The sequence below is a fragment of the Nocardia sp. NPDC006630 genome (genome assembly GCF_040611495.1).
Classification (GTDB): domain Bacteria; phylum Actinomycetota; class Actinomycetes; order Mycobacteriales; family Mycobacteriaceae; genus Nocardia.
The window spans coordinates 400,512-458,182 of sequence record NZ_JBEXOK010000003.1 but is presented as its reverse complement, the minus strand read 5'-3'; the positions used below and the strand labels follow the sequence as shown (position 1 = coordinate 458,182).

The 57,671-nt window shown below is 67.3% G+C and carries 49 protein-coding genes (2 of these 49 cut by a window edge); 20 read left to right on the top strand and 29 right to left on the bottom strand.

Features of this window, described 5'->3' with window-relative positions; all coding sequences use genetic code 11:
• Both ABZX86_RS10205 and ABZX86_RS10200 read right to left on the bottom strand, forming a co-directional pair.
• Positions 1–364: the 5' portion of a hypothetical protein gene (locus tag ABZX86_RS10205; protein ID WP_355122027.1), read on the bottom strand. The gene continues 98 nt to the left of window position 1, outside the view; the window shows 364 of its 462 coding nt (coding positions 1–364); the start codon lies at positions 362–364; its stop codon lies off the left edge, out of view.
• Between the two features lie 110 nt (positions 365–474).
• Positions 475–1,173 (bottom strand): TetR/AcrR family transcriptional regulator, encoded by a 699-nt coding sequence (locus ABZX86_RS10200; protein ID WP_355122025.1) that lies wholly within the window; start codon positions 1,171–1,173, stop codon positions 475–477.
• A 130-nt stretch (positions 1,174–1,303) separates the two neighbouring features.
• On the opposite strand from ABZX86_RS10200, the gene ABZX86_RS10195 reads away from it, so the two are divergent.
• The 6 genes from ABZX86_RS10195 (at position 1,304) to ABZX86_RS10170 (ending at position 7,317) form a co-directional block, all read left to right on the top strand.
• Positions 1,304–2,875 (top strand): succinic semialdehyde dehydrogenase, encoded by a 1,572-nt coding sequence (locus ABZX86_RS10195; protein WP_355122023.1) that lies wholly within the window; start codon positions 1,304–1,306, stop codon positions 2,873–2,875.
• 34 nt (positions 2,876–2,909) lie between these two features.
• Positions 2,910–3,734, top strand: coding sequence for an SDR family NAD(P)-dependent oxidoreductase (locus ABZX86_RS10190; RefSeq protein ID WP_355122021.1), 825 nt, complete (start codon positions 2,910–2,912; stop codon positions 3,732–3,734).
• Positions 3,735–3,955: 221 nt separating this feature from the next.
• Entirely contained in the window at positions 3,956–5,122 is a 1,167-nt protein-coding gene (locus ABZX86_RS10185; protein WP_355122019.1) for an SPFH domain-containing protein, read from the top strand.
• Positions 5,123–5,281: 159 nt separating this feature from the next.
• Entirely contained in the window at positions 5,282–5,926 is a 645-nt protein-coding gene (locus tag ABZX86_RS10180; protein WP_355122017.1) for a hypothetical protein, read from the top strand.
• 24 nt (positions 5,927–5,950) lie between these two features.
• Positions 5,951–6,799: a hypothetical protein gene (locus tag ABZX86_RS10175; RefSeq protein WP_355122015.1), complete on the top strand. Its 849-nt coding sequence runs from the start codon at positions 5,951–5,953 to the stop codon at positions 6,797–6,799.
• Positions 6,800–6,816: 17 nt separating this feature from the next.
• Positions 6,817–7,317: a hypothetical protein gene (locus ABZX86_RS10170; RefSeq protein WP_355122014.1), complete on the top strand. Its 501-nt coding sequence runs from the start codon at positions 6,817–6,819 to the stop codon at positions 7,315–7,317.
• A gap of 162 nt (positions 7,318–7,479) precedes the next feature.
• Here the strand turns inward: ABZX86_RS10170 and ABZX86_RS10165 are convergent, their stop codons facing one another.
• The 4 genes from ABZX86_RS10165 to ABZX86_RS10150 form a co-directional block, all read right to left on the bottom strand.
• On the bottom strand, positions 7,480–8,382 hold the full coding sequence (locus ABZX86_RS10165) for an aminoglycoside phosphotransferase family protein (RefSeq protein ID WP_355122012.1): 903 nt from the start codon (positions 8,380–8,382) through the stop codon (positions 7,480–7,482).
• A gap of 43 nt (positions 8,383–8,425) precedes the next feature.
• Entirely contained in the window at positions 8,426–9,142 is a 717-nt protein-coding gene (locus ABZX86_RS10160) for an HAD family hydrolase (protein WP_355122010.1), read from the bottom strand.
• Entirely contained in the window at positions 9,139–9,969 is an 831-nt protein-coding gene (locus ABZX86_RS10155) for a putative protein N(5)-glutamine methyltransferase (protein WP_355122009.1), read from the bottom strand. Before ABZX86_RS10155 ends, ABZX86_RS10160 begins: the two co-directional genes overlap by 4 nt.
• 76 nt (positions 9,970–10,045) lie before the next feature.
• On the bottom strand, positions 10,046–10,906 hold the full coding sequence (locus tag ABZX86_RS10150; RefSeq protein WP_355122007.1) for a YdcF family protein: 861 nt from the start codon (positions 10,904–10,906) through the stop codon (positions 10,046–10,048).
• A 232-nt stretch (positions 10,907–11,138) separates the two neighbouring features.
• On the opposite strand from ABZX86_RS10150, the gene ABZX86_RS10145 reads away from it, so the two are divergent.
• Complete coding sequence (locus ABZX86_RS10145; RefSeq protein WP_355122005.1) at positions 11,139–11,987, top strand: bifunctional 5,10-methylenetetrahydrofolate dehydrogenase/5,10-methenyltetrahydrofolate cyclohydrolase; 849 nt, start codon at positions 11,139–11,141, stop codon at positions 11,985–11,987.
• Positions 11,988–12,083: 96 nt separating this feature from the next.
• Here ABZX86_RS10145 and ABZX86_RS10140 read toward each other — a convergent pair whose 3' ends face one another.
• Together ABZX86_RS10140 and ABZX86_RS10135 are read right to left on the bottom strand one after the other, a co-directional pair.
• Positions 12,084–12,833: a L,D-transpeptidase gene (locus ABZX86_RS10140; RefSeq protein WP_355122003.1), complete on the bottom strand. Its 750-nt coding sequence runs from the start codon at positions 12,831–12,833 to the stop codon at positions 12,084–12,086.
• 242 nt (positions 12,834–13,075) lie between these two features.
• Positions 13,076–13,726: a cyclodeaminase/cyclohydrolase family protein gene (locus ABZX86_RS10135; RefSeq protein ID WP_355122001.1), complete on the bottom strand. Its 651-nt coding sequence runs from the start codon at positions 13,724–13,726 to the stop codon at positions 13,076–13,078.
• Positions 13,727–13,836: 110 nt separating this feature from the next.
• On the opposite strand from ABZX86_RS10135, the gene ABZX86_RS10130 reads away from it, so the two are divergent.
• Complete coding sequence (locus tag ABZX86_RS10130; RefSeq protein ID WP_355122000.1) at positions 13,837–14,877, top strand: LLM class F420-dependent oxidoreductase; 1,041 nt, start codon at positions 13,837–13,839, stop codon at positions 14,875–14,877.
• 79 nt (positions 14,878–14,956) lie between these two features.
• Here ABZX86_RS10130 and ABZX86_RS10125 read toward each other — a convergent pair whose 3' ends face one another.
• The 7 genes from ABZX86_RS10125 to ABZX86_RS10095 form a co-directional block, all read right to left on the bottom strand.
• The gene (locus ABZX86_RS10125) at positions 14,957–15,292 is read right to left on the bottom strand and encodes an STAS domain-containing protein (RefSeq protein WP_355122602.1); all 336 of its coding nucleotides are present in this window, start codon (positions 15,290–15,292) and stop codon (positions 14,957–14,959) included.
• 191 nt (positions 15,293–15,483) lie between these two features.
• Positions 15,484–17,769, bottom strand: coding sequence for a SpoIIE family protein phosphatase (locus tag ABZX86_RS10120; protein ID WP_355121998.1), 2,286 nt, complete (start codon positions 17,767–17,769; stop codon positions 15,484–15,486).
• Positions 17,766–18,488, bottom strand: a complete 723-nt coding sequence (locus ABZX86_RS10115) for a SpoIIE family protein phosphatase (protein ID WP_355121996.1) — start codon at positions 18,486–18,488, stop codon at positions 17,766–17,768. Before ABZX86_RS10115 ends, ABZX86_RS10120 begins: the two co-directional genes overlap by 4 nt.
• Complete coding sequence (locus ABZX86_RS10110; protein WP_355121994.1) at positions 18,481–18,894, bottom strand: ATP-binding protein; 414 nt, start codon at positions 18,892–18,894, stop codon at positions 18,481–18,483. The genes ABZX86_RS10115 and ABZX86_RS10110 overlap by 8 nt, the downstream gene beginning before the upstream one ends.
• Entirely contained in the window at positions 18,884–19,273 is a 390-nt protein-coding gene (locus ABZX86_RS10105; RefSeq protein WP_297615682.1) for an STAS domain-containing protein, read from the bottom strand. The genes ABZX86_RS10110 and ABZX86_RS10105 overlap by 11 nt, the downstream gene beginning before the upstream one ends.
• A 14-nt stretch (positions 19,274–19,287) precedes the next feature.
• The gene (locus ABZX86_RS10100; protein ID WP_327139916.1) at positions 19,288–20,184 is read right to left on the bottom strand and encodes an STAS domain-containing protein; all 897 of its coding nucleotides are present in this window, start codon (positions 20,182–20,184) and stop codon (positions 19,288–19,290) included.
• A 197-nt stretch (positions 20,185–20,381) separates the two neighbouring features.
• A complete protein-coding gene (locus ABZX86_RS10095; RefSeq protein WP_355121992.1) occupies positions 20,382–20,885 on the bottom strand; it encodes a MarR family transcriptional regulator in 504 nt (167 codons plus the stop codon).
• Positions 20,886–21,137: 252 nt separating this feature from the next.
• Here ABZX86_RS10095 and ABZX86_RS10090 point away from each other — a divergent pair, with 252 nt between their 5' ends.
• The 4 genes from ABZX86_RS10090 (at position 21,138) to ABZX86_RS10075 (ending at position 25,368) form a co-directional block, all read left to right on the top strand.
• Positions 21,138–22,814, top strand: a complete 1,677-nt coding sequence (locus tag ABZX86_RS10090; RefSeq protein WP_355121990.1) for a fumarate hydratase — start codon at positions 21,138–21,140, stop codon at positions 22,812–22,814.
• A 188-nt stretch (positions 22,815–23,002) separates the two neighbouring features.
• Complete coding sequence (locus ABZX86_RS10085) at positions 23,003–23,431, top strand: M15 family metallopeptidase (RefSeq protein ID WP_355122601.1); 429 nt, start codon at positions 23,003–23,005, stop codon at positions 23,429–23,431.
• Positions 23,432–23,532: 101 nt separating this feature from the next.
• Positions 23,533–23,805: a hypothetical protein gene (locus tag ABZX86_RS10080; protein ID WP_355121989.1), complete on the top strand. Its 273-nt coding sequence runs from the start codon at positions 23,533–23,535 to the stop codon at positions 23,803–23,805.
• A 132-nt stretch (positions 23,806–23,937) separates the two neighbouring features.
• Entirely contained in the window at positions 23,938–25,368 is a 1,431-nt protein-coding gene (locus ABZX86_RS10075) for a metallophosphoesterase (RefSeq protein ID WP_355121987.1), read from the top strand.
• Between the two features lie 190 nt (positions 25,369–25,558).
• Here ABZX86_RS10075 and ABZX86_RS10070 read toward each other — a convergent pair whose 3' ends face one another.
• The 7 genes from ABZX86_RS10070 to ABZX86_RS10040 form a co-directional block, all read right to left on the bottom strand.
• Positions 25,559–26,749: a hypothetical protein gene (locus tag ABZX86_RS10070; protein ID WP_327139911.1), complete on the bottom strand. Its 1,191-nt coding sequence runs from the start codon at positions 26,747–26,749 to the stop codon at positions 25,559–25,561.
• Positions 26,750–27,162: 413 nt separating this feature from the next.
• The gene (locus tag ABZX86_RS10065) at positions 27,163–31,881 is read right to left on the bottom strand and encodes an SbcC/MukB-like Walker B domain-containing protein (RefSeq protein ID WP_355121985.1); all 4,719 of its coding nucleotides are present in this window, start codon (positions 31,879–31,881) and stop codon (positions 27,163–27,165) included.
• Complete coding sequence (locus ABZX86_RS10060) at positions 31,881–33,317, bottom strand: TIGR02678 family protein (protein WP_355121983.1); 1,437 nt, start codon at positions 33,315–33,317, stop codon at positions 31,881–31,883. Before ABZX86_RS10060 ends, ABZX86_RS10065 begins: the two co-directional genes overlap by 1 nt.
• Positions 33,317–35,116, bottom strand: a complete 1,800-nt coding sequence (locus ABZX86_RS10055) for a TIGR02677 family protein (RefSeq protein ID WP_355122599.1) — start codon at positions 35,114–35,116, stop codon at positions 33,317–33,319. The genes ABZX86_RS10060 and ABZX86_RS10055 overlap by 1 nt, the downstream gene beginning before the upstream one ends.
• A gap of 94 nt (positions 35,117–35,210) precedes the next feature.
• Complete coding sequence (locus ABZX86_RS10050) at positions 35,211–35,759, bottom strand: hypothetical protein (protein ID WP_355121981.1); 549 nt, start codon at positions 35,757–35,759, stop codon at positions 35,211–35,213.
• A gap of 116 nt (positions 35,760–35,875) precedes the next feature.
• On the bottom strand, positions 35,876–36,655 hold the full coding sequence (locus ABZX86_RS10045; RefSeq protein ID WP_355121979.1) for a DUF2127 domain-containing protein: 780 nt from the start codon (positions 36,653–36,655) through the stop codon (positions 35,876–35,878).
• Positions 36,656–36,712: 57 nt separating this feature from the next.
• Positions 36,713–37,945, bottom strand: a complete 1,233-nt coding sequence (locus tag ABZX86_RS10040; RefSeq protein ID WP_355121978.1) for an XRE family transcriptional regulator — start codon at positions 37,943–37,945, stop codon at positions 36,713–36,715.
• Between the two features lie 151 nt (positions 37,946–38,096).
• Between ABZX86_RS10040 and ABZX86_RS10035 the strand changes: the two genes are divergently transcribed.
• Positions 38,097–38,402, top strand: coding sequence for a hypothetical protein (locus ABZX86_RS10035; RefSeq protein WP_327139905.1), 306 nt, complete (start codon positions 38,097–38,099; stop codon positions 38,400–38,402).
• A 157-nt stretch (positions 38,403–38,559) separates the two neighbouring features.
• Here the strand turns inward: ABZX86_RS10035 and ABZX86_RS10030 are convergent, their stop codons facing one another.
• Positions 38,560–39,453, bottom strand: coding sequence for a PAC2 family protein (locus ABZX86_RS10030; protein WP_297615655.1), 894 nt, complete (start codon positions 39,451–39,453; stop codon positions 38,560–38,562).
• Positions 39,454–39,595: 142 nt separating this feature from the next.
• On the opposite strand from ABZX86_RS10030, the gene metH reads away from it, so the two are divergent.
• The 3 genes from metH (at position 39,596) to ABZX86_RS10015 (ending at position 45,752) form a co-directional block, all read left to right on the top strand.
• Positions 39,596–43,174 (top strand): methionine synthase, encoded by a 3,579-nt coding sequence (gene metH / locus ABZX86_RS10025; protein ID WP_355121975.1) that lies wholly within the window; start codon positions 39,596–39,598, stop codon positions 43,172–43,174.
• 79 nt (positions 43,175–43,253) lie between these two features.
• Complete coding sequence (locus tag ABZX86_RS10020) at positions 43,254–44,996, top strand: serine/threonine-protein kinase (RefSeq protein ID WP_355121973.1); 1,743 nt, start codon at positions 43,254–43,256, stop codon at positions 44,994–44,996.
• A 78-nt stretch (positions 44,997–45,074) separates the two neighbouring features.
• Entirely contained in the window at positions 45,075–45,752 is a 678-nt protein-coding gene (locus tag ABZX86_RS10015; protein WP_355121971.1) for an HAD family phosphatase, read from the top strand.
• Between the two features lie 155 nt (positions 45,753–45,907).
• Here the strand turns inward: ABZX86_RS10015 and asnB are convergent, their stop codons facing one another.
• Positions 45,908–47,737 carry an asparagine synthase (glutamine-hydrolyzing) gene (gene asnB / locus ABZX86_RS10010; RefSeq protein WP_355121969.1) on the bottom strand — a complete coding sequence of 610 codons (1,830 nt, stop codon included), beginning with the start codon at positions 47,735–47,737 and terminating at the stop codon, positions 45,908–45,910.
• A 154-nt stretch (positions 47,738–47,891) separates the two neighbouring features.
• Here asnB and ABZX86_RS10005 point away from each other — a divergent pair, with 154 nt between their 5' ends.
• Positions 47,892–49,106, top strand: a complete 1,215-nt coding sequence (locus ABZX86_RS10005; protein WP_355121967.1) for a polyketide synthase — start codon at positions 47,892–47,894, stop codon at positions 49,104–49,106.
• 9 nt (positions 49,107–49,115) lie between these two features.
• Here ABZX86_RS10005 and ABZX86_RS10000 read toward each other — a convergent pair whose 3' ends face one another.
• The 4 genes from ABZX86_RS10000 to ABZX86_RS09985 form a co-directional block, all read right to left on the bottom strand.
• Positions 49,116–50,807 (bottom strand): protein kinase, encoded by a 1,692-nt coding sequence (locus ABZX86_RS10000; protein WP_355121965.1) that lies wholly within the window; start codon positions 50,805–50,807, stop codon positions 49,116–49,118.
• Between the two features lie 82 nt (positions 50,808–50,889).
• Positions 50,890–52,512, bottom strand: a complete 1,623-nt coding sequence (locus ABZX86_RS09995) for an MAC/perforin domain-containing protein (RefSeq protein ID WP_355121963.1) — start codon at positions 52,510–52,512, stop codon at positions 50,890–50,892.
• A 157-nt stretch (positions 52,513–52,669) separates the two neighbouring features.
• Positions 52,670–53,464: an acyl-ACP thioesterase domain-containing protein gene (locus tag ABZX86_RS09990; protein WP_355121961.1), complete on the bottom strand. Its 795-nt coding sequence runs from the start codon at positions 53,462–53,464 to the stop codon at positions 52,670–52,672.
• A gap of 146 nt (positions 53,465–53,610) precedes the next feature.
• Positions 53,611–54,735, bottom strand: a complete 1,125-nt coding sequence (locus ABZX86_RS09985) for an epoxide hydrolase (RefSeq protein ID WP_355121959.1) — start codon at positions 54,733–54,735, stop codon at positions 53,611–53,613.
• A gap of 105 nt (positions 54,736–54,840) precedes the next feature.
• On the opposite strand from ABZX86_RS09985, the gene ABZX86_RS09980 reads away from it, so the two are divergent.
• Both ABZX86_RS09980 and ABZX86_RS09975 read left to right on the top strand, forming a co-directional pair.
• Entirely contained in the window at positions 54,841–55,848 is a 1,008-nt protein-coding gene (locus ABZX86_RS09980; protein WP_355121957.1) for a YafY family protein, read from the top strand.
• A gap of 9 nt (positions 55,849–55,857) precedes the next feature.
• Positions 55,858–56,223 (top strand): MmcQ/YjbR family DNA-binding protein, encoded by a 366-nt coding sequence (locus ABZX86_RS09975; RefSeq protein ID WP_355121955.1) that lies wholly within the window; start codon positions 55,858–55,860, stop codon positions 56,221–56,223.
• On the opposite strand, the gene ABZX86_RS09970 is transcribed toward ABZX86_RS09975, so the two are convergent.
• Positions 56,220–57,137, bottom strand: a complete 918-nt coding sequence (locus ABZX86_RS09970; RefSeq protein ID WP_355121953.1) for a toprim domain-containing protein — start codon at positions 57,135–57,137, stop codon at positions 56,220–56,222. The genes ABZX86_RS09975 and ABZX86_RS09970 overlap by 4 nt on opposite strands.
• A gap of 362 nt (positions 57,138–57,499) precedes the next feature.
• Between ABZX86_RS09970 and ABZX86_RS09965 the strand changes: the two genes are divergently transcribed.
• Positions 57,500–57,671, top strand: the 5' portion of a protein-coding gene (locus ABZX86_RS09965) for an arpA protein (RefSeq protein WP_355121951.1). Its footprint extends 647 nt past the window's final position; 172 of the gene's 819 nt are visible here — the first part of the coding sequence; the start codon lies at positions 57,500–57,502; its stop codon lies beyond the right edge, outside the window.

Sequence of the window (57,671 nt, the reverse complement as noted above, 5' to 3'; positions counted from 1 at the left end):
TGCCACTCAGCAGCGTGCGGTAGTCCGCGCGCAGCTCCTGATCGAACTGCTCGTCGAGCCGCCAGGTGAGCACGCCCAGGCTCGCCAGCCCGGCCAGTACGCCGAGCCAGCCCAGCACCCGGGAACCGAAGAGCGCGGCCAGCAGCACGACGAGCGCGACACCGAGCAGCACGATGGCCAGGGACACCACCAGCGAGACGGATTGATTGCCGGCCTGATCGATGGTCTGCCCGGAACCGAAGCCATTGCGCAGATCCGACAGCCGGACATGCCGGGCCTCGACCGTGCCGAGCAGCGGACCGAAGGTGCCGACGGCGATGGCGATGGCACAGGCGAAAAGCAGCAGGTGAACGAAAGTTCGCATAAACCACGGTAGGTGCAATCCGGGCACGGCGCCGGGAACCTGGCCGGTCCGGCAGGCGAATGCCGCGATTTGCTCCGCGCGCGAAAGTAGCTGGTGAGCGGGCTGCGCTCTCAATCAGCGGCGAAGAGCCCGGGGATCGTCAGGGCGTATTCGACGTCTTCGCGGCGTCCGAGGGTGACCAGAACACTGCGAATCATGGTGAGCCGGGCCGCCGCGATGGTTTCGGGACCGGGTTCGCCGCCCGCGGAAATCCGGTAGACCACGAATTCGCAGGTTTGCAGGGCGGTATCCAGATCCAAGGGAGCCGGTACCGGGCGGCCCAGTTCGACGAACTTGGTGCGAACGAGTTCGCGAATATCGTCCAGGGCCCGCTCCCGATAGGAGGAGACGGGTGAGCCGGGGTCGTGCAGTTCCGCGAAGAGCGGGGAGAGCATCGGGCCGTGGCCGCTCGCCCAGTAGAGATAGGCCTCGATCATATTGATGCCCAGCTGAACCGGCTCTTCGGTGCGTTCGAGCGCGGCGCGAATGCCGCCGACCAGATCGTCGTTCGAGAGGGTCAGGACCGCGTGCAGGGGTTCGACGGCATTGGCGAAATAGCGATAGAAGGTCGGCCGGGCCAGTCCGGCCGCATCGATGATGCGGGCGACGCTCAGCCCGCGTGAACCGTGTTCGGCGAAGACATCGGCGGTGGCCAGGACGATGCGCGCACGCACCTGATCGGCCTGCTGCGCCGTCTGCGGCGGGCGGCCGCGCCGGGCCGCGGTGGAGGCCGTTGCGGTGGAGGCCGCTGCCGTGGAGGCCGCCGTCATAGGTGGCCACCGCGCGTACGGCTTGACATGAGGTGCGTCACGCCCATTAATCTAACACTAGTGTTCACCTAACATCGGTGTTCAGTAAATAGCGGGCCCGCCCGCGTCCGACTCCTCGAGAGGGCGACCAATGTCGACTGCCCCGCAGCTCGCCGCCGCCGATGCACTGCCGTTCGATCTGGTACAGCGACTGCTCGGCCATGCGGTCGCGGGCAGCGCGCCGTCGGTCGAGATCTTCGCGCCGGCCACCGGCCGCAAGATCGTCGATCTGCCGCAGTCCTCCGTCGCCGATGTGGAGACCGCCTTCACCACCGCGCGCAGCGCCCAGGAGAAGTGGGCGAAGGTGCCGGTCGGGGAGCGAGCCGCGCTGCTGCGCCGCATTCACGATCTGGTGCTCGCCGAGCAGGACACCATTCTCGATATCGTGCAGATCGAGACCGGCAAGTCGCGTGTGCACGCCTTCGACGAGGTCTCCGATGTCGCGGTGAACACCCGCTTCTATGCCGCCGAGGGCAAACGCATTCTCGCGCACCGCAAGCCGCGCGGCGTCATGCCGCTGCTGACCCAGGTCGAGGTCCGCAACCGGCCCAAGGGTGTGGTGGCCGTGATCTCGCCGTGGAACTATCCGCTCGCGCTGGGCGCCTCGGACGCGCTGCCCGCGCTGCTCGCGGGCAATGCCGTCATCGGCCGCCCGGACAATCAGACCGCGCTGACGCTGCTGTGGGCCATCGATATCGCCGAGCGCGCGGGACTGCCGAAGGGCCTGTGGCAGGCCGTACTCGGCCGCGGCGCCAAGCTCGGGCCCGAGGTCATCGCCCGCGCCGATTACGTCGACTACACCGGTTCCAGCGCCACCGGCCGCACCATCGCGCAGCAGGCGGGCGAGCGGCTCATCGGCTACTCCCTCGAACTGGGTGGTAAGAATCCGCTGCTCGTGCTGGAGGACGCCGACGTCTCCGCCGCCGCCAAGATCGCGGTGCGCGCCTGCTTCGCCTCGGCCGGGCAGCTGTGCGAATCGATCGAGCGAATCTATGTGCACGACAAGGTGTATGACCAGTTCGTCACTGAATTCGTGGCCAATACCAAGAAGCTCACGCTCGGCAAGACCCTCGACTTCGATTACGAGATCGGCTCGCTCACCTTCCCGCGCCAGATCGACACCGTCAGTAAGCATGTCGACGATGCCGTCGCCAAGGGCGCGACCGTGCTCGCGGGCGGCAAGGCGCGTCCCGAACTCGGTCCGTACTTCTACGAGCCGACGATTCTCGCGGAGGTGCGCGAGGGGATGACGGTCTTCCGCGAGGAAACCTTCGGCCCGGTCGTCTCGGTGTACCGCGTCGCCAGCGATGACGAGGCCGTGACCCAGGCCAATGACACCGCCTACGGCCTCAATGCCAGTGTGTGGAGCCGGAATACGGACCGCGGTCGCGAGATCGCCGCTCGCGTCAATGCCGGTTCGGTGAACGTCAATGAGGGCTTCATCGCCGCCTGGGGTTCGGTGGCCGCACCGTCCGGCGGGCTCGGCATCTCCGGCACCGGTCGCCGGCACGGTCCGGAGGGCCTGCTCAAGTACGTCGACACCCAGACCATCGCGGTGCAGCGCATGCTGCCCATCGCCCCGCTGCCCGGCATGTCGGAGCAGCTGTGGGCCAAGACCATGACGGTCTACCTGGGCGTCATGAAGTCGTTGCGGCAGAAGTGATTCGCGGACAATCGATACAGGGGAGCAGCACGAAATGAAGAACGTAGCGGGCAAGAAGGTCCTCGTCACGGGCGCCGCTATGGGCCTGGGCAAATCGTTCGCGGAGCGGGCGGTGCGCGAACAGGCCGCCCACGTGGTGCTCTGGGATATCAATGAGCAGGCACTGAAGGAGACGGCGGCCGAGCTTGCTGCCCTGGGCGGCAGCAGCATTCACCACTATGTGGTCGACGTCTCCGATCGTGATGCCATCGCCGAGCACGGTGCGGCGGTGCGCGAGCAGGTCGGCGATATCGATGTGCTGATCAACAATGCGGGCATCGTGCGCGGCAACGGCTACTTCTGGGAGACCGAGAACCGGGCCGATATCGATAAGACCATGGCCATCAATTCCCTTGCGCCCATGTACATCACGCTGGAGTTCCTGCCGGCGATGGTGAAGAACAGCGGCGAGGCGCGGGTGCTGAACATCGCCTCGTCGGCGGCGCTGGTCGCGAATCCGCGCATGAGCGTGTACGCGGCCTCGAAGTGGGCGGCGCTGGGCTGGTCGGATTCGGTGCGGCTGGAGCTGGAGCAGTCCGGCAATGAGCACGTCAAGTTCACCACGGTCTGCCCGACCTACATCAATACCGGAATGTTCGACGGCGCCAAGGGCTTCCTGTTCACCCCCATCCTCGAGCAGGAGGAGGTCGTGAACACCTCCTGGGAGGAGATGAAGAAGGGTGCGGCGCTGGTGGTGCTGCCCTGGACCTCGCGGCTCAACCGCGCCATCTCCGGATTGCTGCCGCTGAAGGTGCGCGACTTCTACCTCAACAGCGTCGGCGTCTATCACTCCATGGACGAGTTCACCGGCCGCAAGTAGCTTTTCGAGCGATGGCCCGCGTGGGGAGATGCTCCCACGCGGGCCTTTTCATGTCCTGGGCAGGTCGTCATTTCCGGGCTGAACCTGCTGGTCAGCGGAACGCGATAACACCGGGGGTGCCTGCGTGCGATAGCAGTTCGCGTGGGACACGAGCGTTTACACGCCTGTGCGATACTCGCGCAGGGCGGGCGCTGTGCCCGAAGGGAGGAACAGGAGACTTCATGGGCCTGATGGACATGATCCGGGGCGAATTCGTCGACATCATCGAGTGGCTCGACGACACCCGCACCACCTTGGCGTGGCGATTCCCGCGCTACGACAACGAGATCAAGAACGGTGCGGAACTCATCGTCCGGGAGGGCCAGCGCGCGGTCTTCGTCTACCGGGGGCAGCTGGCCGACCAGTACGGTCCCGGGCACTACCAGCTCACCACCGAGAATATGCCGATCATGTCCACCCTGCAGGGGTGGCGGCACGGCTTCAATTCGCCGTTCCGGTCCGAGGTGTACTTCATCAATACCCGGCCGGTCACCGATATGCGCTGGGGGACACCGCAACCGGTCACCGTGCGCGATCCCGACTTCCGCATGGTGCAGATCCGCGCCAACGGCACCGCCATGGTCAAGGTCACCGATGTCGAGGTGTTCCTGCGGCAGATGATCGGCACCAATGCCGAGGTCGACGCCGATGTGCTGAGCGAGACGCTGCGCAACAATATGGCGCTGGCCTTCTCCGATATGGTCCTGGCCAGCGGGCTCGGGGCCATCGATCTGCAGGGCCGTCAGGTCGAATTGTCCGGCAAGCTGGGCGAATTCGTGGCACAGCGGCTGTCCGGATTCGGTATCGGCGTCGACCAGGTCACGCTGTCGATCTCGCTGCCCGAAGAGATCCAGCAGGCCATGACCCGCGGCGTCGCCCGCGGTGTCGAGGCCGGCGGGTTCATGAACAATGTCGACCTCAATCGGTATCAGCAGATGCAGGCCGCCGACGCCATGCTCGCGGCCGCCCAGAACCCCGGTGGGGGAATGGGAGCCGCCATGCAGGCCGGAATGGGCATGGTGCTGGGCGGGCAGATGGCCGGGCAGATGCAGGGCGGGTTCGCCCAGCCCGCGCCGCAGCAGGCGCCGGCCGCGCCGCAGCAGGCCGCCCCGCCGCCGCTGCCGGGTCAGCAGGTCTTCCACTTCGACAATGGCGGGCAGGCGGCCGGGCCGTTCCCGATCGAGCAACTGCGCCAGTATGTTTCGGCCGGACAGCTCACCCGCGACACCAATGTGTGGGCGGAGGGCATGGCGGGCTGGGTTGCCGCCTCCACCGTCCCGGCGCTGCAGCCGCTCTTCGCCGCACCGCCGCCGCTGCCGGGCACCCCGCCGCCGCTACCGCCGCGGTAAGCGCTGCCCGCCCGCACAATCCACGAGACCGGCGGGTGCGCCGGCAATGTATGTCACGTGCGCGGCACCCACGTCGCGACGTCGGTATCGTCGGCGCACCCGAAAGTCTCTCCGCAGCAACGGTGTAACCGTCGCTTCCGTCACCGCGAGTGAGCTTCAGTGAACGACAACCAGCCGCCGTACCCGGCCGCACCCCCGCCACTTCCCCCTCGGGGATCGGCGCCCCCACCACCGCTACCGACCTCCGAGCCGCGTCCGTGGACCCCGCCGCTGCCCGCCGGTCCGCCGCCGCTGCCTGCGGCCGGTGCGCCGTCTTCAGGACCGCCGCCACTGCCGACCGGTCAGCCTCAGGTTGCTCCCGGCGCTGAGCCGCCGCCGCTTCCGCAGGCGGGATACGTGCCGCAGGTCGGGTATGCACCGCAGCCAGGATTTGCGGCCCCGGTTCCTGCGCCTCCGGAGGCTGCTCCGGCAACGCCGGTGCCGCAGCCGGTTCCGGATCGCGCCATGCTGCACACCACCGAGCAGACCCGCACCTATCCGTGTTCGTCGTGCGGTGGGCAGCTGGGGTTCGATCCGGTGGGACAGGATCTGCTGTGCCCCAACTGCGGTAATCGCTCGGCCATCACCGTGCCGAACACTCCGGTGCAGGCGCGTGAGCTCGGGCCCGCCATTGCGGAGTTGCGGCAGATCCAGGCCGGTCAGGCCGGGCCGCAGGTCACGGGGGAGTGGGAGGTGAAGTGTCAGAACTGCGGTGGGACAACCGGATTCAACGGTACGCTCACCGCCACCCGGTGCCCCTACTGAGCGACGCCGATCCAGCGCGACGATGTGCACAATGCGCCCGCACGGCTCCCGGTGGACGGGCTGCTGCCCTTCCACGTCGGAGAGAAGCAGGCCCGGGATCTGGTCGAGAAGTGGGTCTCCGGACGGTGGTTCGCACCGTCCAAATTCCGCAAGTACCGGCAGATCGGCGCATTCTCGAGCCTCTACACCGCGTACTTCACCTACGACGCCGATACCGACACCTGGTATCAGGGTGAGCGCGGTGAGGACTATCAGGTGCGGACCGGCACCGATGAAGACGGCGATCCGATCTACGAGACGCGTACCCGCTGGTTTCCGGCGTCCGGTGAGGTGAGCAATCAGTTCGCGGATCTCCCGGTGCTCGCCAACGAGAACCTGAACCGCTCGCGCATTCGCGCGCTGGAGCCCTGGCCGGTCGAGGAAGCGCGTTCGTATTCACCGGAATTCGTCGCGGGTCACCTGTGCCGCACCTACGACAATGACGCGGAACAGTCGCTGCCCGAGGCGCAGCAGCGCATGGAGCAGGCGATCGAAAGCACGGTGCACGCCGCGATCGGTGGCGACCGCCAGATCGTGCACGAGTCCAACACCTCGTGGAACTGGCTGGCGTACAAGCATCTGCTGCTGCCGATCTGGCTGCTGACCGTCGTCTATATGGACAAGCCGTACCAGGTGTACATCAACGGTCTCACCGGTGAGGTTTCCGGTGACCGCCCCTGGAGCAAGATCAAGATCATTGCCCTGATCGTGGCGGTGCTCGTCGCCATCGTGGCGATCATCCTGGTGTACAACGGACTGCACGGCCATCACTCGGCCACCAGCCGGACCACGGTGCCCCGGCCGCCGAATACGGCGCCCGGACACCACAATTAGCGGATGAGGGTGTAGCGATGGTGTGGGTGCTCGTACTTCTGATAGTGCTCGCCGTAGCGATCGGCGGCGGCACAGCGCTGCTCTCGAAACGCCAGAAACAGGCGGTCGGCGCCGCGAATCAGGTGGTGCCCGGCACCCCCACCAAGGCCCCCGCCTCCTGGGCGGGTTCCCACGACCCGGCCCCCCGCCTGCACCGCCGCCTGCGCGATACCATGACCGCCCTGCGCACCGCCGATGCTCTCGACGACGGCACCACCCTCGTCCTGCGCGCCGAACTCGAACAGGCCGCCCTGTCCTGGGACGACCGCCTGGTGGCCATGGCCGCCCTCCCACCCGCAGCCGCTGCCGACCAACTGAAACTGGCCACCGAGGCCGTCGCGTCCATCGAATCCGGCGTAGCCCAATACATCTCGGCTGCCACCCAGCGGACCGCCGCCGATACCACCGCCGCCCTGACGGCCGCCCGAGCTCAACTCGACCTCGCCGCCGAGATCCGAAAGTCGCTGGAGACCAGCTGATCTGACAGAGCGGACGCCGACGAGCACACCTCCCATCAGCCGCAATCGTTGCTGCTGGGGACGTTCGAAGGTCCCCGGTCAACTGTCCCTCAGCCGGCTTTCGAAGCTGCCTGGACGGGATGCACCCATCCGCTTTGCTGATGTTCCTGAAGTTCTCGGGTCCTAGGTGAGGGCGTCGGCCAGCTGATCTGTGGCGTGGATCAGCCAGGTGGGATCGCCTTGCTTGCGTCCCAGAAGCGCTTCTCGGACTGTCCTGGCCTGGGTCCAGCGGCGGGTGCGAACACGGTCGAGTTGGGCTGCGTCGCAATAGATATCGAGCAGGCGCAGGACTTCGGGCTTCAAGTTCGGGCTGCCGAGCAGGGCGGCGAAGCGCGGGCTGCGGAGGACATTGAGGGCATTGTGGGCCGGATCGCCGACGTGCCCCTTGGGATCGATCGCCAGCCAGGGTTCGCGCTCGGAGGCCAGGATATTGGCGTCGTGCAGATCGCCGTGGATCAGGATGTTCGGTTGCTCCGGTCCCAGTTCGCGCAAGGTGGCGAGCGCGGCGTCCAGCACCCTGTTCGGCAGGGGGTGGTCGAAAGCTGCTGAGGCGGCCAGCATTTCGTCCTCCCACGCGCCCAATTGATCGGACAGCTTCGGAAGTCCCGGCGGTGCTTCGATGCTCAGCCGGTGCGACAGCCGGCCCGCTATGCCGATGGCCTCCTCGTGGTCGGTGACCGAGGCGAGGGTGCGGTAGTGCGCCCGCTCCAGCAGCATGGCGAAGCGGTCGTCACAGCGCTCGAAAAGACGCGCCGCGCCGTGGCCGTTCCAGGCCGCGAAAGCATCCGGCTCATGCGCATTGCCCGGGTGCGGGAACGAGACCTTGATGACCGCGGGCGGCAGGTCGCGATGCCGCACGGGTACCACGATCCCGACCTGACCGTGCATGACCGGACCATCGGGCCTGCAGGACCAGCGCTGCAGCAGTTCGTCGACCAATCCCGGCAGCGCCGCGATCCAGGCCCGCCCGCGTTCCCCTTCGCCGAATTCTTTGGTGAACGCGAAGGACTCCGGAATGTCGATCATCAGACGACTCTAGGCACGCACCGGCAGGCGCGTGCGGCAGTTGTCAGAGGGAGTCAAGGCCGGAGGCGAACGTCGTAGCGCTCAACTCCACCAGGGACGGGATGATCGTGACGCCTTCCCGGTGGGCCACGCCCCGGGCGGTGCGGTCGAGCCAGTAGGCGCGCAGACCGGCATTGCGGGCGCCCAGGCCGTCGGTGTCGAAGCGGTCGCCGACATAGGCGACCTCGTCCGGGGGAAGCTCCAGCATTTTGCAGCCCGCGAGGAAGATGGCCGGATCCGGTTTGGCCGTGCCGAATTCGGCCGAGCACAGGACCGCGTCACCGAAATGCTCGAGCAGGCCCACCGAGCGGAGTTTGTCCTGCTGGTGTGCCAGTGAGGAATTGGAGACGATGCCGAGGGCCACCTGACCCGCCAGGGCGCGCAGTGTCGGCGGGACATCGGGGAAGGTGATCCAGGCGACGTCGCGGCGGGCGGCGTAGTCGGCGAACCAGGCGGACGGATCGGCGACCCTGATGCCGATATGCGCCAGGAACAATTCGGTGCGCACCAGCTGCTGGCCCTTGAAGGTGAGCTCGCCGGCCAGGAAGCGCGGGTAGTGCTCCTCCTCCAGGCTGCGCCAGAGCGCTACCGCCTCGTCCGGTGATTCGAACAGCCACAACTGGTCCTCGGCGCGCAGATGACCGAGCAGGCCGATGCGCGCGGTGGCCGCGTAGTCGATGAGGGTGTCGTCGACGTCGAAGAGAATGCCGCGAATGCTCATCCGTGCACGCCCGCTGCCAGGGGACGGGTGCCGACGACCACCGTCGCGCCGATGTCCTCGTCCTCGGCAATGCGTGCGGTCAGCCCGTGCTCGCGCATGACGGCCACGGCGCGCGGCGCCTGCGATTCGCTCTCCTCGACCAGCAGATGTCCGCCCGGTGCGAGCCAGTGGGTGGCCACGGCGGCGATCCGGCGCAGCACGTCGAGTCCGTCCGGGCCACCGTCCAGCGTCACCCGCGGTTCGTGGTCACGCGCCTCCGGCGGCATATGGGCAATCTCCGCGGACGGGACGTACGGGGTATTGGCGAGCAGAATCCGCACGCGCCCAGCCAATTCGGGGGGCACCGGATCGAAGAGATCGCCCTCGAGCACCCGTGCGTCCAGCGCAGCGAGATTGCGGCGGGCGCAGGCGACGGCGGGCGGTTCGATATCACAGGCAGTGAGTTCCACTCGAATACCTTCCGCCGCAAGCTCGGTCGCGAATGCCATCCCGAGTGCACCGCTGCCGCAGCACATATCGATCGCGACAATCGACGACTCGGACGCTGCGCCGCCGTCGCGCGCGAGCGAGACGGCCTGCTCGACCAGGAAGCCGGTACGCTGCCGGGGAACGAACACCTCGGGCGTCACCGCGACCCGGATTCCGCGAAATTCCGCCCACCCCAGCAGATGCTCCAGCGGTACGCCGGCAATGCGCTGCACCACAAGAGATTCCAGCTGCGCGGCAGCGGTGGCAGCGGCAACCAGCAGCTCGGCTTCCTCCTCCGCGAAGACACAACCGGCCGTCCGGAGTCGCACGACCAGGGTATCGGTATCGGGAGAACTCACTGCGCCATTGTGCCCGCCCCGACCTGCGCACATGCCATGCGGGTCGGAACGGGCGGTAGGAAGCGGCGCGGACCTGCTAACGCGAGGTGGGCAGCAGCAGGGTGCGCGTGGCGTCGAGATAGATGCCGCGCTGACTGGCGCGAGCCGGCGGCGCCAGCGAGGAAACCAGCTGCTCGAGCGAGGTGGTGGCACCGACAACCGGGATGCCCGCCACAATGAAATCCGCGACCGCACGGCGAATGTGATTGGGCGAGGTGACCACGATCGCGCTGGTCGCGCCCGCCTTGCGCAGCATATCGGTACCGAAGAGCGCATTCTGCACGGTGGATCCGGCACGATGGTCGGCCACGATCCGATTGGCCGGAATTCCATGGCCGATCAGCCAGCCCTGCATGGCCGCCGCCTCGGTGATCCCGTTCTGCGGATTGCCGCCGGTCACCAGAATCGGGGACATCGGCGAGGCGATCGCCTGCAACCAGGCCGCCTGCAAGCGGTTCACCAGTTCGGGCCGCATACTGCCGTCGGGCAGCAGACCGTAGCCCAGCACCGCGATACCGGTGGCCGGTCCGGCAATGGCCGGAATCGGATTGGGCAGGGTACCGACCGCGGACCCGATGGCCCGGAACACATTCCGGGTGCCGTCGGCCAGCTGCGGATTCAGGCCGTTGAGCCGGTTGAGCGCCACTTCCCGGGTAACCAGGTCACCGGTGTAGTCCGACCAGATGGCCTGCAGGGCCAGCGCCTGCGCGTCATCGGGGGATTCGGCGAGCAGATTCCGCAGATCCGCGAGTCCACCGCCCTCGTTGCCATCGGTGAAATTGTCCTGCGCCGAGTTGTAGAGCGCTCCGGCGTCGGCCTGTGCGACGGCCGGTCCATAGAGGGTCAGGGCGGCCGCGGCCGCCACGAGGAGTGTGGGTAAACGCCTGGCGATCTGCACTGCTGTCGACCTTTCGGGGAGGGTCACACATGCTTGCTGGATATCTATGCCTGTTGCTGGCTAATGGCTCGGTACCGAATGCTGACACGATACGGCTGACCAGAGCTTTCTTCGGGTATTTGCCGATGCGATTTATAAGGTTTGGACACCGGTGTGAGCGGGAACACACGCGCGCGAGTCCGGCCTGCGGTGCGCGCAGTGCGGCACCGCCGGCGGGATAAGGTGTGAATCCGTGGATACGACTTCGCTTATCGGCAAGGAACTCGCCGCCGCCATCAATGCCGACACCAAGGCACGGGCTGCCGCGCTCGCGGAGCAGGGCACCGCGCCGCGCCTGGCGCTGGTGATCGCCAATGACGATCCGGCCAGCATCTGGTACGTGAAGTCGCTCAATCGCGCTGCCGAGCGCAATGGAATCACTTGCGAGAACGTCGATCTCGGCATCGATGCTACCGCCGAGCAGATTCGCGTCAAGCTTGCCGAACTGTCGGCCGACCCGGCGGTGGACGCGATCATGCTGCAGACCCCGCTGCCCAAGGGTGTCGGCCTCGACGATGTGAGCCTGTCGATCGCCGCGGCCAAGGATGTCGACGGCGTCAGCCCGCTGTCACTGGGCCTGCTGGCCTCCGGCCTTCCGGGCTTCCCGCCCGCCACCTCCGAGGCCGTGGTCGAGCTGGCCAAGTTCCACGCGATTCCGCTCGCCGGTCGTCTGGTCGCGGTCGTGGGCCGCTCCAATGTGGTCGGCAAGCCATTGGCTCAGCTGCTGCTGGCCGAGAATGCCACCGTGACGGTCGCGCACTCGCGCACCACCGATCTGCCGTCGGTGACCTCGGCCGCCGATGTGGTGGTCGCCGCGGTGGGCCGGGCCGGGCTGATCACCGGCGAGCACGTGCGCGAAGGCGCGGTTGTGTTCGATGTGGGCACCAATGAGGACGAGAACGGCAATATCACCGGCGATGTGAATGCCGAATCCGTGACCGGTAAGGCCTCGGCGCTGAGCCCCGTGCCCGGCGGCATCGGCCCGGTGACCACCGCACTGCTCATGCGTCATGTGGTGCAGGCGGCCGAATCGGCGCGCTGAGTTTCCGGGAAACTCACTGAGTCACACAGAAATCGGGGGCCTGCGAGGGCCCCCGATTTTCGTCCTACCAGTGCTCACCTGTGCTTTTGCAGGTGCTCACCAGTGCGTCGTCACCGGATCACCGATCGCGACATTGTCGTAGTACCACTCCGCGTCCGCCGGAGCGAGGTTGATACAGCCGTGGCTGACATTCGAATTGCCTTGGGAGTCAACCGACCACGGCGCCGAGTGCACGTACACGCCACCCGAGGTGAGACGTTCGGCGAATTCGCCGGTCATCAGATAGCCCTCCGGATCGCTCAGCGGAATGCCGATGGTCCGCGAATCGAAGGTCACCGTGCGTTCGCGGGACATGACCGGGAACGTGCCGACCGGAGTCTCCCGGCCGGGTTTGCCCATGGACGCGGGCATTGTTCGCACCACCACGCCGCCGATGGAGACCGTGAAGGTGTGCGCCGACATATCCGCATCGGCCGACGTGCCGCCGTTCGTATCGAACTGGGTGTGCAGGCGGCCCACCGACACCGTGATAGGCGCTGAGGTGGGCAGGTAAGCGGCCGGAGTCCAGGTCAACTGACGGTCGTCTACCCAGGAGAAGTGCCCGGCCAAACTGGTTTCGGCGCGTACGCCCACCGCCTGTTCGGCGCGAGCGCGATCGGCAACCGGTGCGGCGAACTGCACCCTGACCGGTGCGGCTATGCCCACCACTTCACCGGGCCCCGGCGAAATCGCCTGCACCGCCGGGATATCGGGTGCTGTCAGCACCGCCCCTGCGGCTCCGGAGCCGAACACGGCTGCTGCCGCGAGTGTTGTTGCGGCAAACAGAAAACGAAACGCGTTCCGCATCGTTCCATCCCTTCGCGAGGGTGTGGTTCTGGGAGCTCAGACTATGACCTGATTATCCCTTTCTTCTGGAAATGTTCTCGCTTCGTGACATTGCACACGGCGTGGACACTTGGGGATAACGGGGCGGCCAGGTATTAGCCAGGCCGCTGGGAGCACGGAAATCGGGCATCGTGCCACGGCAAAAAAACGTGCCCTGCTCCGAGACGGAGCAGGGCACGTTTTCGGAAGAGTGTTCGAACGCCTCAGCCGGTGATGGCCGCGATCACATCGTTGTGCAGTGCGTCCGCGCGGGCGATGACCTCGTCGATCTGGGTGAGCACCGGCGCGAACTCCGCACCCGCGCCGACGCCCAGCGAGGCCACATTGATGGCGATATTGAGCTGCGAGCTGGCGGCGGCGGACCGCGCGGCATCGGCGGCGGCGCCGACATCGGTGACCACATTGGGGTTGCCGATGGGCAGCAATTCCGTTGCGAGGGAGACGACTTCGTCGGCCGCGGCGACCACGGCGGCGGGCACCCGGGCCGCGCCGAGCAGGGCGGCGGTAATGGCCTCGGTGCGCGCGGCCTGCTGCGCCTCGGTCTCCTTGGCCATCTTGTAGGCGAAACCGACCGCGGTGAAGGCGGCGGCATCGGCATCGGCCAGGGCGAGCGCGCGGTCGCGGGCGATATCGGCGGCCAGAATGATGCGGTCGATGACCGGCCGGTTCTCGGCATCCTTGGCGCGGGTGGTGTAGCGCGCGACCATGGCGACCAGCGCGGCGCCCTGCGCGGCGTGCAGTGCGGCGACCGCGCCGCCACCCGGCGCGGGCACCTTGGCGGCCAGCTCATCCAGGTAGCCCTGCAGTGTCGAGTCACCGAAGGTGGTGATGGCCTGCGCGGCGTCCTGAGTCATGAGAAAGGGCCTCCTCGAGAGTGCGTGGAACGGTGCGAGATTCGCCGCCTACCGTACCCGGCTCGGTGCCGCTGGGAGATGGCTGGGATGGTGTCGGTAAGGTCCAAATCATGCGTATCGGATTGTCGATCAATTACACCGACGGCTTCAAAGAGGTAGCCGCCGAGGTCGCCGACCTCGAACGGGCCGGCCTCGATATCGTGTTCGTGCCCGAGGCGTATTCGTTCGACGCGGTGAGCGGGCTGGGCTATCTGGCCGCGAAGACCGAACGGGTGCAGCTGGCTTCGGGCATCATGCAGCTCTACACCCGCACGCCCACCCTGACGGCCATGACGGCCGCCGGTCTGGACTACGTGTCGGACGGCCGCTTCATTCTGGGCCTGGGCGCCTCGGGCCCGCAGGTCATCGAGGGTTTCCACGGTGTGCCCTATGACGCGCCCATCGGCCGCACCCGCGAGGTCCTGGAGATCTGCCGCAAGGTGTGGCGGCGGGAGCGCCTGGAGTACAACGGCAAGTACTACACGATTCCGCTGCCCGCGGAAAAGGGCACCGGTCTGGGCAAGCCGCTCAAGCTCATCAATCACCCTGTGCGCGAGAACATTCCGGTGCTGCTGGCGGCGCTCGGGCCCAAGAACGTCGAGCTGGCGGCGGAAATGGCCGAGGGCTGGCAGCCCATCTTCTTCCTCCCGGAGAAGGCCGACGACATCTGGGGTCAGTCGCTCAAAACCGGTCTGGCCAAGCGTGATCCGGCGCTGGGCAAGCTGGAGATCTTCGCCGGTCCGCCGCTGGCCATCGGCGACAATGTGGAGCCGCTGCGCGAATTCGTGAAGCCGCATCTGGCGCTGTACATCGGCGGTATGGGCGCCAAGGGCAAGAATTTCTATCACACCCTCGCGACCAAGTACGGCTACGGCGCCGAGGCGGACCGCATCCAGGAGCTGTACCTGGCGGGCAAAAAAGATGAGGCCGCCAAGGTTGTTCCCGACGAGCTGGTGCGCGATGTCAGCCTGATCGGTTCGGCGTCCTTCGTGAAGGAGCGCGTCGCCGCGTTCCGCGAGGCCGGCGTGACCGCCCTCAATGTGGTGCCCCTGGCCGCCACCAAGGACGAGCGTGTCAAGCTGGTCGAGCAGCTGCGCACCATCTGCGACTGAGGTACTGCGCCCGGGCATGAAAGAGCCCGCGATATCCGCTGTGTGCGGTGGATATCGCGGGCTTTGTTGTTGCGGGAGGTCAGTTCATGGTGAGCGCGGACAGCGCCTCGTCGAGTGTCGGATGCATCGAGAAGACCTGGTCCAGATTGGTCATTCGCAGCTGCCGACTGGTGGCGGGCCCGTCGGCGACCACGGCGATGCGGGTCGCGCCGGCCCGCTGGTGTGCGGCAACCAGCGCCGCCATGCCCGCGGAGGCCAGGAAGCTCACCTCGGACAGATCGATGACAAGTGCGCCCGGTTTCCCGGCCAGGGTCGATTCGATCGCATTCTCGAGCGCGGGGGCCGTCGCGAGATCGACCTCACCGATCACGGCAAGCACCGTCGCGCCGTCGTGCACGGTGACCGTCGTAGTCATCGTCTCGCCGAGGGGATACGCGTCTCCGGATGTATTGGTCACGTTGGAACAATCTGCCATGATCCGTCCGTTCGTGCTGCATCGTCTGCCACATCGGTATCGGTTCGGTAGCCGGAGTTGTGCGAAAGACCCAGTTACCGCGCCGTTTCTGCGGAATTGCGAAGGCTGTGGCGCATATGTGCCTTCTATGTTTACACGCGACTCGCGGCAGAAAAAGACACTGCGGGCAATCGTGTGGTCATTGCTACCCGAGTGCCGGGGCCGGTGAGGTCGATATCGAGTTGGTCGGTGAGCGCGCGCATCATGGTGATACCGCGGCCGCGATGGCCGGGATCGGAAGGTTGCGGGCGCCACGTCCCGGTATCGGTGACCACGAGAGTGACTGTGTCGACTCCGGTTTCGGCGGTGAGCAGGACCCGGCCCGCCGCGCCCTCCAGGTAGGCGTGTTCGATGCTGTTGCTGCACGCCTCATTGGCGGCGGCGATCAGATCGGTGGCGGCGTCGTGCGGTACGGCCGCCGTGGTCAGCCAGGATTTCAATTTTCGCCGCATACCGGACAATTCGCCCGCAGTGGACGGCACATCCACATGCAGTGGTGCCGGCGGCTGGCGGTAGACCACCAGCGCCACATCATCGTCGTAGCCGCCCGCGGGGCGCAGCCGCGACAGCACCGAATCGGCCACCTCGCGCGGCAATTGTCCAGCCGCGCCGGTCAACTCGTCGCCCAGTTCCACGAACCGATCGTCGATATCGACGCCGCGCTCTTCGACGAGGCCGTCGGTGAAGAGCACCAGGGTGGAGCCGGGGGCCATGGCGGTGGTGGCCTCGGGGCGGCGCGGCGGATCGAAGGTTGCCAGCGGAACCGCCCGGCCGCCCTCCAGAAGTCGGCCGCGCGTACCGGGTTCGGCCAGTACCAGCGGCATATGCCCGGCGCTGGAATAGCGCACCAGCCCGCGCTCCGGGTCCAGGATGGCGGCGCACACGGTGGTGCACATGGCGCCCGGAATGCGGGCGGCCACCGTATCCAGCTCCGCGAGCAGCTGGGCGGGGCCCGCGCCACGTAGCAGCAAAGCTCTTGCCGCAGTGCGTAATTGGCCCATGACCACGGCGGCTGCGAGGCCACGGCCCACACAGTCGCCCACCACGACGCCCAGGGTGCCGTCCTCCAGGCGCACCACGTCGTACCAGTCGCCGCCGATCTCCAGCGGCGGCAGGGCGGGTTCGTAGTGCACCGAGAAACGCGGCGGCAGTTCGATCGGGCCCAGCATGGCCCGCTGCAGCGTGAGTGAGGTGGAGCGAGCCTGATCGAAGTTCCGGGCGCGCTGTACCGCCAGGCTCAAATGCCCGACCAGCAGCGAGAACAGCGCCCAGTCATCGGGGGTGATGACCCGCGGCGCGGCGAAGCGCAACCACAGGGCCGAATCTCCGGCCTCGCCGAGCGGCGCGACAATTCCCTCCGAACTGTCGGTGCCCTCGGGGATGGCGAACATGGTTCTCCCGGGCCGCAATCGCGCTCGATCCAGCAGCGCGCGGGCTCGCGCATCGAGCACCTGCCGAGATTCCCTGCCGTCCGGTGGCTCACCCGCACGCAACGGCTTGGCGCGGGCGGGCACCGATTCCAGCTGCGGACTGTCATCGGAGACATAGAGATCCGGTCCGGTCTGGCTGTGCGGCCAGACCGAGACGACCGCCGATTCCGCGCCGATGGTGCGGCGCAATTCCTCGAGACCGACACCGAGCACCTCGACCACGCTGGTGGCGGTGCCGACCACGGTGGCCAGCCGCGATACCGCCTGATCACGTGCCTGCGCATCGTGTTCGGCGGTGACGTCGCGAATGGTGCCGACGAAGATGCGTTCGCCGTTCTCGGGTTTCACCAGTGAGCTGGTGGACACGGCCAGCCAGACGCGGCGGCCGTCGCGGTGCCGGATGGGGGTCACAAAGCGGGCGGCATCATTGCCCAGATCGGGATAGCGCGGCGTCTCGGCGGTGGTCCAGGGATGGGGGAGCGGGTAGGGGGCGCCGTCGGGGCCGTAACCGGTGAGCGCGCCGAATGACGAATTGACCTCCACCAGAGTGCCTTCGGCGTCGACGACGAAGAAGCCGTCCTGCAGCGATTCCACCAGCGCCGTGCGGAAGGCGTCGCGGCCCGCGAGATCGTCTGCGCGCGAACGCTGTTGCTCGTAGCGGCGATTGCCGTCGAGGAAACCGCGGGTGGCCACGTCCAGGGCGGCCATGGTCTGCAGCAGGAATTCGAGGGCGGCCTCGGAGCGGACGTCATCGTTGACCGGGAGCAGGCCCTCCTGCTCGAGAATCCGGAAGTGGTGTTCGGTGAGGTCGAGAATGCTCACGCCCTCGACCAGTGCCCGCCGCCCCAGCTCATAGCCCTCGGCCAGGGTGTTCTGGGTGGGTGCGCGCAGATGCAGGCGCAGCGCGCCGGTATACGCGTCACGAAACGCCGCCAGCACCGAGCTCATGCCGGTGGCCCCGGAGGGGTGGAGCTCGGGCGTATCGGGCTGGAATGGTGTGTGACCGAATGACTTTGGCTGGCCTGGCTCAGAATGGAGCGGCCCGGGCTGAGGTGACCGCGATGCCGGGCCGCCAGCACCAGGGCGTCATCGGTGTCCTTGGCATGCCGGGCGAGAATCTCGGCGGTGATCTCGGAGGTCGGCTTGGCCAGATCGATGCGGTCGGAGTAATCGCTGGTAATGCCGTCGGTGGACATGAGCAGCAGATCGCCGGGCCGCACCGCCACGGTTTGCGATTGCAGATTCGGCGGCAGCAGATATCCGACGATGCCGGCCGACAGCAGCGCCGCCGCGCGAATGGCCGGTTTACCGGGAGCCGCTGCCACGATACGGGTTTCGACATTGCCCACGCCGAGCCAGTGCAGCCGATCGGCGGTATCGAACAGGGCCAGCGAGACCGCGGCGCCCCGGGTATCGGCCATGGCGCGGTGGCAGAGCAGGATCAGCACGTCCAGCGGTTCGGCGCGATTCTCGGCGAGTACCTGTGCCGCGCGATCGGAGGCGTCGGCGGCCGCGGCGCCGTGGCCCAGCCCGTCCAGGACCGCGAAAAGCACTGAGCCACCGCCCGCGTCGAGCACGACCGACCGGTCTCCGGAGACGCGCTGCCCAGGTAGTGCGCGTCCGGCGACGGCCCATTCGACCGCGCCGATGAAGCCGTCCTCACGCACCGTGGGGCACCCACTTCCACATTTCGACGAGCGTGCCCTGGCCCGGTTCGGAGGTGATCGCGAGTCCGTCCATCAGACGGCGTGCGCCCGGAAGGCCGAGTCCGAGACCACGTCCGGTGGAGTAGCCGTCTTCGAGGGCGCGGGGAATGTCGACAATGCCGGGGCCTTGATCCTGCGCCTGCACCACCATGGAGCGGCGTCCCTCGCGATCGCCGACCAGCAGCCGAATCTCGCCTGTCCCTGCATAACTCGTGATATTGCGTGCGACTTCCGAGATTGCGGTCGCAATCATGGTGCGATCAGAGAGCGAGAAGCCCAGAGTGCTTGCCATCTCGAGCCCCGCCTGCCGAGCGGTCACAATGTCGTTGGACACCTTCACCGCGATCACCACGACTTCAGCGGCCACGATCACGACCGTCTCGTTGGCCGCGATTATTGATCTTGTGGTTGAGCCAGGCCAGCCCTTCTTCGAGATCGAGGGCGGTGTGCATGCCCTCGAAGGTGAGACCGAGCTGAACCATGGCGAAGGCAACCTCGGGTTGCAGGCCGACAATGACCGTTTCCGCGCCTCTCAGCTTGGTCATGTGGGCGATGGTACGCAGCGATCTCGCAGCGAAGGAGTCCATTACGTCGATTGCAGTGACATCGACAATGATTCCCTGGGCCCGATACTTGCTGACGTACTTCATCAAGTCGTCCTGCAAGCGTTCGGTATCGGCGTCGGTGAGTGCGGACTGCACCGACGCGATGAGATAGGTGCCCTGCTTCAGAATGGGTACCGGCATCTGGCTGGCCCGGTTTACCGTCCGTCGCGATCGGCGGGAACTCGCGACACCTCGTAACCGAGCAGTCGCTCCGCCTCTTCGATACCGCCCTGAAGGTCACCGACGGCATTCATCTTCGACAGGTCCAGCCCGATGGTGACCAGCGTGAGCGCGATCTCCGACGACAGGCCGGTGATGATCACGTTCGCGCCCATCAGGCCCGAGGCGTCGACGGTTTGCACCAGGTGGTTCGCGACCGTCGAGTCGATCGCCGGCACACCGGTGATATCGATGACGACGACCTTGGCGCGATTGGCCCTGATGGCGCGTAGCAGCTGTTCGGTGAGCTGCCTCGCACGTTGCGAATCCAGCACACCGATGATGGGCAGGATGAGCAGCTGCTCGCGCACCTGCAGCACCGGGGTGGACAGCTCGCGAATCGCCTCTTGCTGCTGGCGGATGACACGCTCGCGTTCCTGCACGAAGGACACGGCCACGGTATTGGCGATGCGGTTGGCGGCCGGTTCGTACGCGTCGAGCACCAGCTTCAGCAGTTCGAAGTCGGTCTGATACTTCTCGAAGAGGCTGCGGGCGAGCACATCTCGCAGCAGGAGCACGATGCCGACGACCTCGTCGGTCTCGACGCCCCGGGGGATGATGCGTTCGGACAGATCGCGTGCGTAGGCCTGCAGCGCTTCGACGCTACCGGTCTCGAGCACCTCGACGTAATTGTCGTAGACGGAGGTGGCTTCGGAGAAGATCTCCTCCGGGGTCATGGCGGTCAGGAGCTGGGCATCGGTGATACGACGGGCCCACTCCTCGCGCAATTCGGTGCGGTTCTGCCGCAAGTGTTCGACGAGCTGCGGGAGCAGATTGTCGACAGAACTCGCGGGCAGTGAATCCGCCGAGAGGCTCATGGACACGTCGGACATGGAAACTCCTGCCCCTTTCGCTAAGGCCAGGTCGGGTGCACGCTCACTCCAACTAGCACGGCGCGGCCGGTTTGCCGACCGTGCGCTCGGTGCCGACCGCCGTCGGAAGCCGGTGCCGAGCCTAGTCTTACCCAGTACCCCCCGTGTGCCAAACCAAACGCCGGTCGAGAGGTATTTCGCCGGGCCGGGTGTGATCTTCACCGGGGGTTTCGCGTGTCTGGTCTTCTGTGGTGTGCGAGCAGGGTGTCGTAGATATCGGCGAGGGCGGTCAGCTGACCGCTGTCGAGAACGTCGATCATGTGCCGCCGCACGCTCTCCACGTGTGCGGGGGCAGCACCCGCGAGCACCAGCTTGCCCTTGGCGGTGAGGACTGCGGCGGTGCGGCGGGCGTCATCGGGAATGGACTCGCGAGCAACCAGTCCGCGCTTCTCCATCCGGGTGATCTGATGGGAGAGCCGACTCTGCGACCACTCCAGGACGGCGGCCAGTTCGGCGAAGCTGCGGCGGTGATCGGTGGCCTCGGCCAGGCGGGCCAGCACGGTGTATTCGACATAGGTGAGGTTGGATTCGCGCAGGGAGTCGCGTCCGACCGCGGCGGCGATGAGGTCGCGGGTGAACACGAATCCGAGCCACGCGCGCGTCTCGACATCGTCGAGCCAACGGGTTTCGATCACGGTTCCACTCCCGGGTTCTGCTGCCATGCTAATTCCTCCCCGACGCGAACAAGCGCATCCTCACAGGTAACACCGCCCGACTTGAAGGTGCAACCTGTGCCGATTCACACAAAGTCACGCTCGATTCACACAAATCCGCACTTGGGCACCCATTCCGGGTGACCTACGGGCGTGGTTAAGGCTTGCCTGCGCGAAGGGGTTCCGGGCGTGCTGGATAGAGTCTCTCTGCTTGAACCGTCGGCTGGGCTTCGGCTCGGCCCTGCTCGAGGAGTGCGACCAGTGACCGCGCCTGACTTCCTGTACTCGGATCTGCTGCCGATCGGTGCCGATGACACGCCCTATCGATTGCTGACCACCGAGGGGGTCAGTACTTTCGAGGCGGGTGGGCGGACCTTTCTGCAGGTGGAGCCCGAGGCGCTGCGGTTGCTCACCGCGGAGGCGATGCATGACATCAGCCATTACCTGCGGCCCGCGCATCTGCGGCAGCTGCGCAAGATCATCGATGATCCCGAGGCCAGTGGTAACGACCGGTTCGTGGCGCTGGATCTGCTGAAGAACGTCAATATCTCCGCGGGCGGCATCCTGCCCATGTGTCAGGACACCGGCACTGCCATCGTCATGGGCAAGAAGTCCGAGGGTGTGCTCACCGGAGCCGATGACGCCGAGTGGATTTCGCGCGGTGTGTTCGACGCCTACACGAAGTTGAACCTGCGGTACTCGCAGCTCGCGCCCATCACCATGTGGGATGAGAAGAACACCGGGCAGAACCTGCCCGCCCAGGTCGAGTTGTACTCGGACGCGGGCGATCCCGCGCACCCCGCCTACAAGTTCCTGTTCATGGCCAAGGGCGGCGGGTCGGCCAACAAGTCGTTCCTGTTCCAGGAGACCAAGGCGATCCTGAACCCCGATCGCATGCTGGAATTCCTGGACGAGAAGATCCGCTCGCTCGGCACCGCGGCCTGCCCGCCCTACCACCTGGCGGTCGTCATCGGCGGCACCAGCGCCGAATTCGCTTTGAAGACAGCGAAATACGCCTCCGCGCACTACCTGGACAATATGCCGACCGAGGGCTCCATGTCCGCGCACGGCTTCCGGGACCTGGAGCTCGAGGAGCAGGTCTTCAAGCTCACCCAGTCCTTCGGCATCGGTGCGCAGTTCGGCGGCAAGTACTTCTGCCATGATGTGCGCGTCATCCGCCTGCCGCGCCACGGCGCCTCGCTGCCGGTCGCCATCGCCGTCTCCTGCTCGGCCGATCGCCAGGCGCGCGCCAAGATCACCGCCGAGGGCGTATTCCTGGAGCAGCTGGAACGTGAACCGGCGCAGTACCTTCCGGAGCAGACCGATTCCATCCTCGGCGGCGATGTGGTCAAGATCGACCTCAACCGGCCGATGTCGGAGATTCGCGACGAGCTGTCGAAATACCCGGTGAAGACCCGGCTTTCGCTGACCGGCCCGCTGGTGGTGGCGCGCGATATCGCGCATGCCAAGATCAAGGAGCGCCTCGACGCGGGCGAGCCCATGCCGGAGTACCTGCGCGAGATGGCCGTCTACTACGCCGGTCCCGCCAAGACGCCCGAGGGGTACGCCTCCGGTTCCTTCGGTCCGACCACCGCCGGGCGCATGGACTCCTATGTCGATCAGTTCCAGGCCGCCGGCGGCTCGCACGTCATGCTGGCCAAGGGCAATCGTTCGGCGCAGGTCACCCGGGCCTGCAAGCAGCACGGCGGCTTCTATCTCGGCTCGATCGGCGGACCCGCCGCGCGACTCGCCCTCGACTGCATCAAATCCGTCGAAGTTCTCGAATACCCTGAACTCGGCATGGAAGCAGTCTGGAAGATCGAGGTCGAGGACTTCCCGGCCTTCATCGTCGTAGACGACAAGGGCAATGACTTCTTCGCCGAAACCCAGAAGCCGATCGCACTGCGGGTGCGAGAGCGGTCCAAGGAGCGAATCTGAGCGAGGGAGACGACTGCATGCGGGTTGACGGCCGTGACGAAATGCCGAGGGCGCAGGCCGAAATGCCTGCGCATCGGGCAGATTCGGCCCCCGGCCGGGCGGCGCTGCTGACCGCGACCCTCGCGCTGTGCGCGGGCGCCGGTCTGCTCGGGGCCGGTGTGCCCGCCGCGCATGCCGCACCCGAGAGTGTGTCGGTGGCGCCCGGATCCGGTGCGCCGTCCGGCACCGCGGTCGCCGCCGAGACCGATGGTCTCGACCCGCTGCTGGCCACCGCCTACGAACAGGCGGCCGCCGAAGCGCAGTCGGAGGGTGTCTCGCTGTCCATCACCTCCGGCTACCGGACGCCCGGTCAGCAGGAGGCACTGTGGGAGGACGGAATTCGCACCTACGGCAGTCCCGATGCGGCGCGGCAGTGGGTGCTGCCGCCCGAGGAGTCCACCCACGTGTCCGGTCAGGCCATCGATGTGGGTCCGCGCGCGGGCGCACAGTGGTTGGAGGACAACGGAAATCGCTGGGGACTGTGCCGCACCTTCGACAATGAGTGGTGGCACTTCGAACGTGTCACCCTGCCCGGAATGCCCTGCCCGGCCCGACTACCCGACGCGAGCCAGCGCTGAGAAAAGGACCGGACATTCTGTTGTCCGGTCGATCACCGCTGTGCGCGGGTCGTTGATTCGGCATCCTTGGGTTCAGCACATTTCTAGCTACGGAGGCATGGGTGGGCAGGCAGCAACACGGCTCGGGGAACGGCAGTCTGGGGCGGCAACGCCCACCGGTTCGAACCTCTCGCCGCCAGCCCGTCCCCGAGTACCGCACCATCCGCGAATCCGTCCTCGCCCCCGGCTGGCTGCTGCTGGAACTTCCCACCGCCGTGTTGCTCGCGGTGTTCGTGGGCACCGGCTGGCTCGGTTACGCCCAGCATTCGGGTACCCCCGCGCAGCCGCGCCCGGCCGTCGTGGTCCCCGCCGACCACCCCGTGCGCGGTCGCTGAACCCGCCCCCGGTGGGGCGTGCAGGTGAAATGTCTGGTATCGGAAGCTGATCGGCCATGTTCGGGCACCGCAGCGTTCAACCGGTAACCGTACCGTCGCGGTATAGCTGTTGAGCGGCGGACGGAGATCCCCATGCTGGACCCGCGACTTCGAACCCTCTGGCTGGCCAATGCCGCCACCGCCGTGACGGCGGTGGCCATGCACACCCAGCGCCCGGTATTCGCCACCTATACCCCCGGGGTCCAACGGGATTCGGTGACGGCTTCCGATCTGGAAGTGGTCACCGTCACCGATACCTCGGTCGTGCTCACCTGGACCTCGCGCGTCCGCAATCGTGCGGGGCGGCTGCAACCGGCCCCGGCCGATACCGAGGTGCGCATCGGCCCCGCGGACGGGTACGCCGCGCCCGCGGTGCGATACCTCGACTCCCGGCGCACCGCATACCATTACGCGGAAATCGACGGGCTGGAGCCGGGGCGGGTCTACCGCTTCGAGGCCTACTCCGGCGGGAGCCGGGCGGTGCCCGCGCGCACGCTGGTGACGCGGCGCTCCGGAACACCGGAATCCACCGGGGTTTTCACCACCCTCACGCCGCCGCCCGGCCGGCTGCTGCGCACCATCGCGCTCAGCAACGATCTGCATCTCGGCGAGGACCGCAGCGGTCTGCTGGTGTCCGGACTGATCGATGGGCTGCGGCACGAAACCCGGCAGCATCCGGAGTTCATGCTCCGCGCCGTTCTGGACGAACTGCGCGGGCCCGGGCGCGCGGCCGATCACCTCATTGCCGCGGGCGATCTCACCGACTCCGGGACTTTCGCCCAATCCGTCGCCGTCCGTGCGCATTTGGATACCTGGGGCGCGCTGGGTTCGGACTACTTCGTCTGCCGTGGCAATCACGACATGCCGCCCAAGGACGAACCTGATCACTGGGGTGCGGTCTTCTACCCGTATCAGGAGCTCGGCGAATACTTCGCCGGCGGACTGCGGCTGCTCGGACTCGACACCAATCGCCCGCGCCCACGCGGCGGCGGCACGCTCGGGTCCGCCCAGCTCGGGCGGCTCACCGACATCCTGCGCGCCGACCCGGACCGGCCGACGCTCGTATTCGGTCACCACCCGATCACGACGCATGCGGCGATAAGCAACCCGGGCGGACCGGGTTTCGTGCTCGACAGGGCGAATGCGGCGGCACTACAGACGCTCTACCGCTCGGCCCCCGGCGTCTTCCTGCATCACAGCGGTCATACCCACCGAAATCGGGTGACCCGCGCCGATTCCGGAGTGAATGTGGAATTCCTCGAGGTGGCCGCCGTGAAGGAGTACCCCGGCGGCTACACCCTGCTGCGACTCTACGAGGGCGGCTACATGGCCAACTTCTACAAAACCGCCGGCGAAGCCGCACGCCGCTGGAGCACCCGCACCCGCCGCCAATACCTCGGCCTGCACCCCGACCACTCCCTGGGCAGCTGCGCGGACCGCAATCACGTCGGCCTGCGCGACTTCTCCGGCCTGACCGCCGCTGATCTCACACCACGGCGCGCGGGGGAGCAGCTCGCGCGTTGAGGCGCCCCGGACCACGCGGTAGATGTCGGCGAGCTGAGTCGCCGACATCTGCTGCAGTGCAAGCCTTCCGGGAGCGCACTGCCGAGTGGTTCAGCGGCACAACGCTATTGCGCTGACTACGACAGAAATGCCGCTGCCGCCCGCTGGGTGATCCTGCGGGCGGTGGCGGCTGTGCCGGAGTGTGTGCGCTTTACTCGAGGTCGGTTCCTCCATTGCGGGCGCGGGCTGCGGCGCGGGCGCGGCGGCGGGCGGCCTGGAGTTCGGCGAGTTCCTGTTCGAGGGTCTCGGCGATGCGGAATTGCCCGGTGTCGTAGACGTTCAGCGGCGGCATGCCGTCATTGAGGTCGGCGAGGGCTTCCGGTTCGGGCGATTTGGCGGACTTGGTGGCCGACGTCCGTTCTTCCTTCTTGGGAGCGGGTTTCGGGGTCGGCTTGACCGACACGGGTTCGGGCTCGCTCTCCACGATCCGGCTGGTGTCCACCGGACGGCTCGTCTCGGCCTCAGGCGCGGCGTTCAGGGCCTGGGCGGGCTGACCCATGGTCGGTGCCGAGGCGGTCGGCCGCTGCGGCCAGGCGACCGTGCTGGGCAGTGTGCGGCGGATCGTCTCGGCCGGGTCGGGCAGATCCCGGATCTGGTCCGTCGCACGGACGATGGCGAGCCCGTAGCGCGCACTGGCGGCATTGTGGATCAGCAGCGCGACACCGATCATCACCGGCGCGATGGCGTGCACGGAGACGTCGTACCAGCTGCCGATCTTCAAGTACGGGTACGTGTTCAGGGTGACCGTCAGGCCCAGCAGCGCCATTTCGGCGGCCACGACCTGCTTGGTGCTGTCGATGACGCCCCACTCGGCGACCTTGTTGGTGCCGATCATGATGATGATCAGGCAGACGCTGATCATCCCTTCGAGCAGGTAGCTGAACCAGAACAGCGGGTCCGACGCGCCACCGGGAGCGATATTGTGCTGGACATTGACTGCGGACCAGAGCATTCCGGCTGCGACGACACCGGCCAGCGCGCGCAGTGACCACCCGCGATGCTTGTACAGCGATGCCAGTTTGGCGTGCGGGCTCGATTCTCGCCGCTGTGCGGCGATCGCCTTGCGAGCCATCAGCAAGTCGCGAATGTCGGCCTTCTCAATCTCTACGGTGGTCTGGCGAGCGCGGTCGGCCGTGGCGGCGGCGGCCTCGACCTGCTTGAGGCGCTGGGCGCGGTCCTCGTTGCGGATGCGCTCGGCTAGTTGGCGCTCGGCGGTGAGTTCGTTTTCGGAGAGAGCTTCGGTGAGGGCGGGGTCGAATTGGTAGGCGAGCCTTCCGCGCGCCTTCTCGACCCGCCGAGCGAGGACGGAGACGTCGTCCTCCAGCGGATGATCGATCGTCATCGGGTCCCCCGTCCCGGGAGTTTCGATCGCTGGCAGGTGAACTCGATAAGGATCGGCACGGAAAACATTTGTAGTCGATACACCGCCATTGGCGAAACTGTTGATTTGCCGATAGGCCAATCCTCACGGCGTGCCGCGCCGCGACACGCGTAATCCGCTGGCGCCCGGGGTGTTTACCAGGGTCGTTTCGGACCGGGTGTCAGGGATGCTCGCGGTCACGGCGTTCAGCCCACTGGACGGGTGGCGATCGTGACGCGGGGGACGAACAGGGCATCGCGGGCGAAGCCGGTACCTGGCCGATTTGTCGGGAGTCGTTGGGACGCAGAAGAGCCCGCCGCCCGGACGGCGGATCTGTCCGGGCCGCGGTATCACGACATTTCGGGATGCGATCGGCGCTGTGTTTCGAGAGGTGATCAGAGCAGCGCGATGGCGCCTTCGACACGATGGGGGAGGCGGCGGCGGTTGGGCGAGCCGAGTGCGGCGGTGAGATCGGAACCGTCGTGCTCGGCCAGCAGATCATCACTGTCCCACACCAGCAGCGTTGCGCTGACCGTGTTCTCGGCCGTCGAATGCGCCAGATCGTAGTGCGCGCAGCCGGGAACGTGCGGATAGGTGATCCAGAGGTCGTAACCGGTCATGAACAGATCCAGATCGAATTGCACCGACAGCCCGAGCAGTTCACTGCGGCCGTTGTCGTCCACGCCCGCGAACGCCTCGTCCAGCGCGAGCAGGCGCGGGGCCTGCGGATCGGCCGAATCGAGCATGACGTGTGCGGCGGCGAAGAGCGGCAGGTGCAGCGAGACCGACTGCTCACCGCCCGACAGCGCGCTGTGCCGGGCCACGGTGAGCCGGTCCTCGGTGCCGTCGGCGGTGATGATGGTGAAGGAGAACACCCGCCAGGTGCGGTAATCCAGTGTGGCCGCCAGGATCTCCGGGAACGAGCGCTCCGGATGCGCGGCGCGGGCCGCGCGGATCTCGGCCGCGAAATGCGAACGGATGGTGGCCAGATCGTCCGGGACCAGTTCCGAGGAATCGCGGTCCAGCAGCTTGCACACCGCGCGCGCCGGCTCCGAGAGCGTATCGGCCAGCACCCAGTGCACGCCGATGGTATTGCCCGAGGACATGCGCCGCTGCTTCATCTCCATGCCCATGCGATTGATGAGATCGCGTGCATCGCTGGTGCGTTCGTGAATCTGCTGGGCCAGGCCGGTGAGCAGCGCATCCTCCAGGATGCGGCGTTCGGAATCGGTGAGCAGCAGCTCCTGATCCTTCCGCGCCCCGCCGATGCGCTCGGCGAAATCGGCCAGTGCGGACAGCCCGTGATCATCGTGCACCTGCACGACGGTGAGACCGTCCGCGGCATCCCAGTGCAGGCGGTAATCCTGGCGGGCGGCGGTGAGGGCCGCATCGAACTCCTGCAGGGCGGTGGTGACCGCGCTGCGGGTGGACTTGCGGGTGGCCTCGCCGGCCCGCACCGAAGCCGTTGCGGCGGCGAGGTTCTCGAACAACGCCGCCACGTCCTCGGGCAGCACGGCCGGTTCCTGTTCGGGATCGCCGTTCTCGATGCGGTACAGCAGCTGCTCCGGGGTGGACCAGGCGGCATCGCTACTGGGCCAGCGACTCTCGACCGGGGCGCCGAGCAGGCTCAGCAGATCCGGCCGGGCGTACGGGGCCAGATGCCGCACATCGGCCAGCAATTCGGTGAGCGCCGTGCCGAGCGTGTCGTGCGCCGCCCGGTGTGCGCCCTCCGCGGTGCCGACCGCCTCGATGGCCTCGTGCGCGGCCTTGCGGGCCGATTTCTGTTCCGCGCGTGCGGCATCGATGCGTTCGCGGGCGCGCTCGAGTTCGCGGTCGATATCGGCCGCGCCCGCGCCGAGCGCCTCCCGCAGCGTCTCCAGCTTCCGCTGCTGCTCCTCGTAACCGCTGCGCGCGGCCTCGGCCTCCTCGGCGAAGGCCTCCGCGAGATCGTTCGCCTCATCGAGGCGGTCGCCCGATTCCCGTGACCGCTCGTGCTCGCGCTGATGGTCACCGCGCAGCCGCAGCAGCGCCGTGCCCGCATTCTCGAAGTGCCGCACGGCGGCTGCCAGTGCGTCCAACGCGGCCGGATCGCGCGGAGCTTTGTGATCGGCCGCGATGGCGCGCACCTTCTTGTCGGCGGCGGAGTACTCGCCGACCGCCTGATCGAGATCCCGCTCGGCCTGCGCCGCCGCCTCCGACCGCGACCGCAGCATGCCCGCGGCCTCCGAAACCGCGCGCAGCGCCGCGGTGACGGCGGTGGTGCGCGGAAGTGCCTTGGCCGCGGCCGAAACCCGCGCCAGCTCCGCCGTGGCGGCCTGCTCGGCATCCTGGGCATCGCGGACCGACTCCTCCGCCGCCTCGATGGCAGCGGCCAACTCCGCGAGCCGCAGCTCCCGGCGGCGGGCCCGCGCGGTGGTGCCGATGAACTCCGCGTCCGCCTTGACGTGGCGGCCGACCTGAACACCCTGGCGGTACCGTCCGTCGGTGGCGACGGCGACGTGCGCACTGTCCGCTGCGCCGATGGCGAGTGCGGCCATCGGTGCGAACTCGGAGGCCCGCGCGCCCGACGCCGAACTCCGCTCGGCCGCAGAGCTGTCCGCGCCGCCGGCAGGCGGGTGCGCGGAGTCCTTCTGTGCCGCCGCGCTCTTCCCGCCCGTACCCCCGGCCAATTCGGACCCGCCCGCATGGCCGGACGATTCGGACCCGCCTGCATGGCCGGACGATTCGGACCCGCCTGCACGGCCGGACGATTCGGACCCGCCTGCATGGCCGGACGATCCGGACTCGTGCAGGGCGATACTGGCGAGAACGTCGGCGACGGTCTGGCGTGGGACGGTCAGGGCGGCCGAATCATCCTCGACCACCAGGACATCGGCGAGGGTGCGGCCGGAGGGGCGCTGGGCCTTCGGCACGGGCTGCAGGAACTGGTCGGAAGTGTGTTCCGGCAGTTCGGTGTCGGCGCAGACCCAGGCGTCGAGGAGATTGGCGGCCTGCAGGGCTGCTTCGATGCCCGCGGCGGCATCGGGGGTGATCGTGTCGGCGAAGCGGACCAGGCGCCACAGGGGCGCGCCGGGGCGGTCGGCTGTGCGCGGGTCGGTGCGGGCGGGGAATGCCGTTGGCGCATCATCGCGTTCGGCGGCGACCTGCTCACGTTCGGCGCGGAGTTCGGCGGCGCGGGCTTTGGCCTGTGCGGCGTGCGCGCGGGCTTCCTGGCGGCGGGTGCGAATCTCCTCGGTCAGCGGCTCGGTGCGGTCGGCGAGCACCTCGGCGGGCGTGGCGAGAACTGCGGCTTCGCCGGAGGACGAATCGGTGGGAGCCGCAGTGGTGTCGCCGGTGGCGACGGCGTCGCCGGTAGCGACGGCCTTGCTTGCCGCGGAATCGCTGCCGTCGGTGCTCGATACGCCCTGCGGGCCCGCTACGCTGCCAGCGGAGCCTGTCGCGTTCGGCCCGTGGCTGTCTGCCGCACCCTTGCGATTGCGGCCCTTACCGCCCGCGGAAGCCCCTGTGGCGTTGAGCATTCCGGCTGCGGCGCTGGTGTGCTGAGGTGCGAGGTGTTCGGTGCCCGCGTGGGCGAGTGCGTCATTGAGCGCTTCGAAGAGGCCCTCGCGGATGGGGGAGTAGACCTCGCGGTGGGTGTCCCACCAATCACGCAGGGAGATGGCGGTATCGGAGCGGGCGAGCACCACCGAGGCTTCGGCCTGGGCGAGTTCGGCTCCGGCGGCCTCGCGCAGTTCGCTGGCGCGCTGGGCGGCGCGTTCGGCGCGGGTGCGTTCGGTGACGGCCGCGTCGACCATGGTGAGGGCGCGGCGCACGGCGCGAACGTCGGCGTCGCGCTCCTCGGCGTGACTGCGGACGGTGGTGGTCAGGTGTTCGGTGCGGGCCTGTTCGGGCAGGGCGGTCCAGCTGATGCCCGCTTCCTCTGCGGCGGAGCGCAATTCGTCCTCACCGCGTGCGAGGGCGGAGGTGGCGTGCTGGACGGCGGCCTGGGCGCGCTCGGATTCCTGGGCGCGCTGATCGACGGTCTGGCGGGCCTTGAGCGCCTTGTCGCGGTGCACGGCGGAGGAGGTCTCCAACCGGCGGACCGCATCGGCGAGATCGTCGAGCTGCTGCTTGCCCTCGTAAGCACTGGAGCGCTGCAGGGTTTCGCGATCGGACAGCGCCTGCTCATAGGCGCGGTCGGCGTCCTCGGCGCGGGTCTCGACGGCGGCGCGCTCGCCGTCGCGGCGCTGCCGCAGTGCGGCAGCGGCATGCAGCGCGGTACTGGCGTGGGTGACCGCGTCCAGTCGCACGCGGACCTGGTCGATATCGGTCTTCGCCTGCACGGCAAGGTATTTGCGGTACACGCCGACAAAGGCGCGGGTGGCGCTGTCGGCTTGGACCAGGCCCTCCAGGGTGCGCCCGACCTCCTCCATATCGCTGAAGGAACGGGCCGCGTCCAGGATCAGCTGCTCGTCCAGGGGCCGCAGACCATCGGTGAGCGCCTGCGACAGTCCGCGCGGGTCCAGATTCTTGGCCAGCTGCGGGCGGCGCAGCGTGAGAATCAGATTGATGAGCTGGTCGTAGCGCTGCTGCCCCAGCCCGAACATGCGGGCGTCGATCGCGGCCCGGTATTCGACGGGCCGATCCATGATGGCGTCGCCGCCGATCTGCTCGGCCAGCTGCTTACGGGTGAGCGGGCGATCGTCCGGGCCGAGCAGCGAGAAGTCCACGCCGACCCGGCCGTCCGCGACGAAGTACCAGCGTGTGACCTTGTCGGAGGAGCGGGTGGCGCGCATGCCGATGCCGACGGTCACCGTCTCCGGTTCGGCCCAGGTGCCGCGCGCGAACTCCATCCACACGTACGAGTACGCCGATTCCTGCTTGCGGTACAGCAGATTCGACTTCATGGTGCGCTCTTCACCCGCGAACGGATTGAGCCGCCGCGGTTCGATGCGCCCGTCCAGCACGAACGGGAACAGCACCTCCAGCGCCTTGGTCTTACCGGACCCGTTGGGCCCGCGCAGTACGATGCGCCCGTCCGCGAAGCAGAACTCCTGATCGCGGTAGTCCCACAGGTTGATAATGCCCGCGCGGGTGGGGACGAAGCGGACTCCACCGTGAATGAGGTCGGCCATCAGTTCCCGGATCCCTTCTCTGACGAGACAAGTGCCGGTGCGGCATCGGGTTCCCCGACGTCGCCCGGCGAGATGAACAATTCGGACTCCGAGCGGGTGCGGATGGTCACGATGGCGCCGCGGTAGCGGGCCAGCGCGGGCAGAATGATCAGGCCCGCACCCAGGTCGGGAGAGTTGACCGATTCCACCAGCCGCAGGCGTTCCAGCAGCGAGATGACCTCGGTGGTGAGTCCGGGGACGTCGGCCTGCCACTGCGCCGCGAAGGTCGCGCCGTAGCGCTTGGCGAGCATCTGCACCGTGTCGCGGATCCAGTCCGAGCCGATGAACGGGTACTCCGGGATGTCCGGCTCCTGCTCCTGCTGCTCCGAATCCTCTTCGGTCGCAAAGATGTCGAACGGATCGGCGAGTGGTGCGAAGACGGTGGCGCTGGGGATGGCGCTGTCGAGCTGCTCCACCAGATCGGCGATCGGCACCTCGGGCCGGGGGATGCGCGCGACCGGGGCGTCGAGATCCAGTACCAGGTCGGCGATTTCACCCGCCAGCAGCAGGGCCACCTGGGCCAGCGTGCCGGTGCCCGGGAAACGCACATCCGAGAGCCGGCCCGAACTGTCGATGAGCGCAACACCTTCGGCGCGGCGCTCGGCGCGCAGGCCGGTCACCAGTTCGACCTCGTGCACCAGCTTCTCCTGGCCGAGCAGGGAGCGATGCGGTTCGGCCAGGTCGTCGATATAGACGACCGGCTGCTCGACCAGTGCGCGCCGCACCGATCGCGAGGCCAGCGCCATTGCGGGAGAACGGGTATCGCCGCCACCGGCCTCTTCACCGAGCAGTCCGCCGACACTCTGCAGATGCTGCAGCGCGCGCGGCGGCCGGAACAGGGCGAACACCACCGAGCGGTCGATATCGTACAGCGCCTCGCCCGCTTCGGGATCGCTCGCCCAGCCGCCCGCATCACCATCGGCGAGGGTGACCGCGCCGCGTGCCGCCAGCCAGCCCACCGCATCCACGAACGCATCCCGGTCCGCCGCCCGGTCCGACGCCAGATCCAGTCCGTCCACCCGCTCGGTGTACGAGGCGACCTGAGCGGCCAACTCCGACAGCGTGATCTGATCCCCCGCCCGTCCCAGCGCGGCCAGCGCCAGCGCCAGATACGCATACCGGCGGCGATCGAAGAGCCGATCCGCGGTCGTCCGCGCCGGCCGCCCCGGATCGAGCTGATCCAGCACCGGGAACAGCCGCGCCGTCGTCTCGGTGACCTCGAGCCGATACCCGAACAGCTCGGCCAGATCCTCCCGCAGCTCCGTCGCCCACCGCCGAATCAGCGGCAGCGCAATACGATCCGGATAATTGCGGGTAATGAGGTGATTGGCCAGCACCACCCGGGCAGCACGCTGATAACTGTCCAGCGCCAGCGAGTCGATAGTGCGCGCATGCATCAGTCGTCCACCGCCCCGTCGTCGGCATCGTCCACGGGCACGGTCGCGCCGCTGGTCAAGGAGGTGGATCCGGCACTGCGCGAGGAGGACTCGACGTGACGGGTGGTGGGCCCGCTCACGGGCTCGAGTCCGCCGTCGGCCTCGGGCAGTGTTGCGCCGCTGCCGACGGTGGTGGATCCGGCACTGCGCGAGGAGGACTCGAGGTCGCGGTGGCCTGCGGGCTCGTGTCCGCCGCCGGTGCCCGATGCGCGGGTGGCCGCCCGCCCCGGCGCCTTGCTGGTGCGGGTGGACACAGTCTCGCGGACCTGGAGGCGGCGGTTGTTGAGGTGCAGGAGGCCGCGGGCGGTGCGCACGGCGGTGGAGCCCTCGCACTCGGTCACGGTGAGGGTGACGCCGCTGTCGGAACCGGTTGTGCCCGAGACGCGTCCGCTCACCGGCACCCAGGCGGTGGAGGCGGCGTCGATCAGGCGCAGCAGTACCTCGGTCTCGCGTTCGTCGAGTTCGCGCTCGTGCACATCGGCGCTGGCCAGGGAGCGGGCGGCCGCGGCGCGGGCGCGCTGCGAATCGAGCTGGGCCTCGCGCAGGCGGCGGATGCCGGCGTCATTGCGCTGCAGCCGGGCAGGTGCGCCGGGTGTGGGCGGCCGCCCGGTCTCGGCGAGGGTGCGGGCGATCTCCAGGGGCGGTGCGTCCCACCAGGATCGGATGGCCGGAATGATATCGGAGTCGGGATGATGCATGGCGAGATGGCGTGGCCGGCCCAGTCCGAATACGGCGTCGTAGAGCGCGTGCGCGGCATCGGCGGTGGGCGCGGCCGTGAACCAGCCGGCCAGATGCCGCAGCGCCGACTCCCGGCTGACTCCGCCCTTACGCGTCTCGGTCACCCGGCGCAGCAGTGAGAGCACCGCCGCGATGGCGCTCATGGTCGCCTCGCGCAGCCGCTCGCATTCGGTGAGACCGCCCTCGCTGCCGTCGCCCACGAACCAGGACCGCAGCCCCTGCCAGCGCGCCCGCCAATCGGCCTGGCGCTCAGCGGTATTGAGCAGCACCCGCTCATCGCAGCGGGCCGCGCGCTCGATGAGATCGTCGACCCCGGTCTCCTCCACCTCGCGAATCGCGGCGGCCAGGCGCGGCGCGAACCGCGCCAGGTCCATGGAGAACTCCCGCATATGCGCGAGCAGCGCGTCCTTGTGCGCCAGGAATGCCTCGGGCGTCGCCTCGGTGGTGCGCACCAGATCGCCGAGCGTCAGATAGAAGTGCGCCGCGCGATCCGCCAGATCCGACAGCGCCCGATCCAGGCGATTGAGCACCCGATACACCCGGGGCGCGTCGCCGCTGCTGTTCGCCTCGGCGAGGGTGTGCAGATCGGCGAGCAGCTCCGGCAGCACCAGTCGCGAGAGTGACGCCTCGTCGAGCCGAGCCTCCAGCACCTCCGACACTGCCCGGTATGCCTGAAAACCGGCCTGCGAGAACTGATATACGAAGTGCCGATTGCGGTACTCGGCCAAAGTCGCGGCCCGGGTCCCGTCATAACTGCGCTCCAGCACACCCCACTGGTGCAGCTGCTCGAGCAGCGGCCCCACCTCGGTGGGCGTCAGTGCGGGACCACCCGGGCAACGACCGAGCGTCTCGACAACGTCGGAGGCGTGCAGCAGCACCACATAGGCCCCGCGCGCCATATCGAAAGCGCGCAATACCCACAGGTAGTCGCCCCGCTTCTCCGCCGTGGCGAAGGAGAACAACCGCAGCCGATCGGCATGCGGAAACTCCTCGGCCCCGGCCCCTCCCGGGTCGGTCAGCAATCCGTCAGCGGACTCGGTCACCGGGAAAGATTAGTACTGCCCACCGACTGGGATGGCATTGCGGCCGGTGTCGGCGCGCCCGCCCGCGGCGCGCTCAGTCCGGCAGGTCCGCGAGCAGACCGGTCCAGCAGCCGAGGCGCACCACCCGGACCACGTCCGATCCGAGTTCGGCCAGCGCTTCGGCACGGTCGGCGGGCACGAAGACCAGCGCGTAGTTGTCGGTGACGTTCTCGAGTGCGGCCACGGTCGTGCCGATCTCGAAACAGCGCTCGCCGATCAGCTCCAAGAATCGTTCTATGGCGCCGAACGTATCGTGCTCGTACGGCGCCCGCTCGGCCAGGAACGGTTCGTACCAGTCCCAGGAGAGTTCCTGCGGAAAGGTAGGCACCGCCCGCAGGACCTCCCGTACGTCCCCATAGCCGTCCTGGTAGTAGAACCACCCCAGCAGGCCCGCATCGCCGACGCCGCCGACCAATTCGGCCTGCGCCTGGGCCTGATGCCACGTGCAGTCGTGGTCCTCGTCCCGATCCGCGTGATCGCGATCGGCCGCCGCGCGGACCGCCGCGGCGATGCCGGGCGCCTCGGGCGCGACCAGTTCGGCCGCCCGCACCACCCGATCCCGATCGGATTCCCAGTCCGCCATCATTCCTCCGCACCGTCGACCGCCCGCCATCCTGCTAGGCACAGACCTGGCGAAACAAGTCGACGCCGAGGCCTCGAACTCCGAAAAGGCAGCGTTTCCGTAATCGTGAAGCTGCCTCAGCCCGCGGCCGCGGGCTCCGCCTCGGCGGATACGGCCGAACGTTCCACGGTGAGAAGGCTTTCCGTGTGATGTTCGGCGTAGTAGGCGCGGGAACCGCCATTGAGACCGAACAGGCTCTTGCTCCAGAGCAGCCAGATCACGGCGGCCAGATTGATCAGCAGGGCGGAGGCGCGCAGGAAGGTGATCTTCTCGGTGAGCTCGTAGATCTCCAGTGGCAGGAAGATGCTGGTCGCGATGACGGCGAAGTATTCGCCCCAGCGCTTGACCAGCCAGAGGCCGACCGCCTCGGTGAGCTGTATCGCGGCGTAGGCGAACAGCGCCACGGCCACCCAGATCAGCGTGGCGGGGGAGAGGGTGAAGGCCTTGTCGACCCAGTGCACGATCTTGGAATGGTCGGGGTCCCAGCCGATCTGGTCGGCCAGCTGCCGAATCAGCGGCAGTTCCTCGCCCCACTTCGTGCGCCAGTGCTCCTGCGAACCGCGCAGCTTGAGCACGCCCGCACCGACCAGCAGCAGCACCAGGGCGCGGAAGATGCGCTCGAGGGCGAGCAGGCGCATGATGACGCGGTCGCGCAGCAGCCGTCCCCGGGGTACCTCCGGGGCATTGTCGGCGGGGCCGTGGCGGCGGGGCTCACCGGGGACGAAGTCACCACAGCGCAGGCAGCGCCAGGATTCGCCGGCCGGGGTGGTGACGTGCAGGCGCGCGGCGAGCTCGGGCTCGTCGGGGGCATAGGTCTCGTGCCCGCGGGTAGCGCAGGTCCACAGACTGAAGTCCATGGGCTGGAGCGTAACCGGAATGGACCCCGGTTGCCTCCAGTGTGGACAGTGGCGGATTCAGCCCGCCGCGAGCGCGCGCAGCTGATCCAGATAGGTCCGGGTACGCGGGTCGCTCGGGAAGTGCTGGATCATTTCGCGCGCGGTCTCCCCTGCGATCCACATGAGCGAGGGCAGTGAGCGGCGCTTACCGGTGAAGGCCCGCATGCCCTCGTCCAGGGCGAGCTCCAGATTGCGGTCGTGTACCGCGACAACCGCGAGGGTGAGGTGCGCCTCGGCCACCCGCATGGGTTTGCGAATGGTGCCGTCGGGGCGGGTGGAGGTCAGAATCACTTGGCGGGCATAGGTTTCGGCGAGGCGATCGTCACCGGCGACCCGGCAGCAGTCCATGGCGTAGAAGTCGAACTTCTGCGGATCGACCACGAAATGATTGTCCAGATTGGCGGGATGGTCGAGCCGGTCCAGAATCGAACGGCCCTGGGCGAGTGCGGCTTCCATCTCGCGCCGATCGCCCAGCCGCGCCCAGGCCTTGGCCCGCTGGGCGGCCAGCTGCACACCCACGCCGAGATGTTCGGTACTGGCGTGTGCCGCCTCGGCCGTTTCGATGGCGCCGCGATAGTTGGCCTGGGTCGAGGCGAACCAGGCGGCCATTTCGGCGCCCCAGCCGATGATTTCGGCGTGCTCGGCCTCCTGGCCCAGTGAGAGTGCCGCTCTGCGAGTGGCTTCCGCGGCGGTGCGCCAACCCAGATCGTAATCAACACAACCGACCAGTAGGGCGACCCAGCCGGCCAGCACCAGCACCTCGCGATGCTGTGCGAGAGTAAGCCGACCGTCCAGTAGGGAGGTAATGCGCCGCAACCACGCGGTGCCCTCGGAATGTAGCTCGTGCGGATCGGCGCACGGATACTCCGAACACAGCCGGTCTGCGGTGATGTGGATCGCATCCAGCGTCGCAGAGGACACATCGGACATACGTAGCCGCCCAATGAATTCGAGCGTGTCCATCCCGGTGGCGGAAAGTAGCTCGTCATCCCGATTCGGCCGGGCCTTCGGGAAGAAAGCGGCGGTCACGGTATCGAAGGAGGCCGCGATGATGGGTGCGTAGAAATCATCGGGCCGGGATTCTCCCGACTCCCAGCGCCGCCAGTTGCGCAAAAGTGTGCTGTCCGTTGGCAGATTGTGGCTCGACTTACCCCGCATGGCGCGCACGGCGTCGGCTTGTGACCACCCCCGAGCATCACGTTCGGCGCGCATTCGGACAGCCCAGACAGGTCGATCATCGACAGCGGACACGCTCTGTAGTATCTCACCAGTTACCCTCTCGTGGACCCGGATAGGGCACGTCGATGTCAGTGGGTTGACATCTGCAATTGCATCCGAGAGAACGCCATGCTTGAAACGGGCACACGACAGGACAGCGATCCCCAATCCAACGGAGGTTCGGGTGGAAGCGTTGATCTATGGGTACGTGCGTGACGATCTGGCTGATGGGTGCAGTGAAGAGCTGGAGGACGCCATGACCAGCCTGGCCCAATCGGCAGGATTCTGTTTCGCCGCCACGTTCCATGAATCGACCCCCGGCGACGGCACCGCGTTTGCGGAGCTGACCGCCGAACTCAAGCGTGCCGATGCTCACCATGTGGTGGTGCCGTCACTCGATCACCTTGCCGGCCAGACGATTCCGCGAGATATCCTCATCGCGAAACTGGCTCATGAGGCAGCGGCTCAGGTGTGGGCCGTGGAGCACTGAGGGCGCAGGCCACGAATCTCACGCCGATCGGCGTTACCGAAAGCATGCAGCGAAGCTCACATACAGCGAGCTCATGAGCCGCGTGGCTGGCCGTGCTCCAAACGGCCAGCGCCGCTGCGTTTCTGGGACCAAGCGTTGGGGCTCAGCGTTTTCGGGCTCAGAGACCGAAGCCGCCGCGCCCACGCCGGCGCAGATATTTCTCGAATTCGGCCGCGATGGCATCGCCGTCGATCTTGGCCATGGCCTCGTTGAGGTCCACCTCGGCATCGCCGCGCTCCTCGAGCGAGCGCACGTACTCGGCGATTTCCTCATCGCCGGTGGTCATTTCATTGACCGTGCCCTCCCACTCCTCGGCCTGCTCGGGCAGACCACCCAGCGGCACCTCGACATCGAGCACATCCTCGACCCGGTGCAGCAGGGCGATGACCGCCTTGGGATTCGGCGGCTGAGAAACGTAGTGCGGCACCGCGGCCCAGAAGGAGATGGCCGGCACACCCGCGCGCACGCAGGCATCCTGCAGTACTCCGGTGATACCGGTCGGTCCCTCGTAGCGGGTCTGCTCGAGGTTGAAGCGCTCGGCGGCTTCCTTGTTATAGGCGGTGCCGGTGACGGGAACGGGCCGGGTGTGCGGGGTATCGGCCAGCAGCGCGCCGAGGATCACCACCGTGGTCACATCCAGCTGCTCCACGAATTCGAGCAGGTCATTGCAGAAGCTGCGCCAGCGCATATTCGGTTCGACGCCGCGCAGCAGCACCACATCGCGTTCGCTGCCGGGGGGCGAGCACACCGAGAGCATGGTGGACGGCCAGTGAATTTCGCGGGTCACGCCGTCGACCTGGCGTACCGTCGGCCGGTTCACCTGGTAATCGTAGTAATCCTCGGAGTCCAGCTCCGCGAGCGGCTGCGCGTCCCAGATCAGCTCCAGGTGCTCGACTGCCCCACTTGCCGCGTCGGCCGCGTCGTTCCAGCCTTCGAAAGCGGCCACGAGGATCGGATCCCGCAGCGTAGGCAGGTCCGAATCGGGTGGCACCGGGGGTTCACTGGCGTTCACCCGGTCAGCTTAGGGGGTGAGCTCGTCAGACGCGCCAACGACGCGCAACCGTGCAGGTTGGCGGCTCGACCCGGGGACCTGCGGAGAGCGGCGCACCACACCGAGGCTCGGATTGTCCGTGCCTCCCACTACTCTTGAGTACATGTCTGTGTCCCCCCGCGCCGAGTTCGACACCACCCTACTCGACACGCTCAGTCGGCGTGTCGTCATAGGCGACGGTGCGATGGGCACCATGTTGCAGGCCGCGGATCTGACTTTGGATGATTTCCGTGGCCTCGAGGGTTGCAACGAGATTCTCAACGAAACCCGCCCTGACGTGCTGAAAAGCATTCACCGCGCCTACTACGAGGCCGGCGCGGACGCGGTCGAGACCAATACCTTCGGGTGCAACCTGCCCAATCTCGCCGATTACGACATCGCCGATCGCATCCGTGATCTGTCCGAGCGCGGCACCCGCCTCGCCCGTGAGGTCGCCGACGACATGGGACCGACCGAGGACGGGACTCCCCGGTACGTGCTCGGTTCCATGGGTCCGGGCACGAAATTGCCCACCCTCGGTCATGCGCCGTACGCCACACTGCGTGACGCCTACACCGAAGCCGCTCTCGGCATGCTCGACGGCGGCGCCGATGCCATCCTCATCGAAACCTGCCAGGACCTGCTGCAGGTCAAGTCCGCGATCGTCGGCAGTCATCACGCCATGGCGCGCGCGGGTCGCAAGATTCCGATCATTACGCACGTGACCATGGAGACCACCGGCACCATGCTGGTCGGTTCGGAGATCGGGGCGGCGCTCACGGCGCTGGAGAACCTCGGCATCGACATGATCGGATTGAACTGCGCCACCGGCCCGGACGAGATGAGCGAGCATCTGCGCCATCTGTCCAAGCATGCGCAGCTGCCGGTCTCGGTGATGCCGAATGCCGGTCTGCCGGTGCTGGGCGCCAAGGGCGCGGAGTACCCGCTCTCGCCCGAGGAGCTCGCAATCGCCTTGAGCGGCTTCGTCTCCGAGTTCGGGCTGGCGCTGGTCGGCGGCTGCTGCGGTACCACTCCCGAGCACATTCGCCAGGTGCGCGCCGCGGTGCGCGAGGTCACCCCCGGGGTGCGCACGCCCTCGCACGAGCCGGCCGTGTCCTCCATCTACAGCGCGGTGCCGTTCGAGCAGGACGCCTCGGTCATGATGATCGGCGAGCGCACGAATGCCAACGGCTCCAAGGCCTTCCGTGATGCCATGCTGGCCGAGGACTGGCAGAAGTGCCTGGACATCGCCAAGGATCAGATCCGCGACGGCGCGCACATGCTGGACCTGTGCGTGGACTACGTGGGCCGCGACGGCGCGAAGGATATGAACGAGCTCGCCGCTCGCCTGTCCACCGCGTCGACGCTGCCGATCATGCTGGACTCCACCGAACTTCCGGTGCTGCGGGCCGGGCTCGAGCAGCTCGGCGGCCGCTGCGCGGTCAACTCGGTCAACTACGAGGACGGCGCCGGGCCGGAGTCGCGATTCCAGCAGACCATGGCGCTGGTGGCCGAACACGGTGCGGCCGTGGTGGCTTTGACCATCGACGAGACCGGTCAGGCGCGCACCGCCGAAACCAAGGTCGCCATTGCCGAGCGGCTGATCGCCGATATCACCGAGAACTGGGGCCTGGCCGAGTCCGACATCATCGTCGACACGTTGACCTTCACCCTGGGCACCGGTCAGGAGGAGTCCCGCAAGGACGGCCTGGAAACCATCGAGGCCATCCGCCTGCTCAAGCAGCGGCATCCGAATGTGCAGACCACACTGGGTCTTTCGAATATCTCGTTCGGCCTGAATCCGGCCGCACGGCAGGTGCTCAATTCGGTGTTCATGCACGAATGCGTGCAGGCCGGACTGGATTCGGCGATCGTGCACGCGTCGAAGATCCTGCCCATGGCCCGGATTCCGGAGAACCAGCGCGAGATCGCCCTGGACCTGGTCTACGACCGCCGCCGCGAGGATTACGACCCGCTGCAGGAACTGATGGCCATGTTCGAGGGCGTCTCGGCGGCCTCGTCCAAGGCCTCGCGCGCCGAGGAAATGGCCTTGCTGCCGCTGTTCGAGCGCCTCGCGCGCCGGATTGTCGACGGTGAGCGCAATGGTCTGGAGGCCGATCTCGACGAGGCCATGCAGGAGGTCCCGCCGCTGCAGATCATCAACGACACCCTGCTGTCGGGCATGAAGACCGTGGGTGAGCTGTTCGGCTCCGGGCAGATGCAGCTGCCGTTCGTGCTGCAGTCCGCCGAGGTGATGAAAATCGCTGTGGCGCATCTGGAACCGCATATGGAGTCCACCGACGACGCCGGTAAGGGTCGCATCGTGCTGGCCACCGTCAAGGGCGATGTGCACGATATCGGCAAGAACCTGGTGGACATCATCCTGTCCAACAATGGCTACGAGGTCGTGAATATCGGTATCAAGCAGCCGATTTCGGCGATCCTGGATGCCGCGGTGGACAAGAAGGCCGATGTCATCGGCATGTCCGGACTGCTGGTGAAATCCACCGTCGTCATGAAGGAGAACCTCGCCGAGCTCAATGCCAAGGGTGTGGCGCAGCAGTTCCCGGTGCTGCTGGGCGGCGCCGCGCTGACGCGCTCCTATGTGGAGAACGATCTCACCGAGGTTTACGAGGGCGATGTGCACTATGCGCGCGACGCGTTCGAGGGCCTCAATCTCATGGACGAGATCATGACCCGCAAGCGCGGCGGCGCCATCGATCCGAACAGCCCGCAGGCGATCGCCGAACGGGAGAAGGCCGCCGAGCGCAAGGCCCGGCACGAGCGTTCCAAGCGAATCGCCGAGGAGCGCAAGGCCAAAGAGACGCCGATCGTGGTGCCCGAGCGCTCGGATGTGGCCGCGGATCTGCCGGTGCCGACGCCCCCGTTCTGGGGCACCCGCGTCATCAAGGGCCTGTCGGTGAGCGAGTACTCCGGTCTGCTCGACGAGCGGGCGCTGTTCCTCGGTCAGTGGGGCCTGAAGGGACAGCGGGCCGGCGACGGGCCGTCCTACGAGGATCTGGTGGAGACCGAAGGCCGTCCGCGCCTGCGCTACTGGCTGGATCGGCTCATTGCCGAGGGTGTGCTCCAGCATGCCGCGGTGGTGTACGGCTACTTCCCGGCGGTGTCCGAGGGCGATGATGTGATTGTTCTCACCGAGCCGAAACCCGATGCAGCGGAACGGTATCGGTTCACTTTCCCGCGGCAGCAGCGTGACCGGTTCCTGAACATCGCCGACTTCATTCGTTCCCGCGAACTCGCGGCAGCGCGCGGTCAGGTGGATGTGCTGCCGTTCCAGCTGGTCACCATGGGGCAGCCCATCGCCGATTTCGCCAATGAGCTGTTCGCACAGAACAATTACCGCGACTATCTCGAGGTGCACGGCATCGGCGTGCAGCTCACCGAGGCGCTCGCGGAGTTCTGGCACCGGCGCATCCGGGAAGAGCTTGTGGTGGAAGGACATTCCGTCGCCGAACAGGATCCTTCCGATGTGCAGGAATACTTCAAACTCGGATACCGTGGCGCGAGGTACTCATTCGGCTACGGTGCGTGCCCCGACCTGGAGGATCGCGCGAAACTTGTGGACATGCTGGACGCGGGCCGGATCGGGGTGATGCTGTCGGAGGAATTGCAGCTTCATCCGGAGCAGTCGACGGACGCGTTCGTACTTCTGCACCCGGAGGCGAAGTACTTCAACGCCTAAGATTTTGTAGAGGTTCGGGCTTGTCGCGCAGCGTTGCAGGGTGGCTCGGCGCGAAAGCCAGCAGGAGGGGCACAACCACATGACTTCAGACCGGTTGATTGCGGGGCGGTACCGACTAACGGATCCGATCGGCACCGGTGCGATGGGGGTCGTGTGGCGCGCGACCGATGTCCGGCTGCGGCGGACGGTGGCCGTCAAGCAGTTGCTGCTGGGGCCGGGATTGACTCGGTCCCAGGCGATCGAGGCCAAGATGCGCGCAATGCGGGAGGGGCGCATCGCGGCTCGGCTGCACCATCCCAATGCCGTCACCGTTTTCGATGTGGCGGAGGAGGACGGCCAGCCGTGGCTGGTCATGGAGTACGTGGACGCGGTCAGTCTCGCGGCGCTCATGCGCGAGAAGGGGACGCTCGCGCCCACCGAGGTCGCGCGCATCGGCGCCAAGGTGGCGGCGGCCATGGCCGCCGCGCACAAGGCCGGAATCGTGCACCGGGATGTGAAGCCCGCCAATATCCTTGTGGCCGAGGACGGTACGGTGAAGATCACCGACTTCGGCATCTCGCGTGCCGTCGGTGATGTCACGGTGACCTCCACCGGATTCCTCGCGGGCACGCCCGCGTACCTCGCGCCCGAGGTGGCGCGCGGTGAGAACCCGGAACCGCCCTCGGACGTATTCGCCCTGGGCTCAACGCTGTACGCCGCGGTGGAGGGAATGCCGCCGTTCGGTGAGGGCGACAATCCGCTCGCCCTGCTGCACTCGGTGGTGCGGGCGCAGGTGCCCGAACCCCGCCATGCCGGTGCGCTCGGACCGGTGCTGATGGATCTGCTGGCCGCCGATGCGGTGGACCGGCCGACCATGGAGCAGGCGACCGATCGACTGCAGGCGGTGGCGGACGGGCGGGCAACCGCACTGATTCCGCAGACCAAGGTGCTGCCCGCGGCCACGAATACCCTGGTGGCAGGCGATTCCGCAGCGACCACGGTGATCTCCACCTCCGGTGCGAAGGCATCGACGGCCAATGCCACCGATCCGACCGTGCACATCGATATGGTGAAGGACAAACCCTCGGCGCGCGGCACCGCGCCCGGAACGCCGGTGCCGCCGGCGGGCACCTTCGGCGCCAAACTCGCTGGGCAGGATGGTAATCGGCGCCAGATCGCGCTGATCGCCCTCGGTGTGATCGCGGCGGTGGTGATCGCCGTACTGGTGACGGTGGCGGTGAGCCGCAATAGCGGGGAGAGCAATCCGGTCGCCAAGGGAACCGGTACCACCGTGGAGCCGGTGAATCCGACCACCGGCAATGCCTCGGGCGGCGCTGTCGTCCCGGGCCAGAGTGGCGCTACCGGCGGCAATGGCGGTCAGAGCGGTGGGCAGGCCGGGCAGGCCACGCACGCGCCCACGACAACTGCCGCGCCCAGCACCACCACGTCGGCGCAGCCGAGTACCACCACCGCACCCGCCACGACGACCACGGTGCCGCCGACCACTCCGCCGCCTCCGCCCGCCGCGGCCGCCGTGCCGTCGGCGTCGTCGGTGGCCTCGTTCGTTCAGGGCTACTACGGGATGCTGCCCGGCAATGTGAGCGCCGCCTGGTCCAAGCTGTCGCCCGGCTATCAGGCCTCGACCGGCGGGTTCAATGCCTACTCGCAGTTCTGGGCCGGTATCGCGTCGGTGAGCGTCGGCGGTGTGACGACCACGGGTACGAACCGTGCGGTGGTCAATCTGACCTACACCCTGCGCAATGGTCAGGTCACCAGTGAAAGCCGCTGGGTCCAGGTCGATACGACCGGCGGTGGAATGGTCATCGCGGCGTCCGGGACCTGAGGCCGACCCGATACGCTGAGCACCGCGTCACGTGTGGTGAGCGCTCGAGGTGGACGTGAGAAGAGGAGCGGTGTTCCGGTGACGCGGTTGGACGCGGTGTTGTGGGATATGGACGGAACGCTGCTGGACTCGGAGAAGCTCTGGGATATAGCGGTCCGGGAGCTGGCGGGTGAGCTCGGCCACGAGATGGACGATGCGATGCGGCATGCGCTCATCGGCGCCTCGGGGCCCAATGCCATGCGCATCATGTTCACCGGTTTGGGACTGGACCCCACGCCCGCCGCCATTACCGAGGCCGGTGAGTGGATCGAGCGGCGCGTGATCGAGCTGTTCCAGGATCCGGTGCCGTGGCGACCGGGCGCGGCGGATGCGCTCGCCACCATGAAGGCGGCCGGAATCCCGATGGCGCTGGTGACCAATACCAAGCGGTCCCTCACCGAATACGGCCTGGACACCCTCGACCGCGGCTACTTCCACGCCACGGTCTGTGCGGACGAGGTGCCCGAGGGCAAACCCGCGCCCGATGTCTACCTGCGCGCAGCCGAACTGCTCGGTGTCGCGCCGGAACATACTGTGGCCATCGAGGATTCACCGACCGGTGCGCTGGCGGCCGAAGCCGCCGGCTGCACGGTCCTGGTCATCCCCTGTGAAATCGCCGTTCCCCCCGCGCCCGGCCGGACCTTCCGTGATTCGCTGGTCGGTCTGACCCCCGCCGATCTGCACGCGCTCGTGCTCGATCGGCACCGGGTCAGCTGACCCCTGTGCTGGGCAGGAAGTCGCTGCGCACCTGCCCGGGCTGAAAGCCCTGTCCGACACGTCGCCAGGTCGGAACCGCTGCCCGGGCGCCCTTCCCGTGTTGCTGCCCGGCGCCGCTGCCTGGTCGAAAGCTACTGCCCGGGTAGGCGATTCGTTCAGGGCCGACGAGATGCCGTCAGCTGTTGCAGCCACAGGTCGAAGTTGAGTGCGAAATCGAGTGCCGCGCGGGTGGCGCGGTCGGCGAGGGGACGCGTGAGGCGTTCGCGTAGTCGATTGCGGTCAAGGTAATCCCAGACCGGTGCGGCGGGCTGCGCGGCCAGGTCGGCGGCCTGCGCCCGGAGGGCGAGGTCGTAGGCCGGGTCGTGGGTGATCGGGTATGGGGCTTTCACCCGGGCGGCGACGCTCGGGGGCAGCAGATCGGCCACGGCGGCGCGCAGCAGAGATTTCTCGCGGCCGTCGAAAGTGTGCAGCTGCCAAGGGATATTGCAGGCGTACTCGACCAGCCGGTGATCGCAGAACGGGACGCGCACCTCCAGGCCGACGGCCATCGACAGCCGATCCTTGCGGTCGAGCAGATCCGGCAACCAGTGTGTGTAATGCAGCCAGAACACCTCGCGCATGCGGCGCTGCGTCGCGGATTCACCGGGCAGTGACGGGATTTCGGTGAGCGCCTGCCGGTAGTGGTCGGCGCGGTGCGCGGTGAGATCGAGTTCGGCGGCGACATCGTCGCGCAGCAGGGCCAGGCAGGCGCCGCTGCGACCGGCGAAGTAGCGCCACGGATAGTCGGGGCGCGAAATCGCCTGGGGGTCATGGAACCACGAGTAGCCGCCGAACACCTCGTCGGCGCATTCGCCGGACAGCACCACGGTGGCTTGTTCGCGCACTGCCCGGAAGAGCAGGTACAGCGAGGAATCCATATCGCCCGCAGCGGGCAGATCGCGGGCTGCGACGACCGCTCCGCGCACAGCAGGATCGGTCAGGGCAGCGGCATCGAGCACGATATCGCGATGGTCCAGGCCGCAGTGGTCGGCCATGGCTCTGACATACGGCGCGTCGGGTGTCGGTCGCAGCGCGTCGGGTCTGAAATCCGCTGTGTTCCCGGCGAAGTCGACGGAGAACGTGGGCAGCGCGGTGCCGGTCGTCCGCAGCGAATGCTGGCCGAGCGCCGTCAGCGCGCTCGAATCTAGTCCGCCGGACAACAGCGAACCCAGGCGCACGTCGGCGTGCAGATGCCCGACGGTGATGTCGTCGAGCAGTCCGCGCACGGTGTCCACGGTGGTGGCGAGGTCATCGGTGTGCGGGGCCGGTTCCAGTCGCCAGTAGCGCTGTTCGCGAACTCCGCGCGAGTCGACGATGAGCATGGTGCCCGGCCGCACCTCGTGGATGCCACGCAGCAGGGTGCGCCCCGGCGTCCGGACGCTGGAGAGGAAGTCGCGCAATCCGTCCGGATCGATCTCCGGTGCGGGTCCGGTGCCGAGCAGTGCCTTGGGCTCGGAACCGAAACGTATTCCGGCGCCGTCGATCCGGTAGCAGAGCGGTTTGATGCCGAGCCGATCGCGGACCAGCAGCAGACGGCGGGCCGCGACATCCCAGTACGCGAAGGCGAACATGCCGCGCAGCCGGTGCACCGCGCCGGGCCCCCATTCCAGGCAGGCGTGCAGCACCACCTCGGTATCGGTGCGGGTGGCGAACTTGTGGCCCAGCAGTTCCAGCGTGTGCCGCAGTTCGCGGTGATTGAACACCTCACCGGTGTAGGCCAGCACGGCGCGCGGCCGGTTGTCGTCATCGGTGCTGATCATGGGCTGCCGCCCGTGCTCCGGATCGAGCACGGCCAGGCGGCGATGACCCAGTGCGGCATGAGAATCGGACCAGAGGCCGTGCCCGTCGGGACCGCGTGCGGCTAGTGCCTCGGCCATGGCGTCCACCACGCCTCCGGCGTCCGGGGGTAGGCCGTCGGGATCCACCCAGCCTGCGATACCGCACATTTCGGTGCACCTTCCTGATTTCCGGGGATTACGGGGTCGCAGATTCGGCCGCGTCGACCAGCATCAGGTGCACAACGATTGATCGATCGCGGCTATGGTACTCACGATCTTGTTAAGGGCATCACTCCACGCGCGGCGTCAAGGAGAGGATCCGATGAGTTCGAACGAGCCGATCGCAATCGTGGGGATGGGGTGCCGTTTTCCGGGCGCCGCCGACCACGGGCAGCTGTGGCGACTGCTGCTCGACGGTCAGGATGCGGTGGCCGGAGCCGAGTTCCCGGACTGCACCACCGATTTCCGGCCCGAGGACTTTCACGTCACCGAGCGGGAGAACGCCGAACTCGATCCGCAGCACCGGGTGCTGATGGTGACCGCCCGCGATGCGCTGCGCGATGCGGGGCTGGACGAGAACGAGCTGGCCGGTGCGTCGGTCGGGGTCTTCATGGGGCAGAGCACCGCGGAGCACTGGGACACTCGCGCCGGTGATCGACCGGTTGATATGTACGCGATCGCCGGATCCGCCGCGCGCAGTATGGCTTCGGGGCGGCTGAGCTACGCCTGGGATCTGCGTGGTCCGTGCGCGACCGTGGATGCGGCCTGTTCCTCCGGAACGCTCGCGGTGCATCTGGCGTGCCAGGCGCTGCGTACCGGTGAATGCGAGACCGTGATCGCCGGTGGTGTCAGCCTGGTGCGCGGGACCGATCACACCGTCGGCTACGCCGCCGCGGGAATGCTCTCCCCGTCCGGCCGTTGCCGTTTCGGCAGTGAGGACGCCGACGGGTTCGTGCGCAGCGATGGCGCCGGGGTGGTTGTGCTCAAGACGCTGGAGCTGGCGCGCCGCGACGGTGATCGCATTCACGCCGTCATCCACGGCAGTGCTCAGGCGAGCAAGGGTCGCACCGCCAAGGCGGTCATCGCACCGTCGATCGACGGGTACTTGCAAGTCATCGAACGTGCCTGTGCCACGGCCGGTCTCGCGCCGCAGCAGCTCGGGTATCTGGAGGCCCACGGTAATGCCGCACCCGCCGGCGACCATCTCGAATTGCAGGCCATCGGCGCGGCCGTCGGGCAGCGCCGACCGGCCGGGGAACCCTGCCTGGTCGGATCCATCAAATCCAATATCGGCCATCCCGAGGCGGCAGGCGGTCTGGCGGGATTGATGAAAACCGCTCTCGCGCTACAGCATCGCCATATCCCGGCCACCCTGCACTGTGAGCAGCCCACCTCGGCGGTGGACTGGTCCGGGCTCGGGATCGCACCGGTGCAGACCGGTATCGCCTGGCCCTACCCGGGTCCGGCGTACGCGGGTGTGAGCACCTATGGACTCTCGGGCACCTTCGTGCACCTCGTGCTCGGGGAGGCGGGGTAGGCCGGTCCGCTATTTGCTGTTGTAGACGCTGACGACGGTGCCGTCGACGTCGGCGGCCAGGTAGCCGCCGCCGTTGTACTCGTCGGAGAAGTACACCAGTAGCGTCGGCTTGTTGTCGTTGAAAGTCCATGCGGGGTCGACGATTATGTAGCGGCTGGTGGGGTTGGCGACACCGAGTTTGTTCTGCGCGGTGCTCAGCAGGGTGGGCAGGATATCCCAGTTGATCGAGCTCAGCACCACGGTCGATTTGTCGGAGAGCTGGCCGCCGGGGCCGGTGCGGGTGGCGACGCCGTCACGGAAGGTGAATTCGTCATACACGGTCGGGCGATCCTTGACCGGCGCGCTGGTGTTGACGAACTGCGGATAGAAAGTCGTCTCGAGAAATTGCTGTCCACCGGTGAGCTGTTCGAGGGCGGCGATCGACTGGCGAACCCCGGCCGGGGTGAGCAGATCCGTGGTGGCTGCCGGGGCCGTGGTGGTGGGGGGCTTTCCGGGAACTGCCGGTAGCGAGGTGGCCGGATGCGCGGCGGTGCCGGGCGGTTGGCTGGGGCCTGCCTGATCGGTGCTCTTGTCCGGCTGAAGAAGTACGGCGGCAACAACAATCAGGGCGATGGCAGCGACCGCCGCGATTCCGGCCGCGATCCACCGTCGCTGCTTGCCGGGCGGGGCATCGGTCGCGCGCACGTGCGCCGTCTGATCGAACCGCGCGGAGGGACCTGTCGGCGGGAACGGTGCGGAGGCCGTCGGCGTGAAGGACGCCGAGGTCGCTGTCGGCGAGAACGGCGCGGAGATCGCTGGTGGTGTGAGCGGTGTGGACGTTGCCGCCGGGCCGTACGAGAGGGGCGACGCTGTCGGCACGTACGGCATGGAAGGTGAGCTCGGTGCGGAGATCGCCTGGGCGAGTAGCCAATCCACCTGTTCGGCGGTGGGCCGGTGGCCCGGATCGGGCACCAGTATGGCCTGCAGCGCCGCGGTCAGCGGGCCTGCGCGCCGGGGCGGGGGGACCTCGCCCCGCAGTACAGCGGCGAGGGTGCCGACGGAGGTGTCGCGGCGCATCGGGTGATAGCCCTCCACCGCGACGTACAGCACCAGGCCCAGCGACCACAGATCGGACGCGGGATGACCCTCCTGGCCGCCCAGGCGTTCCGGCGCCACGTAATCGAGGGAGCCGACCACGCTTCCGGTGGAGGTCAGCCCCTCCATGCCATTGATCGCGGCAATGCCGAAATCGGTCAGCACCGGTGAACCGTCTTCGCGCAGCAGCACATTCGCGGGTTTGATATCGCGGTGCAGGACGCCGACGGCGTGCGCCGCGCGCAGGGCCGCGAGAATGCCGCGGCCGATGAACGCGGCCTGGGCGGGCGGCATCGGGCCCATATCGATCTGCTCGGAGAGAGTGCGGCCGCGCACCAGCTCCATGACGATCCACGGATGCTCTTCGGCGGGTGAATCCACGATGTGGTGGATGGCGACCACATTCGGATGCCCGATGCGGGCCAGCGCGCGGGCCTCCCGCAGCACCCGCTCCCGTTGCACGCCGGGCGAACTCGCGCGCTCCGGATCGGCCGCGCGCACCTCCTTGAGCGCCACTTCACGATGCAGGGCGAGGTCGTAGGCCCGCCAGACCGTGCCCATACCGCCACTGCCGAGCGGTTCGAGCAATTCGAAGCGCCCGTCGACCACTGTCCGCCCGGGAATCACCGCGCCAGCCTATTGCCAGCATCCCGGTGACGCGAGCCCGGCTGCACCCCGGCGGATTCGCCGGGGTGCCACCGGATCAGCGCTAGTCGCGCCGGTGCGGGTGATGCTCCTCGTGTTTCGGCGGTTTCGCGGGCTCGATCGGGTGCGCCAGCGAGCCGAGGGCGTGGGACTTCGAGATGGTGGTCGCGGTGCGGCCGTAGGTCAGGCCGACGGCTGAGGCGTCCATGTTGAAGTAATAGGGCTCCTCCAGCCAGCTATTGGGGGAATAGACGGCCTGCAGGATTTCCAGCGCGAATCCCGGCGCCGCACCCTGCCGGCCCAGCACGATGTAGCAGGCCGAACCGCCCTTGTTGTTGTAGCCGATGAACTTCTTCCACCCCTGCGTGGTGGCGCCGATACTCAGCAGCCAATGCGAGAAATCCTGGGAGGGATAGTTCAGCAGGTCGATGCCGAAGCCGCTCACCGCCGCCACGTATCCGGCGTGATGGACCGCATTCAGATCGGCCATCATGGCGTTGTAGATCGACGGATCCGGCGTCAGCGTATTCGGCAGGTACGTCTGGTAATACAGATGCACCATGAGCTGCTCGAAGGTCAGCGGGTCGTACAGCGCCAGCTGGAATCCGCCGACCGGAGCCGCCTGTCCCGGACCGACGACGGTCGGCGGCGGGGGTTCCACGGCCGGAATCGGAATCGCGACATTGCCATTGGCGATGATGCCCCACGTGGTGCTCACATTGCCGCCGCCGGGTGCACCGCCCGGGGTGTAATCGGTGGCGGCATAGGACAGGATCGCGCCGTTCGTATACGCCTCCAGTGCCGCGGCCACGGCGGCGGCCTGGTCCCCGGAGAAGAGCACATTGAGCGGTCGCAGCGAGAACTCGATCACCGACGGGTTCTTCATCACCGCCGAGGACCATTGATCGAATATCCCGACATCCGAATCGCCGTAGCCGGGGTTGAGGGCATTGAGTACGGAGTTGTCACCGCCGGTGGCGTTAACGGTGACCAGGCGGCTGTCGGCCCACGACTTGCCGAGTTCCTCCCACTCCGTTTGTGATTCGGCCTTCGTGGAGGTGAAGACGGCCTTGTACTCCAGCTGCACATTGACACTGACCTGCGTTTGGTTGGAGGAGTACATCGTCTGCACGGCCTCGTAGTAGTCAAGGCTCCCGCCGACCACCACCTGACCCACGAAATGTGTTCCCCACTTGCGGAACAGGGCGAAGAATTGCTCTTGGTTCTGCGGTGTGAAGGTGTTCGGCAGGTTGCGCACATCCGGGTCGTCGCGGAAATCGGGCGTCAGCCACTGCTGGGAGGTGTGATTGAGATTGAGTTCCCAAGCGGTGAAATCGGATTCGTAAATACAATAATAATATGACTGGTCGGTATTAATGGTCTGACTGTAGGCCACATCGAACTGCGCACTGAACGCCCCGTAAGACGTTTGGACGCCGGCCTTCTGGGAGAAATGAGACTGGAACTGATCGATCGTATTGTATACATATGACGACCCCGTGGTGTTGGTGTACTCCACGGGGGTGGCGTTCTCCGGCACCGCGTACGTGATCCCGCTGGGCGGATACTCCCAGCTCCCGCTGTCATTACCAAGATTCACAATTTGTGGCATCAGCGAACGAGTGCTGTACGTACCGAGAATATTGAAACCGCGCCCGATAGCGCCGGCACCGGGTATCAGCGACATAGTGTTTTCCTTCCGTAGCCGTCCCCGCGCCAATGATACGGTCGACAACCCGAAAGATGATGAGCTATAACTGAATTCGCAAGTGTTCGGCCACATGCACTATCAATCCGTCCAGCGACCCCTGAGCACTCTCGAATCTAGATCGATATCGCGCGTTCTACAGCGTGCGGAGTTGCGCTACTGCCCGGACTTCCTGGTTGCTCGAGAACCAGAGGGTTTGGGAATTCTCCGTGCGCCGAGTATGGATATCGATGGGGTCGCCGTAGCGGATGGGCTTGTTGTATTCGAGTATGTAGCGGTGCGGCGATCGGGTGAGATCGGCGGCGTCGGCGGTGAATTCGTGGACGGCGTGCCAGTACGCGGTATTGGTCACGTGCTGGAAATGATCTATGTCGGTGCGGCGCAGCGGGAACGCGGTCCCGGGGGATTCGGGCAGCGGATCGTTGAGCCACTGCTGCCAGCGCAGGCGCTGGTTCGAGGTGGTGGTGCACATGAGCTCGAAGAAGCGGTCGTCCACGCGGGAGGGGCTCATCGTTTCCTTGTTCATGTGGATCCAGAAACCCTCGGTTTCGATCAATCCGTCATTGTCGGAGTCGATGCGCACGCGCATGGTGCACCAGCGCGGGGAGATGCCCGAACACCAGCGGCGGGTGCGCAGCCGCGCGGGCCAGGCAATGGGGCGGATGACATCGATGACGGTGCGGCGCACGATCCAGTGCGGGTGCGATTCCAGGGCGCCGCAGTGCACGAGGTGATCGACGCCCGCGTCCTGGATGTGCCGGGCGATGCCGTCGATGCGCAGGCCCTGATCCTCGTCCATGTCCACGGTGCCCAGGCGCCCGGGGAAATCGAAGATATGGCCGGAGGACGGGACCGGAGCCAGGGGCAGCACCATGGGAGGTTCGGCGGCCGCCGAAACTGCCTGTGCTGCATCGGTGAGCTGGTTCATCATCGGCAAACCTCCGGGACGTCCATCCGAGCGGGGGGAGTGCGGTGCGGTGAGCTGCCGCGTCGGCAATGCCGCGGCGCGATGGATGCGAGCCTAATGCAGATCCGGGCGCGCGCCGGGCTGGGCAGCCCGGTGCGCCCGGTCGGGTGTCAGCTCAGCGGGCCGAAGAATGCCCGCAGGTCCCGGGCCAGCTCGGAAGGGCATTCCATGGCCGGGAAGTGCAGGCCGCGCTCGAACTCGGTCCAGTGCGCCTCCGCGGTGTGCGGGACCAATCGGGGGACCGTCTCGTCGGCCCCGAAGATCGCGAAACCCGCGGGCGCGGAAGACGGTGCGCCCCACTCGGTGGAATGCGACTGCTCGTAGAGGGAATGCGCGGCGGTGGCGCCGGAGCCGGTGAACCAGTAGAGGCTGACATTGGTCAGCAACTGATCACGGTCGATCGGCAGATCCGTCCACTGCTCGAATTTCTCTGCGATCCACGCCAATTGCAGCAGCGGCGAATCGACCAGGCCGTAGCCGATGGTCTGCGGGCGGGAGTTCTGGATGGCCAGATAGCCGGAACCCTCACGGCGGAAGGCATCCATGCGGGTGAGGATGACCTTGTCGATCGGATCGCCGGCATCGAGCCGGTCGGCCATTCCGGGCAGGAAGGTGGCGACATTCGCGGCGGTCAGGGGATCGGTGACCACGTGCACGCCCAGCACGTGCCCGGGATCGAAACCGGCCACCATGGCGGAGATTCCACTGCCGACATCGCCGCCGTGCACGCCGTACCGCTCATAACCCAGCCGGCTCATGAGCTCGATCCAGGCGCGGGCGGTCCGCGCCATCGACCAGCCGGTCTCGGGGAGCGGGGTGGAGAAGGCGTACCCCGGTATGGACGCCGCCACGATATGGAAGGCCGGGCCCTCGGCCGGTTCGGTCAGCGGTGCGATGAGATTCATGAACTCCGCGACCGAGCTCGGGAAACCATGGGTGATCAGCAGCGGGGTGGCATCGGAGCGACTTGATCGCACATGCAGGAAGTGGATTCGCTGCCCGTCGATCTCGGTGATGAACTGCGGGAAGGCATTGAGCGCGGCTTCCTGTGCCCGCCAATCGAATTCGGTGCGCCAGTAGTCGGCAAACTCCTTCAGCTCCGGCACCGGAATGCCGCGCTCCCAGCCGGTGCCCGGCAGTTCGGCGGCCCACCGGGCATGGGCGAGCCGGTCGTGCAGGTAATCCAGTTCCGACTGCGGGATATCGATGCGGAAGGGGCGAATCTCAGTGCTCATCAGGGTCTTCCGTTCACTCGAGAAGGCGTGGCCTTCGGGGTATGAACCAACTTTAGGAACGATTGCGGAAAGGTTCGTTCCGCGATTGCGAGCTAAAATCGAAGAATGTTGGAGACCTCCGCCCGGCTGCTCCGCCTGCTGTCGCTCCTGCAGTCGCGGCGGGACTGGACCGGCGCCGAATTGGCCGAGAGACTGCGGGTCACCACCCGCACGGTGCGCAATGACATCGACCGGCTGCGAGAGCTCGGTTATCCGGTCGAGGCCCGGCCGGGGGTGGCCGGCGGCTATCGGCTCGGTGCGGGCGGATCACTGCCGCCGCTGCTGCTCGATGATGACGAAGCCGTTGCGGTGGCCATCGGATTGCGCACAGCCGCAACCACTTCCATTGCCGGTATCGAGGAGACATCCCTGCGGGCGCTGACGAAATTGCAGCAGATTCTGCCCTCGCGGCTGCGGCGCCGGGTCAGCGCCTTCCAGAACACGCTCCCCATTCCGGCCCGCGGCCCGCTGGTCGATCCCGATATCCTCACCGTGCTCGCCTCTGCCTGCCGCGATCACGAACGACTGCGACTGGACTACCTGTCGCATACCGGTGCGGCGAGCAGCAGATCGGTCGAGCCGTACCGGCTGGTCAGCAATCGCCAGCGCTGGTATCTGCTCGCCTGGGATCTCGACCGAAACGATTGGCGCACCTTCCGAGTCGACCGGATCCGCCCGCGCACCCCGGCTGGACCCCGTTTCACCCCGCGTGCCCTGCCGCCCGATCCGGAGATCGTCGCCCGGGTGGAACGCGGTGTCGGAGAAGCGGTATGGCGGTTCCGCGCCCGGGTGGTGGTGCACGCCCCGGCATCTCATGTGCGGCAACGACTCCCGATACCGGTCGATATCGAACCCCTCGGTGAGAATCGGTGCGCCTTCGAACCCGGTTCGGACAATCCGCAGCAACTCGCGCTGCATCTGGGCATGCTCGACGCGGACTTCGAGATCGTCGACTCACCGGAACTGGCGGCCGCCCTGCGCACGATCGCCGACCGCTACCAGCGGGCGCTGGCCGCCTCGCCGGGCGCTGATACTTCCCATTCGTCCAAGAACCGGGCAGACATGATCGGCTAGCCTCCGAATATGGGTGATCCGCTGGAGTCCCTGCGCGCACTGTGTTCGGCCCTGCCCGAGGCGACCGAACGCCTCAGCCACGGCGAACCGACCTGGTTCGTGCGCGGCAAGAAAACCTTCGTCATGTTCGCCGATCACCACCACGACGACCGCCTCGGATTCTGGTGCGCCGCACCGCCCGGCATCCAGGAGGAACTGGTCGCCGCAGCACCCGGCCGCTACTTCCGCCCGCCCTACGTGGGCCATCGCGGCTGGCTGGGCGTGTACCTGGATGTGCCCGTGGACTGGACGGAGATAGCCGAAATCGTCCAGGACGCGTACCGCATGGTCGCACCGAAGGCCCTGGTAGCGCAGCTGGACTCGATCCAGGACTAGCCGCATCGATAGTGGGCGTCGAGGAGGGGTACGGGATCGAGTTCCGTGATGTGGTGGCCCGCATTGCAGTGGTCGGTGAGGTCTTTGCCGTCGCGGGCCTGGACGATGCGGATCTCGGCGACCAGGTCGGCGAGGGTGTGGGCGACCTTGGCGGCGTGCCGGTAGCCGGGGGCATCACGGTCGGCGACTATCCAGATTCGGTGCGCGCCGGTGAGCCAGGCGGCGTGTTCGGGGTGCCAGCTTTGCGCGCCGCCCGCGTTGCAGGTGGCCGTCACACCCGCATGGGTGGCGGTGAGGACGTCGGCTTCGCCTTCGCAGATGTAGATGTCGCGGGCGCCGCGCACGGCGGCGAGGACTTCGGGCAGATGGAAGGGCAGGTGTTCGAATCCTCCTGGCTGCCAGCCATTGTCGGTGCAGCGCTCCTGCCAGAAGGTTTTGCTGTGGCCGTCGCGATGGGCGATGTGGACGCGGATGATGCGGCCGGCCGGATGGCCGTTGGGCCAGCGGTAGATGTACGTCGCCTGACGCCGCGGCCGGGCCGTGCGGGGGCCGAGGTCGCGCTTGTGTACTTCGAGAGGGAGTCCGGCGGCCTGTAGAGCCTGGTCGGCGAGCGCCACATCGGGTGCGGGGGAGTGGCGGCGTGGTCCGTACGGTGCCTGCGGATTATCGAAGAGATCCCGAACGTGCAGGCCCAGGCGGTTCAGGACGGCTTCGTCCGAACAGCCCGCGAAGCATTTCACGACCGTCCGCCCGCGGTGACGGTTGTAGACGACTCCGAGGGACGGATGGTGGCGGCGGCCATCGGATTCGTGCACCGGGCACAGGTAGGTGGTCCAGTCGCGGCCGCGCCTGCCCGGGCCCGAGATTCGGGTCAGGGCGGTGGTGATGGTGTCCCAGGAGCGAGCGGTGTCCATAACGCAGTCCTCTCTCTACCGGTGTACCCGGATCCAGAGGGCTGTCAAACTGCGCGAATCATCCTGGGGTGCAAGGCAAAACGTGCTTGCAGAGGTGTTCTCGACGGCAGTGCGGCGGCCGAGCGACCGCAGGTGTGGCTACCGCCGAGCATCCGGTGTGTGAGAAATCCCAACCGGTCGGTGGCACATGAAAACTATTGGTGCACAGGAAAAGTGAATACTCACAATCCCGATGCATCCCGGGCGTGTCGTCCGCTTTCGAGGCAAGAATGTCCGTCATGGTTGCGACAGGGGGTGGGGTAGACGTGTGCGATACGGACGGCTCCGGGGGTGCGGGCGCGTCTGTCCCAGGTGTGGACACCGTGCGTTATCCACTGCATGCGCCCGGTAGTGACGGGTGGGCCGCGGCAATACGCACCGCGCGGGCGGAGCTGGCCGCCGACGGTTGTACCGTACTGCGCGGCTTCATCCGGCCCGAACAGGTCGATACCCTGCGCACCGAGGGCGTGGCACTGGCGCCGCATGCCTACTACA

Coding starts and splice junctions, on each gene's coding strand:
- ABZX86_RS09990 (WP_355121961.1), bottom strand. CDS start 53,464: ATGATGAACCAGCTCACCGATGCAGCACAGGCAGTTTCGGCGGCCGCC.
- ABZX86_RS10005 (WP_355121967.1), top strand. CDS start 47,892: ATGAGTTCGAACGAGCCGATCGCAATCGTGGGGATGGGGTGCCGTTTT.
- ABZX86_RS10020 (WP_355121973.1), top strand. CDS start 43,254: ATGACTTCAGACCGGTTGATTGCGGGGCGGTACCGACTAACGGATCCG.
- ABZX86_RS10195 (WP_355122023.1), top strand. CDS start 1,304: ATGTCGACTGCCCCGCAGCTCGCCGCCGCCGATGCACTGCCGTTCGAT.
- ABZX86_RS10135 (WP_355122001.1), bottom strand. CDS start 13,726: ATGACTCAGGACGCCGCGCAGGCCATCACCACCTTCGGTGACTCGACA.
- ABZX86_RS09985 (WP_355121959.1), bottom strand. CDS start 54,735: ATGAGCACTGAGATTCGCCCCTTCCGCATCGATATCCCGCAGTCGGAA.
- ABZX86_RS09980 (WP_355121957.1), top strand. CDS start 54,841: ATGTTGGAGACCTCCGCCCGGCTGCTCCGCCTGCTGTCGCTCCTGCAG.
- ABZX86_RS09975 (WP_355121955.1), top strand. CDS start 55,858: ATGGGTGATCCGCTGGAGTCCCTGCGCGCACTGTGTTCGGCCCTGCCC.
- ABZX86_RS09995 (WP_355121963.1), bottom strand. CDS start 52,512: ATGTCGCTGATACCCGGTGCCGGCGCTATCGGGCGCGGTTTCAATATT.
- asnB (WP_355121969.1), bottom strand. CDS start 47,737: ATGTGCGGTATCGCAGGCTGGGTGGATCCCGACGGCCTACCCCCGGAC.
- metH (WP_355121975.1), top strand. CDS start 39,596: ATGTCTGTGTCCCCCCGCGCCGAGTTCGACACCACCCTACTCGACACG.
- ABZX86_RS10170 (WP_355122014.1), top strand. CDS start 6,817: ATGGTGTGGGTGCTCGTACTTCTGATAGTGCTCGCCGTAGCGATCGGC.
- ABZX86_RS10065 (WP_355121985.1), bottom strand. CDS start 31,881: ATGGCCGACCTCATTCACGGTGGAGTCCGCTTCGTCCCCACCCGCGCG.
- ABZX86_RS10095 (WP_355121992.1), bottom strand. CDS start 20,885: ATGGCAGCAGAACCCGGGAGTGGAACCGTGATCGAAACCCGTTGGCTC.
- ABZX86_RS10120 (WP_355121998.1), bottom strand. CDS start 17,769: ATGAGCTCGGTGCTGGCGGCGTTTCGTGACGCGTATACCGGCGCGCTG.
- ABZX86_RS10130 (WP_355122000.1), top strand. CDS start 13,837: ATGCGTATCGGATTGTCGATCAATTACACCGACGGCTTCAAAGAGGTA.
- ABZX86_RS10100 (WP_327139916.1), bottom strand. CDS start 20,184: ATGTCCGACGTGTCCATGAGCCTCTCGGCGGATTCACTGCCCGCGAGT.
- ABZX86_RS10050 (WP_355121981.1), bottom strand. CDS start 35,759: ATGGCGGACTGGGAATCCGATCGGGATCGGGTGGTGCGGGCGGCCGAA.
- ABZX86_RS10105 (WP_297615682.1), bottom strand. CDS start 19,273: ATGCCGGTACCCATTCTGAAGCAGGGCACCTATCTCATCGCGTCGGTG.
- ABZX86_RS10045 (WP_355121979.1), bottom strand. CDS start 36,655: ATGGACTTCAGTCTGTGGACCTGCGCTACCCGCGGGCACGAGACCTAT.
- ABZX86_RS10185 (WP_355122019.1), top strand. CDS start 3,956: ATGGGCCTGATGGACATGATCCGGGGCGAATTCGTCGACATCATCGAG.
- ABZX86_RS10160 (WP_355122010.1), bottom strand. CDS start 9,142: ATGAGCATTCGCGGCATTCTCTTCGACGTCGACGACACCCTCATCGAC.
- ABZX86_RS10190 (WP_355122021.1), top strand. CDS start 2,910: ATGAAGAACGTAGCGGGCAAGAAGGTCCTCGTCACGGGCGCCGCTATG.
- ABZX86_RS09970 (WP_355121953.1), bottom strand. CDS start 57,137: ATGGACACCGCTCGCTCCTGGGACACCATCACCACCGCCCTGACCCGA.
- ABZX86_RS10070 (WP_327139911.1), bottom strand. CDS start 26,749: ATGACGATCGATCATCCGCTGGAGGACGACGTCTCCGTCCTCGCTCGG.
- ABZX86_RS10165 (WP_355122012.1), bottom strand. CDS start 8,382: ATGATCGACATTCCGGAGTCCTTCGCGTTCACCAAAGAATTCGGCGAA.
- ABZX86_RS10200 (WP_355122025.1), bottom strand. CDS start 1,173: ATGACGGCGGCCTCCACGGCAGCGGCCTCCACCGCAACGGCCTCCACC.
- ABZX86_RS10060 (WP_355121983.1), bottom strand. CDS start 33,317: ATGCATGCGCGCACTATCGACTCGCTGGCGCTGGACAGTTATCAGCGT.
- ABZX86_RS10075 (WP_355121987.1), top strand. CDS start 23,938: ATGCTGGACCCGCGACTTCGAACCCTCTGGCTGGCCAATGCCGCCACC.
- ABZX86_RS10125 (WP_355122602.1), bottom strand. CDS start 15,292: ATGACTACGACGGTCACCGTGCACGACGGCGCGACGGTGCTTGCCGTG.
- ABZX86_RS10140 (WP_355122003.1), bottom strand. CDS start 12,833: ATGCGGAACGCGTTTCGTTTTCTGTTTGCCGCAACAACACTCGCGGCA.